At 38.9% G+C, this 57671-nt stretch carries 45 protein-coding genes and 1 riboswitch (2 of these 46 only partly in view); of the genes, 32 read left to right on the top strand and 13 right to left on the bottom strand.

The genetic code is table 11. The features are described from left to right. From hcr to mgtE, 3 genes are all read left to right on the top strand, one after another. A protein-coding gene (gene hcr, locus PH4a_RS02455) for an NADH oxidoreductase (RefSeq protein ID WP_129037506.1) crosses the window boundary here: on the top strand, window positions 1–195 show its final stretch. It extends 810 nt beyond the left edge of the window; 195 of the gene's 1005 nt are visible here — the last part of the coding sequence; its start codon lies beyond the left edge, outside the window; it ends in the stop codon at window positions 193–195. 272 nt (window positions 196–467) lie between these two features. Then, the gene (locus PH4a_RS02450; RefSeq protein WP_129037504.1) at window positions 468–800 is read left to right on the top strand and encodes a DUF6694 family lipoprotein; all 333 of its coding nucleotides are present in this window, start codon (window positions 468–470) and stop codon (window positions 798–800) included. Window positions 801–1004: 204 nt separating this feature from the next. Beyond that, window positions 1005–1176, top strand: a riboswitch (M-box (ykoK) riboswitch). A 76-nt stretch (window positions 1177–1252) separates the two neighbouring features. Continuing rightward, window positions 1253–2326 carry a magnesium transporter gene (gene mgtE, locus PH4a_RS02445; RefSeq protein ID WP_129037502.1) on the top strand — a complete coding sequence of 358 codons (1074 nt, stop codon included), beginning with the start codon at window positions 1253–1255 and terminating at the stop codon, window positions 2324–2326. A gap of 770 nt (window positions 2327–3096) precedes the next feature. On the opposite strand, the gene PH4a_RS02440 is transcribed toward mgtE, so the two are convergent. Next, window positions 3097–3603: a SprT family zinc-dependent metalloprotease gene (locus PH4a_RS02440; protein ID WP_164971519.1), complete on the bottom strand. Its 507-nt coding sequence runs from the start codon at window positions 3601–3603 to the stop codon at window positions 3097–3099. A gap of 105 nt (window positions 3604–3708) precedes the next feature. Here PH4a_RS02440 and PH4a_RS02435 point away from each other — a divergent pair, with 105 nt between their 5' ends. From PH4a_RS02435 to PH4a_RS02425, 3 genes are read left to right on the top strand one after another with little or no spacing between them, the layout of a single operon-like run. Continuing rightward, window positions 3709–4032: an ArsR/SmtB family transcription factor gene (locus PH4a_RS02435; RefSeq protein ID WP_064720766.1), complete on the top strand. Its 324-nt coding sequence runs from the start codon at window positions 3709–3711 to the stop codon at window positions 4030–4032. 3 nt (window positions 4033–4035) lie between these two features. Continuing rightward, window positions 4036–4473, top strand: a complete 438-nt coding sequence (locus PH4a_RS02430) for a YeeE/YedE family protein (RefSeq protein ID WP_129037498.1) — start codon at window positions 4036–4038, stop codon at window positions 4471–4473. 1 nt (window position 4474) lies between these two features. Then, window positions 4475–4888 (top strand): DUF6691 family protein, encoded by a 414-nt coding sequence (locus PH4a_RS02425; RefSeq protein WP_129037496.1) that lies wholly within the window; start codon window positions 4475–4477, stop codon window positions 4886–4888. 335 nt (window positions 4889–5223) lie between these two features. On the opposite strand, the gene metK is transcribed toward PH4a_RS02425, so the two are convergent. Beyond that, window positions 5224–6378: a methionine adenosyltransferase gene (gene metK / locus PH4a_RS02420; protein WP_129037494.1), complete on the bottom strand. Its 1155-nt coding sequence runs from the start codon at window positions 6376–6378 to the stop codon at window positions 5224–5226. Between the two features lie 702 nt (window positions 6379–7080). On the opposite strand from metK, the gene speA reads away from it, so the two are divergent. From speA to PH4a_RS02405, 3 genes are all read left to right on the top strand, one after another. Further along, window positions 7081–8988, top strand: coding sequence for a biosynthetic arginine decarboxylase (gene speA, locus PH4a_RS02415; protein WP_129037492.1), 1908 nt, complete (start codon window positions 7081–7083; stop codon window positions 8986–8988). 102 nt (window positions 8989–9090) lie between these two features. After that, window positions 9091–10011: an agmatinase gene (speB, locus tag PH4a_RS02410; RefSeq protein ID WP_129037490.1), complete on the top strand. Its 921-nt coding sequence runs from the start codon at window positions 9091–9093 to the stop codon at window positions 10009–10011. Window positions 10012–10332: 321 nt separating this feature from the next. Beyond that, the gene (locus PH4a_RS02405) at window positions 10333–11112 is read left to right on the top strand and encodes an acetoin reductase (protein ID WP_064720760.1); all 780 of its coding nucleotides are present in this window, start codon (window positions 10333–10335) and stop codon (window positions 11110–11112) included. A 121-nt stretch (window positions 11113–11233) separates the two neighbouring features. On the opposite strand, the gene mutH is transcribed toward PH4a_RS02405, so the two are convergent. The 6 genes from mutH to leuA all read right to left on the bottom strand — a co-directional run bounded on the left by mutH (window position 11234) and on the right by leuA (window position 19194). Then, window positions 11234–11911: a DNA mismatch repair endonuclease MutH gene (gene mutH, locus PH4a_RS02400; protein ID WP_129037488.1), complete on the bottom strand. Its 678-nt coding sequence runs from the start codon at window positions 11909–11911 to the stop codon at window positions 11234–11236. Between the two features lie 627 nt (window positions 11912–12538). Further along, window positions 12539–14218, bottom strand: a complete 1680-nt coding sequence (sgrR, locus tag PH4a_RS02395; RefSeq protein ID WP_129037486.1) for an HTH-type transcriptional regulator SgrR — start codon at window positions 14216–14218, stop codon at window positions 12539–12541. A 294-nt stretch (window positions 14219–14512) separates the two neighbouring features. Beyond that, window positions 14513–15115 (bottom strand): 3-isopropylmalate dehydratase small subunit, encoded by a 603-nt coding sequence (gene leuD / locus PH4a_RS02390; protein WP_064720757.1) that lies wholly within the window; start codon window positions 15113–15115, stop codon window positions 14513–14515. Between the two features lie 11 nt (window positions 15116–15126). Then, window positions 15127–16536 (bottom strand): 3-isopropylmalate dehydratase large subunit, encoded by a 1410-nt coding sequence (leuC, locus tag PH4a_RS02385; RefSeq protein WP_129037484.1) that lies wholly within the window; start codon window positions 16534–16536, stop codon window positions 15127–15129. A 1-nt stretch (window position 16537) separates the two neighbouring features. Beyond that, entirely contained in the window at window positions 16538–17629 is a 1092-nt protein-coding gene (leuB, locus tag PH4a_RS02380; RefSeq protein WP_129037482.1) for a 3-isopropylmalate dehydrogenase, read from the bottom strand. Window positions 17630–17631: 2 nt separating this feature from the next. After that, the gene (gene leuA, locus PH4a_RS02375; protein WP_129037480.1) at window positions 17632–19194 is read right to left on the bottom strand and encodes a 2-isopropylmalate synthase; all 1563 of its coding nucleotides are present in this window, start codon (window positions 19192–19194) and stop codon (window positions 17632–17634) included. Between the two features lie 880 nt (window positions 19195–20074). Here leuA and leuO point away from each other — a divergent pair. The 19 genes from leuO (at window position 20075) to lpxC (ending at window position 42551) form a co-directional block, all read left to right on the top strand. Next, on the top strand, window positions 20075–21019 hold the full coding sequence (gene leuO, locus PH4a_RS02370) for a transcriptional regulator LeuO (protein ID WP_129037478.1): 945 nt from the start codon (window positions 20075–20077) through the stop codon (window positions 21017–21019). Between the two features lie 537 nt (window positions 21020–21556). Continuing rightward, window positions 21557–23362, top strand: coding sequence for an AMP-dependent synthetase/ligase (locus PH4a_RS02365; RefSeq protein ID WP_129037476.1), 1806 nt, complete (start codon window positions 21557–21559; stop codon window positions 23360–23362). A 224-nt stretch (window positions 23363–23586) separates the two neighbouring features. Continuing rightward, the gene (cra, locus tag PH4a_RS02360) at window positions 23587–24594 is read left to right on the top strand and encodes a catabolite repressor/activator (protein ID WP_129037474.1); all 1008 of its coding nucleotides are present in this window, start codon (window positions 23587–23589) and stop codon (window positions 24592–24594) included. Between the two features lie 689 nt (window positions 24595–25283). After that, window positions 25284–25742 carry a division/cell wall cluster transcriptional repressor MraZ gene (gene mraZ, locus PH4a_RS02355; RefSeq protein ID WP_064720750.1) on the top strand — a complete coding sequence of 153 codons (459 nt, stop codon included), beginning with the start codon at window positions 25284–25286 and terminating at the stop codon, window positions 25740–25742. 3 nt (window positions 25743–25745) lie between these two features. After that, window positions 25746–26693: a 16S rRNA (cytosine(1402)-N(4))-methyltransferase RsmH gene (gene rsmH, locus PH4a_RS02350; protein ID WP_129037472.1), complete on the top strand. Its 948-nt coding sequence runs from the start codon at window positions 25746–25748 to the stop codon at window positions 26691–26693. Next, complete coding sequence (gene ftsL, locus PH4a_RS02345; RefSeq protein WP_129037470.1) at window positions 26694–27011, top strand: cell division protein FtsL; 318 nt, start codon at window positions 26694–26696, stop codon at window positions 27009–27011. Window positions 27012–27022: 11 nt separating this feature from the next. Next, entirely contained in the window at window positions 27023–28795 is a 1773-nt protein-coding gene (ftsI, locus tag PH4a_RS02340; RefSeq protein WP_129037468.1) for a peptidoglycan glycosyltransferase FtsI, read from the top strand. 17 nt (window positions 28796–28812) lie between these two features. After that, a complete protein-coding gene (gene murE / locus PH4a_RS02335; RefSeq protein ID WP_129037466.1) occupies window positions 28813–30300 on the top strand; it encodes a UDP-N-acetylmuramoyl-L-alanyl-D-glutamate--2,6-diaminopimelate ligase in 1488 nt (495 codons plus the stop codon). Further along, window positions 30297–31679: a UDP-N-acetylmuramoyl-tripeptide--D-alanyl-D-alanine ligase gene (murF, locus tag PH4a_RS02330; protein WP_129037464.1), complete on the top strand. Its 1383-nt coding sequence runs from the start codon at window positions 30297–30299 to the stop codon at window positions 31677–31679. The genes murE and murF overlap by 4 nt, the downstream gene beginning before the upstream one ends. Further along, entirely contained in the window at window positions 31673–32755 is a 1083-nt protein-coding gene (gene mraY / locus PH4a_RS02325) for a phospho-N-acetylmuramoyl-pentapeptide-transferase (protein WP_129037462.1), read from the top strand. The genes murF and mraY overlap by 7 nt, the downstream gene beginning before the upstream one ends. Before the next feature lies 1 nt (window position 32756). Beyond that, window positions 32757–34067 (top strand): UDP-N-acetylmuramoyl-L-alanine--D-glutamate ligase, encoded by a 1311-nt coding sequence (gene murD, locus PH4a_RS02320; protein ID WP_129037460.1) that lies wholly within the window; start codon window positions 32757–32759, stop codon window positions 34065–34067. Next, window positions 34067–35260: a cell division protein FtsW gene (gene ftsW, locus PH4a_RS02315; RefSeq protein WP_064720742.1), complete on the top strand. Its 1194-nt coding sequence runs from the start codon at window positions 34067–34069 to the stop codon at window positions 35258–35260. The genes murD and ftsW overlap by 1 nt, the downstream gene beginning before the upstream one ends. After that, complete coding sequence (gene murG, locus PH4a_RS02310) at window positions 35257–36339, top strand: undecaprenyldiphospho-muramoylpentapeptide beta-N-acetylglucosaminyltransferase (RefSeq protein WP_064720741.1); 1083 nt, start codon at window positions 35257–35259, stop codon at window positions 36337–36339. The genes ftsW and murG overlap by 4 nt, the downstream gene beginning before the upstream one ends. A 41-nt stretch (window positions 36340–36380) precedes the next feature. Continuing rightward, window positions 36381–37844, top strand: a complete 1464-nt coding sequence (gene murC / locus PH4a_RS02305; protein WP_129037458.1) for a UDP-N-acetylmuramate--L-alanine ligase — start codon at window positions 36381–36383, stop codon at window positions 37842–37844. A gap of 5 nt (window positions 37845–37849) precedes the next feature. After that, window positions 37850–38206, top strand: coding sequence for a hypothetical protein (locus PH4a_RS02300; protein WP_129037456.1), 357 nt, complete (start codon window positions 37850–37852; stop codon window positions 38204–38206). A 1-nt stretch (window position 38207) separates the two neighbouring features. Continuing rightward, a complete protein-coding gene (gene ftsQ / locus PH4a_RS02295) occupies window positions 38208–38993 on the top strand; it encodes a cell division protein FtsQ (protein ID WP_129037454.1) in 786 nt (261 codons plus the stop codon). 45 nt (window positions 38994–39038) lie between these two features. Then, window positions 39039–40295 (top strand): cell division protein FtsA, encoded by a 1257-nt coding sequence (gene ftsA, locus PH4a_RS02290; RefSeq protein ID WP_064720737.1) that lies wholly within the window; start codon window positions 39039–39041, stop codon window positions 40293–40295. A gap of 70 nt (window positions 40296–40365) precedes the next feature. Further along, on the top strand, window positions 40366–41535 hold the full coding sequence (gene ftsZ / locus PH4a_RS02285; RefSeq protein ID WP_064720736.1) for a cell division protein FtsZ: 1170 nt from the start codon (window positions 40366–40368) through the stop codon (window positions 41533–41535). A gap of 98 nt (window positions 41536–41633) precedes the next feature. Then, window positions 41634–42551, top strand: coding sequence for a UDP-3-O-acyl-N-acetylglucosamine deacetylase (gene lpxC / locus PH4a_RS02280; RefSeq protein ID WP_064720819.1), 918 nt, complete (start codon window positions 41634–41636; stop codon window positions 42549–42551). A gap of 29 nt (window positions 42552–42580) precedes the next feature. Here the strand turns inward: lpxC and PH4a_RS02275 are convergent, their stop codons facing one another. Beyond that, a complete protein-coding gene (locus PH4a_RS02275; RefSeq protein WP_129037452.1) occupies window positions 42581–43099 on the bottom strand; it encodes a DUF721 domain-containing protein in 519 nt (172 codons plus the stop codon). 56 nt (window positions 43100–43155) lie between these two features. Between PH4a_RS02275 and secM the strand changes: the two genes are divergently transcribed. Together secM and secA are read left to right on the top strand one after the other, a co-directional pair. Further along, window positions 43156–43683 carry a secA translation cis-regulator SecM gene (gene secM, locus PH4a_RS02270; RefSeq protein ID WP_064720734.1) on the top strand — a complete coding sequence of 176 codons (528 nt, stop codon included), beginning with the start codon at window positions 43156–43158 and terminating at the stop codon, window positions 43681–43683. Window positions 43684–43761: 78 nt separating this feature from the next. Continuing rightward, the gene (secA, locus tag PH4a_RS02265) at window positions 43762–46470 is read left to right on the top strand and encodes a preprotein translocase subunit SecA (RefSeq protein ID WP_129037450.1); all 2709 of its coding nucleotides are present in this window, start codon (window positions 43762–43764) and stop codon (window positions 46468–46470) included. Between the two features lie 106 nt (window positions 46471–46576). Here the strand turns inward: secA and cueR are convergent, their stop codons facing one another. The 4 genes from cueR to PH4a_RS02245 all read right to left on the bottom strand — a co-directional run bounded on the left by cueR (window position 46577) and on the right by PH4a_RS02245 (window position 56368). Then, entirely contained in the window at window positions 46577–47026 is a 450-nt protein-coding gene (gene cueR, locus PH4a_RS02260) for a Cu(I)-responsive transcriptional regulator (protein ID WP_129037448.1), read from the bottom strand. A 102-nt stretch (window positions 47027–47128) separates the two neighbouring features. Then, a complete protein-coding gene (locus PH4a_RS02255) occupies window positions 47129–49621 on the bottom strand; it encodes a heavy metal translocating P-type ATPase (protein ID WP_129037446.1) in 2493 nt (830 codons plus the stop codon). A 294-nt stretch (window positions 49622–49915) separates the two neighbouring features. Beyond that, window positions 49916–54649: a calcium-independent hemolysin HpmA gene (hpmA, locus tag PH4a_RS02250; protein WP_129037444.1), complete on the bottom strand. Its 4734-nt coding sequence runs from the start codon at window positions 54647–54649 to the stop codon at window positions 49916–49918. 33 nt (window positions 54650–54682) lie between these two features. After that, the gene (locus PH4a_RS02245; RefSeq protein ID WP_129037442.1) at window positions 54683–56368 is read right to left on the bottom strand and encodes a ShlB/FhaC/HecB family hemolysin secretion/activation protein; all 1686 of its coding nucleotides are present in this window, start codon (window positions 56366–56368) and stop codon (window positions 54683–54685) included. Window positions 56369–57220: 852 nt separating this feature from the next. Between PH4a_RS02245 and tnaC the strand changes: the two genes are divergently transcribed. Together tnaC and PH4a_RS02235 are read left to right on the top strand one after the other, a co-directional pair. Beyond that, window positions 57221–57325 carry a tryptophanase leader peptide gene (gene tnaC / locus PH4a_RS18460; RefSeq protein ID WP_129037440.1) on the top strand — a complete coding sequence of 35 codons (105 nt, stop codon included), beginning with the start codon at window positions 57221–57223 and terminating at the stop codon, window positions 57323–57325. 115 nt (window positions 57326–57440) lie between these two features. Further along, window positions 57441–57671, top strand: the 5' end (the start) of a protein-coding gene (locus PH4a_RS02235) for a tryptophanase (protein WP_129037438.1). 1173 nt of this gene lie beyond the right edge of the window; 231 of the gene's 1404 nt are visible here — the first part of the coding sequence; it begins with the start codon at window positions 57441–57443; its stop codon lies beyond the right edge, outside the window.

The raw sequence follows: 57671 nt of genomic DNA, 5'->3' as shown, positions 1-57671 counted from the left end.
TTATCGGCGATGGAAGATAACAGTGTTCCTGTTTTTGCTGCTTGCCGTGCAGGTGTATGTGGTAGTTGTAAAACGCGTATTATTAGTGGCGACTATGATGTAACCAGCACCAGTACATTAACACCTGAAGAAATAGCTCAAGGCTATGTTTTAGCCTGTAGCTGTCGTTTAAAAGGGGATATTGAGCTCGCTTAATATTCTATTATTGCCTTCCTTCTTTCTTTTTTGTTCTCTTTTTTACCCTGTTAATATATTAACAGGGTTTTTTGTGTCTATTCCCTCAATTAAATGTTGATATCATCAGGACAATACTGAGGTATTTTTATATTAGCGGTTTGGTGTTTATTTATTCAATATAATAAAAGCATGAAAGTAACGACAATATAAAAATATATTTTAGGTTATAGGCAGTTTCCTTATAAACATTCTGCTATGATTTAATATATCGATAGGGAAAGGGGGGATATATGAAAAAAATGTTATTTATTTGTTTATTTGGTGTCATGCTTTCTGGCTGTGAAAAATCTCAAACCCTTGATGGCTCTAACGTTGAGTCACTACGAATATCGATAGTTGAAATGCGTAACTCGCTGCCTTTAGATGAACAAGAGCGTTTTGATGAAGCGCTAGAATTAGCAATGCTAAATGATATTAACTTTAATGATCTTGTTGTCGCAGGCCGTAATAAAAATGCAGATCTTATTACGCAAAAAATGTGTCAATCTTTAGATGGTAAAACAGTAAAAGAGGTATTTTTACAAGCGGAACAAATCAAAGTACAAAAATTAGCATTTAAATAATCAATTAATAAACAGATTATTTAGTGAAACACGATATTAATCTTCGTGGTATTTTTATATTTATTTTTAATGATATCTGGTTATTCAATTTCATTGTGAATGTTTTTATCATGTATTTTATCAATAGAACTTAAACAGAATCGCTATGGTGCTTTTCATTATATTGTGGCTGGTTATAATGCGCGCCGCATTCGCAAGAAAAGTGCAGTATCTCGTTAGGCGAGGCTCCTATACAAACATAGGTTACTGATCTGACGACGTCGAGAGACGCCCAAGATTAGGACAGGATATATCGACCGAAGGTATATCCCCATGTAACTTCCTGTATTCATTGGATACGTTGTATAGTGCTAAAACCGAGACGTGTAGATAGCTTTTGCATTCTCGCTTCTGGTTTCGCCCCTATGGAGAACTGATTTGCTAAACACAAACAGTAATAGGGAACCACAACAATGAAATTCACAACTCAAAATAAAATGGATGCTGTATTAGTTGCAGATGCATCCTTAAACACACCTCAAAATAAATCAACACAAGATCAATACAACCGTTTAAAAGACGATACGACTGTTAGCGCCTATATGAGCCAGTCTTATATTGCGGTTTCTATTGCAGACTCTGTTGAAAATGTAAAAGCGCAGCTTGTTAATGATTTAAAAGATGAATTAATCCCAACTTATCTTTATGTGGTTGATAAAGATAATTATCTTAATGGGGTTTTACCGGTTAAATCATTGCTAACTGCTGCGAATGACTTATTTGTGTCTGATATTATGCGTCAAACTTTTTTTTCAGTATCACCAGAGCAAAATAGACACGATGTTTATCAGCTAATAAGCCATAGTGGTTTAGATAGTGTGCCAGTGATGCATTTTGGTAAATTAGTGGGTGTATTGCGTCCTCAAGATATTGCTGAATTGATTGAAGATGAAAATACACTTGATGCTCAAATGCAAGGTGCAACATCGCCATTAGATCAGCCTTATTTAGATACAAGTCCAGTGACTTTATGGCGTAAGCGTGTTGTTTGGTTATTGATGTTATTTGTGGCAGAAGCCTATACCAGCACAGTATTACATGCTTTTGAAGATAGACTAGAAGCGGCAATTTCTTTAGCGTTTTTTATTCCGTTATTAATTGGTACTGGCGGAAACAGTGGTACGCAAATCACCTCAACATTAGTACGAGCTATGGCATTAGGTGAAGTTAGCTTACGCAATGTTTGGTCAGTATTAAGAAAAGAAATAACGACGTCAATTATGGTCGCACTAACGATGGGAATTGCCGGCTTTGTGCGTGCATGGTTCTTGGGTGTCGGCATGGAAGTGATGATTGTTGTTGGTTTAACTCTAGTTTCAATTACAGTTTGGAGTGCTGTTGTTTCTTCGGTTATTCCGATGGTGTTAAAGCGCTTAGGGGTTGACCCTGCCGTTGTATCAGCACCTTTCATTGCCACATTAATTGATGGAACAGGTCTTATTATTTACTTTGAAATCGCATCGCATGTGATGAGTGAGTTTGCTTAAAGCAGCAACAAATCGAATACTTCAATAGAGTCGGCGATATTAATTATATCGCCGATTTTTTAGTGTGTTAGTCAGTTTAAGTTGCAGTGGCATCTTAAACATAAAACAACTTAGGGGCGTAACGATAAAACAGAATTAATAAAATTTTTTATTAATATAATTATGGCTAGTGCTTGCTGAGTTTATAAGAGAATAAATAAAAGCGATGTTTAAAAAATTATAGCAACATTGTAATGTTGAGCTGGAAGTGATTATTTAAATGAAAGATATAGCAAGTAAAGTAAATAAGCTTTTCAATAAAATATAATCAAATATCAATGTATCAAAACGCTATTTATTGAATTGATATTTTTTTCTTTATTGATTTGATTGTCATAAGTTCGAGTTGTTTTTTGAGTATCTTCAGTTGATAGACTTAGCATTATTTTATCTATACTGATTTTATCATGCCATTATCTTAAAATTAAACTACTTTATTTTTTAATCACAATATGATCTGATCTTAACGTTATCGTTATTTCTTACCGATATGTCACAACTACAAAATAAAAACGATTTATTTTTAATCAAAGTACTACTCGATACCATACCAAAGCCTCTTTATATTCCTTTTTTTATCATATTAGAACAACAATATTTACTTACTTTATCTTACTAAGTAAATTAAATGCGACTAATCAATATCAAGCTTGTGAGAAAATAAAATATAGGGTTTATACCAGTGAAAAATGAGGGGTAGGAGTAAGAGATTTTTAAGTTACAGGGTGATATTAAGTGGTCGTAAATTTTAGAATTTCTTGGCAACGACGGCAGCGATATTCAGTTTCACCACGTTGCACTTTATTATGACGACGAAGTGTTAAACGGTGTGCTTCTGCACATTGACAAGTATAAGTAAAGGTTTTGGCTTTTACATTGCTTACATCAAAATGATGTGTTCGCTTTGCTGGAACCTGTAAAACCGTTTCCATCATCCATTTCCATTCCTTTCCATGAGGGGCAACTCGGCCAAAATGTCGGTTTACTAATAAGTGCGCTAATTCATGAGGAATAACTTCTTCAATAAAATTCTGTTTATTTTCAATCAATAATGTAGGATTAATGCGAATTTCCCAATTTGCATAATAGGCACTGCCTGCAATAGTTCCCCTCTGGTTATAATGTAGAGCGGGTTCTGGGTAATTTGTATTAAGATACTGATTGGCCTGCTGCAACTTTTCACGCAATGTTCGCATAACATTTTGCACTAAGGCGATAGGGACTCTGACAGTTTTCATGTTACAGAGCATATAGCGCCTTATAAAAACACGCAATAAAAAGAAAACTTGCACAATATATAAATTAACATATTATTAAAAAGTATATTGATTATGGAGTTTACCATGACACAACGAGTTCAACCTGATTTATTGGATGCAATGAAATTAGCGGCTAATGAGGCCTCTACCATGCTTAAAACGCTGGGAAATGGCGACCGTTTACTCTTATTGTGCCAATTGAGTCAGGGAGAAAAAAGTGTAAGTGAATTAGAAGAGAGTTTAGGCATTCGTCAGCCAACGCTTTCTCAACAGCTTACCGTTTTACGTAACGAAGGACTTGTGGAGACTCGTCGTGATGGAAAACGTATCTTTTATTCTATTGCTGATGAAAAAGTGTTGGTGTTGCTCAATACGCTTTATCAGCTTTATTGTCCTATAGTAGGCTAAATTATGAATATTGACTGGGTTCACTTTACGCCACTTAGTGCGGCAATAGGTGGACTTATGATAGGTCTAGCAGCGGCAATATTATTGCTTTTTAATGGTCGTATTGCTGGAATAAGCGGTATTTTAGGTGGTATTTTATCAACTAATCAACAAGGAAATGGCTGGCGTTGGGCATTTTTATTAGGCATGTTGATTGCACCTTCGCTGTTTTATTTGTGGGATAAACCACTGACCCCTGTTATTGATGCTTCTCCTTGGATGTTAGTCATTGCCGGATTGCTGGTGGGGGTAGGTACTCGTTTGGCCAATGGCTGTACAAGTGGTCATGGTATTTGTGGCTTAGCGCGATTATCGCGTCGCTCTATTGTTGCTGTTTTGGTTTTTATGGCAACCGCATTTATCACTGTTTATTTTCTACGCCATGTTATAGGAAGTGAATGAAATGACTAAATTCGTTGCCTTTCTTAGTGGCTTATTATTTAGTGCGGGATTAATTGTTGGCGGTATGAGTGATCCACAAAAAATCCTTGCATTTCTTGATATTACAGGCAATTGGGATCCTTCTTTATTCGTTATTATGGGCGTGGGTCTTAGTGTCAGTATTATTAGCTATCAATTCGCTCGATATCGCCAAAAAAGCTTATTAGCTTGCACTATGGCGATACCGACCAATTCAGTAATAGATAAGCCTTTGGTTATCGGTAGTGTGTTATTTGGTATTGGCTGGGGGCTTGCGGGTATTTGTCCTGGCCCAGGATTGGTATTAGCGGGAGCTGGATTTTATCAAGGTGGCTTATTTGTGCTGGCAATGATAGCGGGTTGGCTGCTCGTCGGATTATGTCGTAAAAGCGCATAATTGCATTATAGAAATGAAATAATGGGGGGTATCTGCCCCTCATTATTTATTTAAAGTCTGCATAAGGAATAAGTAGATTAGAGGGCAAATCTAAATCGTTATTCCAGCAATCAAATAAATAACGTAAATACAATTAACATCAATACAATTAACGCATGATTTAGTGTGTCATTTTTAGTTATTTATGCCGCTATATCCTTACCTCTTTATACGAGCCCCAATATGTTTGCGGTTTTTTCTATAGCAAAAAATCTGAGATAACACATATAAAAAAACTGCATCAGAAAGGATGCAGTTTTTTGTGATATGACTTAGTTAAAACAGTTTATTGGTTATTACTTTAAACCCGCTGCTTCACGTAAGATTTCTGCTTTGTCTGTTGCTTCCCAAGGGAATTCAGGGCGACCAAAGTGACCATAAGCTGCGGTTTTTTGGTAGATAGGATGCAATAAATCAAGCATTTGAATTAAACCATAAGGGCGTAAATCAAAGAATTCACGCACTAACAGGATAAGTTGTGCTGTTGGAATTTTTTCAGTGCCAAAAGTTTCTACCATGATGGAGGTTGGCTCAGCAACACCGATAGCGTAAGACACTTGAATTTCACAACGATCAGCTAAACCTGCCGCAACAATATTTTTAGCAACATAACGCGCAGCATAAGCCGCAGAGCGGTCTACTTTAGAAGGATCTTTACCCGAGAATGCCCCACCACCGTGACGAGCCATACCGCCGTAAGTATCAACGATAATTTTACGACCGGTTAAACCACAGTCACCCATTGGTCCACCAATAACAAAGCGGCCTGTTGGGTTGATAAAGTATTTGGTTTGCCCATTTAACCATTCTACAGGAAGAACAGGTTTGATTATTTCTTCCATTACAGCTTCATGCAGTGCTTCCTGAGTAATATCTTCAGAATGTTGAGTTGATAAAACAACTGCATCAATACCAACAATTTTGTTGTTGTCGTATTGGAATGTAATTTGGCTTTTTGCATCAGGACGTAGCCAAGGTAATGTTCCTGCTTTACGGACTTGTGCTTGGCGTTGAACTAAACGGTGAGCATAAGTAATAGGAGCAGGCATTAAAACATCAGTTTCATTAGTTGCGTAACCAAACATTAAGCCTTGGTCACCAGCGCCTTGCTCTAGTGGATCAGCGCGGTCAACACCTTGGTTGATATCCGGCGATTGTTTACCAATAGCACTGATAACTGCGCAGGAATTAGCATCAAAACCCATATCAGAGCTGGTGTAGCCGATTTCACGAACAGTATTGCGTGTGATTTCTTCGATATCGACCCAAGCTTTAGTGGTAATTTCTCCGCCTACCATTACCATACCTGTTTTAACATAAGTTTCGCAGGCAACACGAGCTTTTGGATCTTGTTCTAAAATAGCATCCAATACGGCATCAGAAATCTGATCCGCAATTTTATCTGGATGACCTTCTGATACTGATTCAGAAGTAAAAAGATGTGTAGTCATTATATTTCGTTACCTTAATACGATACGAATGATTTAAGGATGGATGTTTTAACATCTAGACGTCCATTTTAGGACTGTTTCCTCTTTAATTCCAGTTTTTTTTAATCAATTATAGGGATGAAGGAGAATCAAACAGTTAATCTTATTTTTTGTTACGCAATATTTTGTTGCCAATAAAAAACAGAAAAGAAGAAAAAAGTCACTTTCATGCATTTTGCTTTTGCATTTTTGATTAACTACAGGTATAAACTCGCGGTTACTGTGAAATCTGAACACAGTGTAAACCGCAGGATTATCTGAGATCCTGTTTCTCTGTTAGGGAAATGGCTTATAGCCTTAAGCCATGTGTGGAGTGAATGGGTAATGATCCATTGTCTACAGGTTAGTTTATTCAAAAACCAAAACAGTACTCGTCAATACTATGCCCGTAGTATGTTTAGAGTAATTTCCTCTCTGAGCTCTTTTTCCTTAGAGCGAAGTTGTCTGTTACTTGCCAATAGGTGATTGTGTTAACTTCTTATAGGTTAGCCCGATAACTTTCTACTATTATTATGTCCTGCTATATGCTGGATAATCATATAAAAATATATAGTGAGTCATTACTTCCTACTGTTATTTATCAGTTGTTTCAGTTATTCGTGAGATTATTGACTACTATAGTGACAGGCAAGGTATAAACTCATACTCCCTAAGGAGAATGTCATGAATGATAACATCGCTCGCAAGATGCAGCAGACCTATAACATCACATATTGGGGTGGTGGGTACTATTTAGCGAATAATCGGGGAAATATTAGTGTTTGCCCTAATCCTGATGTTCCAGAGGCAACTTTGGACTTAACAGAATTAGTGAAGCAAGTACAAGAAGAGTATTCCCATATGCGCCTTCCTGCGCTTTTCTGCTTTCCTCAAATTTTACAGCATCGCTTGCGTTCTATTAATGCTGCGTTTCATCGCGCACGTGAAGCTTATGGTTATAAAGGCGATTACTTTTTAGTTTATCCTATTAAAGTTAATCAGCAGCGCCGTGTTATTGAATCACTGATTAATGCCGGTGAACCGTTAGGCTTAGAAGCGGGTTCTAAAGCTGAGCTTATGGCAGTGCTTGCTCATGCCAATATGACAAGTTCGGTGATTGTGTGTAATGGTTATAAAGACCGCGAATATATTCGTTTAGCACTTACTGGTGAAAAACTCGGACATAAAGTTTTCTTAGTTATTGAGAAAATGTCTGAGATAAAAATGGTTTTAGAAGAAGCCGAACGTTTAGAAGTTATTCCTCGTTTAGGAGTTCGTGCTCGTCTAGCTTCTCAAGGCTCGGGTAAATGGCAAGCAAGTGGTGGCGAAAAATCAAAATTTGGTTTGGCCGCAACTCAAGTATTGCAATTAATTGATACTTTACGTCAAGCGGGTCGCATAGATAGTTTGCAGTTATTACATTTCCATTTGGGTTCACAAATGGCAAATATTCGCGATATCGCAACCGGTGTGCGTGAATCAGCGCGTTTTTATGTTGAGTTGCATAAATTAGGTGTGAATATTCAATATTTTGATGTGGGCGGTGGTTTAGGTGTGGACTATGAAGGCACACGTTCGCAATCTGATTGTTCTGTAAATTATGGCCTTAATGAATACGCCAATAATGTTATTTGGGCTATTGGGGATGCGTGTGATGAGAATGAATTACCACATCCAACTGTTATTACTGAATCAGGCCGTGCTTTAACCGCACATCATACCGTATTAATTTCTAATGTGATTGGTGTTGAGCGTAATGAATTTACGGCAATCACCCCACCTGAAGAAGATGCATCAAGACCTATCGCTAGCCTTTGGGAAACATGGGAAGAGATGCAAACCAAAGGGCATAGCCGTTCATTACGTGAATGGTTACACGATAGCCAATTAGATCTGCATGATGTGCATACACAATATGTCCACGGCATGCTAAGCCTGACTGAGCGTGCATGGGCAGAAGAGCTTTATTTGAATATTTGTCGCCATATTCAATATGATTTGGATCCGAGTAATCGAGCGCATCGTCCGATAATTGATGAATTACAAGAACGTATGTCAGATAAGTTCTATGTAAACTTCTCACTTTTTCAATCGTTACCTGATGCATGGGGTATTGATCAGTTATTCCCCGTTTTACCTATCGAAGGTTTAGATAAACCATTAGATCGTCGTGCAGTATTGCTGGATATCACTTGTGACTCTGATGGTATTATCGATCACTATGTTGATGGTGATGGCGTAGAAACAACCATGCCAATGCCTGCGTATGATCCAGAATATCCACCAATGATTGGCTTCTTTATGGTCGGGGCTTATCAGGAAATTTTGGGTAATATGCATAACTTGTTTGGTGATACGGCCGCTGTTGACGTTTATCTTGATGAGCGAGGAAATCTGACTTATCAGCTAAGCGAAGAAGGCGATACCGTTGCTGATATGCTTCAGTATGTGAAACTTAATCCAGCAGTATTATTAGAACGTTTCCGTACTCAAGTAAAAAATGCACAGTTAGATGAAGCACTGCAAGAGCAGTTTTTAACTGAATTTGAAAGTGGTTTATACGGTTATACGTATCTGGAAGAAGAAGAGTAAGCGCTTAACTTCCCAATGCAAAAGTGGTGCTTTGCGCATCACTTTCTATCTATCATATTGATTTATTGTTGCTTGTTTTGAATAAGCAATAGAGGCAAAAGCATGAAAAATAGTACGTTAGGTAATGAGACTGATAATTCGTTGATCTCTAATGCATTCGGTTTTTTACGTTTTCCACTGAATTTTCAACCTTACAGCAGTGATGCCGATTGGGTTATTACCGGTGTTCCTTTTGATATGGCAACATCGGGTCGTGCAGGAACGCGTCATGGCCCTGGTGCTATTCGTCAAATTTCAACGAATTTAGCGTGGGAAGGTAATCGCTGGCCATGGGATTTTGATATGCGCGAGCGCTTAAGTGTTGTTGACTGTGGTGATTTAGTCTTTAACTTCGGTGATGCACAAGATATGAGTGACAAATTACAAGCTCATACTGAGAAACTATTAGCCGCAGGTAAAAAATGCTTAACGTTTGGTGGTGACCACTTTGTTACATTGCCACTATTGCGTGCTCACGCAAAACATTTTGGTAAAATGGCATTAGTGCATTTCGATGCACATACCGATACTTATGGTAACGGTAGTAAATTCGATCACGGTACTATGTTCTTCCACGCACCAAATGAAGGGCTTATTGATCCTAACCATTCTGTTCAAATTGGTATTCGTACTGATCATGATAGCGATAATGGTTTTACGGTATTAGATGCAGCACAAGTCAATGATCGTGGTGTTGATGATCTCGTTAATCAGATCAAAACTATTGTTGGCGATCTTCCTGTCTATCTGACATTTGATATCGATTGTCTTGATCCCGCTTTCGCTCCAGGGACTGGCACGCCAGTTGTGGGTGGATTAACAACCGATAAAGCATTGAAAATATTGCGTGCATTACAGCCACTAAATATTGTAGGAATGGACTTAGTTGAAGTTTCACCGGCTTATGACCAATCCGATATTACGGCATTAGCAGGGGCGACTATCGCATTAGATATGCTCTATCTGCAAGCGGCTAAAAAGTAATTATTGTTGATGAAATAATGACTAGGCGATACCTTTATTGGGTATCGCTTTTTTATTGTTAGGGTAAATAACTTAAGCATTTTTTGCTAACCTGCATTCACCTAGCTTATATTTCCTTTTCTCTCTTTTTTCGCTAATTTTCCCTTTTTTTGAACGGTTATTCTAATTGATAATTATTTACAGCATGATTTATTGTGGATTTCATTTCGCTGGTGAAAGATCGTTATTTTGTAACCTATAACGTAAGTTGTTACTGTGGAGCCATAGTAAAGTTCTTTTTTGGAAGAGCTTTTTCATCTGTAATAAATCAGGAGAAAGACAATGGCTTTGAATGGTAAGGTAATTTTAGTTACAGGCGCTGCTCAGGGAATTGGTCGTGGTATTGCATTGCGTCTAGCAAAAGAAGGTGCTGATATTGCTCTGGTCGACTTAAAAGCAGATAAATTAGCGGGTGTTGCAAAAGAGATTGAAGCATTAGGACGTAAAACGACCACATTTGCTGCAGATATTAGTCAGCGTGATGAGGTTTTTGCTGCTGTTGAACATGCAGAAAAAGCTTTAGGTGGCTTTGATGTTATGATTAACAACGCAGGTATTGCTCAAGTAAAACCACTCGCAGATGTTACACCAGACGATATGGATAGGATCTTTAAAATCAACGTTAATGGTGTGATGTGGGGGATCCAAGCTGCATCCGAGAAATTTAAAGCGCTTGGTCATAAGGGGAAAATTATTAATGCATCTTCTATTGCGGGTCACGATGGCTTTGCAATGTTAGGTGTTTATTCTGCGACTAAATTTGCTGTACGTGCATTGACACAAGCCGCAGCAAAAGAATATGCAAGTGCCGGTATTACAGTAAATGCCTATTGCCCAGGTATTGTTGGTACTGATATGTGGGTAGAAATTGATGAGCGTTTTTCTGAAATTACAGGAACGCCAAAAGGCGAAACATATAAAAAATATGTTGAAGGTATTGCATTAGGTCGAGCTCAAACACCAGAGGATGTGGCTGCATTGGTGGCTTTCTTATCGAGCGATGATGCAGATTATATTACTGGGCAAGCCATATTAACGGATGGTGGTATTGTTTACCGTTAATTTCTTATAAAATATGTTCTTACTATTTTTCAATGCCCTGTGTGATCCTCTTTACATTACATAGGGCATTTTTATATGCAGTCTATTTATTTAGCGCTATCGTTATATAACTTTATAGTCATTAAAGTTGAAAATAGCGGGCAATAAGAGGAGCAGTGAAGTTCTTCTTCAAATAAAACCCTCTGGGTAACGTCATTATGCGTTGACCATCTTCACCTATCGCTTCTGTTAGTGCTTTGCTATTAGCCGCTTTTGGGCGGATTTGCAGCACTTGCCCGTGGCGTGCGGTAATACTTTCTACTTTACCCAGTACTATCATATCCATTAGCTCTTCCCAATCATGGCGTAGTAACTCTTCTTCGCTACTATTTGGGCTCCAGAGCAGCGGTGAGGCCACTCTACGTTGTGATAAAGGAATTTCCCTTTCTCCTTCAACAGGTACCCACAACACTTTTGAGAGCTTACGTTTCACATGGCTATTTTCCCATGTGATGCCACTATTTCCCGTTAATGCGGCAACGCAAACGAAAGTGGTTTCTAGTGGCATACCCAATCTATCAATAGGGATCGTTTTTAATTCAATACCAATATCACTGAAATCTTGTTCTGGTTTACTACCTGCATTTGCACCTAAATAATATTCTAGCAGCATTCCAACCCAGCCTTTATCTCGCTTTAAATCAGCAGGAATAGGCAGTTGAGCATAAGCGGCAAGTTCACCAAATGTATAACCCGCAAGGGCTTGCGCTCTTTCAAGTAAAACGTGTTCATTTTCAGGTGGTCGAGGTGATCTAAACATTGTGCTTATCTTGTTGTATGAAAAACAAACAGAAAAAAAAAGCCTGTTGATAATGTCTGTTAGGGTAATTTATTTAAATCATAATAGCATGATATATCATCATTTTTTAGGCTTAATCACATCATTAATATTTAAGTTTAAAATGTTGTTCACTGTTATCCCAAATTCATAAACAGGCTTGTGCACTAGGTTATCCACAGCTTTATGGGATAACTCTGCAAAAGTGAGATCACTGTTCTGATTTACAGCCTTGACTTTTGCATATTTTCCTCAAAATTACCCTATTTAGGCTAACTTACCAGCATAACCTGTGGATAAAACAGTCTGTGGTTGTTTTTTGTACGATTTGAGGTGTGCTCTCTTTTTATCGATTTATCCTATCGTTGAAATAGGCATAATAAAAGGGCTATTAATTTGAATTATAAGTGATATTTTTATTTTTGTTATAGCTGTTTTTTTTATGGTGATAAAACTATACCCTGATTATCTCACTCTTTTTCACATAGATATCCACAGAAAAAGTGAATAAATCCCCTGAGCATCCGTGTTGGTGTTTATAACTTTGGTGTTTTCTGTGAATTAACACCAATAAGTGATCGTTTAATCGCCAATCTAAAGTTAAATATCTTATTTTGATAGATTCGTCTCTATGTCTGGCGTAAACCATGCCGATTTAAAATCAAACCAACCAAAAGTATTCATTTTGACGCCACGAATAGTTCTCTGTCCTTGTAATTCAAGTAAGTGATGAAATAAGGGATATAACCAAATATCTTGCGTCAGCTGTCTACACCATTCTTCAAGAGGTAATGTTTTTTGGTGCCATTGTTCTAGCTCTTGTGTAAAAGAAGAACCTAAACACCGATGAAATAAAGGAAGCTCATAGAGCGCTGCAAAAATAGAGAATTCAAGAGGTTTATAAAAATTCACAGTGGCTAGCCAAATGTCACTTTCAGCATTGCCATAATACCATTGATCGTAATCGATAAGACGGATCTCTAATTCAATATCATATTCCGATAAAATACTTTTAATTAAATCAGCTATTGTGCTGTATTCGTGATGCTCTTTATAAAGTGTGAGAGTGAGTTTGGTTAATGACGCTGGTTTTGGATGCTGTCGAATAAGTTTACTGTGATGCCAATGTAGTAATAAACCATAAGCGGGTGACCAGTGTCGCTGATAAAAAGGATCGCAATGGCTTAGCATATTTACAGGCGTTAATACGCTGCTAAGCCATTCTCTGATCTCTGTTTGTTGGCATAATGTAGAACGGCCGTCATAAAGTAGAAAATAGCATCCTTCTTCTTTGCGGCTCTCTAATGAGTCTCTGTTGGTATCGTCATCCGTTAAATGAATGGTTGAGCAGACCATTTTATTATTTAGTTGAGGTACAACCCAAATATCTATTTCATCTAATAAAGCCCTTAGCCCAAAATAGCGATTAAACGCTTTGATTTGCAGCTTATGTTTATCATTAGCAATAATCTGATAAGCCCCAGTGCCAATAGGATGTTGTGCAAAAGAAGGTAATGTTTCCCATTCTTGAGGTAAAATAACCGCTTGAGGGCTACCTAATAAGGTTGCAAATTGCTTATCCGCTGTGGTTAAAAAAATATCGAGCACATACGGTTGAGGTGATGAGATGCATTCGATATGCGCATAAAGTGGATTACATTGCTTCATGCGAAGTAATGAGGTGCTAATATCTTCCAGCGTTAATTCTCGGCCATGATGAAAATAGATAGCGGGGCGTAAATAAAATCGCCAATGTTGCTCTGTTATCATTTGCCAATGATGTGCTAATTCTGCTTCTACTTCCCCATTTTCCTCTTTTAAATGAACCAAGGAATTAAATATTTGACTCATTAAATGCAGCTCTGAGCGTCTTAATGGTGTGCCAGGTAATAAATTATAGAAAGGGCGATAGTAAATAATGCGTAATAGCTGCTGTCCCGGATGAAAGCTTTTTTCAATTTGAGCTAACACCATTTGTCGTACTGAGTCTTTATCTCCCATTAGAGCGACAAGTTTTTCAATATCGTTCTCTTCAATTAATCTTTCTGCACGATTTTGTTGAATTTCTAAGGCGTTTGAATGAAAAATTAAGGTGGATTTTTTACCTCGACCGACTTCTGCTTGCCAGCTTATCCAACCTATTTCTTGCATCTTATTTAATAAAGAGCGTACATGGCGACGCGTACAGTGCAGTGTTTCTGCAAGCTGTTGTAATGTTGTTTCAGTCGCTTTTCCCTGAAACGCTTGCCATAGACGGATAAATTGTGACTCTAAACGGGGTGAGGTCATAAAAGAGGAAATCCCTTGCTAAAGTGATCAATTTTAATTTCCTTATATTAGACGGATAATAACTGTGTTTAAAGTTAGCTCTCTTGTTAGTGATTCAAAATTGTGAATTCTGACAGACTCCCCCATTTGAGCATTCGGTGATTGCCGGCCAGTAATAATTAATTACTGGCTTTTTTATTTTTTAATATCGGCAGTAGTTTTTATTTAAATAAAAAAGCCGTAAACGAATTTACGGCAAGAATGACAAAGTTTAAACATCACAGAAAGTAGAAGAAGGTGTAAGTTTCAGTTTAATTACTGCATAAATGCAGGCTGTTTCGTTTCATAAGCACTAATATCATCTTGGTGTTGCAGTGTTAAACCAATGCTGTCTAATCCTTCAATCATGCAATGGCGGCGAAATGTATCTATTTCAAATGAAAAACATAATTCACCGGCTCTTACCTCTTGAGCAACTAAATCAACGGTTATAGACGCGCCCGCATTGTTTTTTACCCAAACAAATAATTGGTCTATTTCATCATCCGTTAATTTGACGGGTAATAATTGATTATTAAAGGCATTACCATAAAAGATATCGGCAAAGCTGGGTGCAATAACTGCATGAAAACCATAATCGGTTAATGCCCAAGGCGCGTGTTCACGAGAAGAACCACAACCGAAATTTTCACGTGCTAATAAAATAGAAGCACCTTGATAAACCGGCTTATTCAGAATAAATGCGGGATCAGGTTGTGTGCCTTCATCATCTAAAAATCGCCAGTCATTAAATAAGTGTTTACCAAATCCTGTGCGTGTTACTTTCTGCAAAAATTGTTTGGGGATAATAGCATCGGTATCGACATTTGCTGCATCTAAAGGAACTGCAATACCCGTATGTTGAGTAAATTTATTCATGGTGTTCTCCTTTAAGATGCCATGGTAAAAGTGCGAATATCAGCAAAATGACCATTAATAGCAGCAGCTGCGGCCATTGCTGGACTGACTAAGTGTGTTCGACCCCCACGCCCTTGACGGCCTTCAAAGTTACGATTGCTGGTGGAAGCGCAACGTTCACCGGGATTTAATCTGTCGTTATTCATAGCTAAACACATTGAACAGCCCGGCAAACGCCATTCAAAACCAGCCTCAATAAAGATTTTATCTAAGCCTTCGGCCTCAGCTTGCGCTTTTACTGGACCTGAACCCGGAACCACAATTGCTTGAACATGAGCGGCAACTTTATGTCCTTTAGCAATTTCAGCGGCAGCACGTAAATCTTCAATACGTGAGTTAGTGCAAGAGCCAATAAAGACTTTATCAATTGTGATATCCGTTAAATTAACACCTTCGTTTAACCCCATATACGTCAGTGCTTTTTCTGCTGATGCACGCTCAACAGGGTCATTAAAACTGTTTAATAAAGGCACTATTTGGTCAATGGCAATAACTTGACCTGGATTGGTTCCCCAAGTGACTTGTGGTGCGATATCTGCGGCATCTAAGGTTACTATGGCATCAAATTGTGCATCATCGTCAGATTTTAAGGTACGCCAGTAAGCGACTGCCTCATCCCAGGATTGATCTTTGGGGGCAAATTGACGTCCTTTTAAATAGTCAAATGTGATGTCATCAGGAGCAACTAAACCTGCTTTGGCGCCCATTTCAATTGCCATATTACATAAGGTCATTCGGCCTTCCATACTTAAGGCTTCAATCGCTTCGCCAGCAAATTCAACGATATAACCCGTACCACCTGCGCTACCTAGTTTTCCGATAATCGCTAAAACGATATCTTTTGCCGTAATACCCGCCGCGGCTTTGCCTTTTACTTCAATTTTTAAGGTTTTGGCTCGAGATTGTTTTAAGGTTTGTGTGGCTAATACATGTTCAACTTCAGATGTCCCAATACCAAAAGCTAATGATCCAAATGCGCCATGTGTCGCGGTATGTGAGTCGCCACAAACAATCGTCATGCCCGGTAAGGTTAATCCTTGCTCTGGTCCCATAACATGCACAATACCTTGCAATGGGTGATTTAAGTCGTATAAGGTCACACCAAATTCTTGGCAGTTCTTCATTAACTCTTGCATCTGAATTCGTGCCATATCACCACAAGCATTGATGTCTTTTGTTTGTGTTGAGACATTATGATCCATCGTTGCAAAGGTTTTATTTGGTTGACGAACAGGGCGACCTTTTGTTCTCAATCCATCAAAAGCTTGCGGAGATGTCACTTCATGCACTAAGTGTCTGTCGATATACAAAATCGGTGTTTCATCATTCACTTCTCTGACAACATGTGCATCATAGATTTTTTGATATAATGTTTTTCCCATGTTATGCCCCTTCACGAATATATTGAGCGATGTAATCACCCATTTGAGTCGTTGTTATTGCTTGTCCATCACCGGCTAAATCCGCAGTGCGATAGCCTTTGGCTAATACTTGAGTAATTGCATCTTCAATAGCTTGTGCAGCTTTATCTTCATTAAAGCTGTAACGCAGTAACAACGCGGCAGATAATATTTGCGCAATAGGATTAGCAATATCTTTGCCCGCTATATCGGGTGCTGAACCGCCAGCGGGCTCGTATAACCCAAAGCGCTCTTCGTTTACACTTGCAGAAGGTAACATTCCCATCGAACCTGTGATCATGGCGCATTCATCAGATAAAATATCGCCAAAAATATTGGAACACAGCACAACATCAAACTGAGATGGATCTTTGATCATCTGCATTGTTGCGTTGTCGATATACATATGTTGCACTTCAACATCAGCGTATTCTTTTGCTATTTCTGTAACCACTTCACGCCATAAAATAGAGCTTTGTAACACGTTGGCTTTATCAATTGAGGTGACTTTATTGCGACGTTTACGTGCTGATTCGAAAGCAAAACGCGCAATACGCTCAATTTCATAGCGGTAATAAATTTCAGTATCAAAAGCGTGTTCTTCGGCACCTTCACCTTTACGACCTTTAGGTTGGCCAAAATAAATTCCACCGGTCAATTCACGTACACATAAAATATCGAATCCGCGCTGCGCGATATCTGCTCGTAAAGGGCAGTAAGCTTCTAAGCCTTCATATAAACGAGCTGGGCGCAAATTGCAGAATAATTTAAAATGTTTACGCAAAGGTAATAAAGCACCACGCTCGGGTTGTTCGTTCGCGGGTAAATGTTCCCATTTAGGGCCGCCAACTGAACCAAATAAAATCGCATCAGCTTGCTTGCAACCTGTTAAGGTATCTACCGGCAGCGGTGTGCCGTGATTATCAATGGCAATACCACCGATATCGTATTCTTTTGTCGTGATTTTCAGTGAAAAACGCTCACTTATTGCATTCATCACTTTTTTTGCCTGAGCCATGACTTCAGGGCCAATACCATCTCCGGGTAATACTGCAATATGATAATTTTTTGACATAATTAAACCGCTTCTTGTTGTGTTGTATGTTGTTTGCGTTTTTCTATTTCGACTTGCTCTGAGCGCCAAATACTATTGATAACATGCATCATGGCATTGGCTGATGATCCGACTATATCTGTTTCTAATCCCATGCCATGAAATTTTCGGCCTTGATATTCGACAACAATATCTACTTGTCCTAAGGCATCTCTTCCTTCACCTTTTGCCGTTAATTGATAAGAAACTAACTGTAATGGATAACCTGTTGCGCGCGATATTGCTTGGTAAACTGCATCTACGGGGCCATTTCCTGTTGCGGCTTCAGTGATTTCATCGGTACCACATGTAATGCTAACGCTTGCTGTTGCAACCGTTGATGAACCTGATTGAGTATTAAAATAATTCATTACAAACTGTTCAGGTTCTTGTTGTTGTTGCCCCATAAAAGCTAATGCTTCTAAGTCATAATCAAAAACTTGGCCTTTTTTATCAGCTAAGCGTAAAAATGCGGCATACAAGTTATCTAAATTATAATCAGCTTCACGATAGCCCATTTCTTCCATACGATGTTTCACCGCTGCTCGACCAGAGCGGGAGGTTAAATTTAATTGTACTTCTTTTAAGCCAATGGATTCTGGTGTCATAATTTCGTAGGTTTCACGATTTTTCAGTACACCGTCTTGGTGAATTCCTGATGAATGTGCGAATGCATTTGTGCCAACTATGGATTTATTTGTATGAATTGGTGTGTTGCATAATTGGCTGACTAATTGACTAGTACGATATATTTCTTTGTGATTAATACCCGTTTGAACATTCATCATTTGCTCACGAACTTTTATTGCCATTATTACTTCTTCTAATGCACAATTTCCTGCTCGCTCGCCTAATCCGTTAATTGTGCCTTCAACTTGTCTGGCTCCTGCTTGAACTGCAGTAATTGAGTTAGCAACTGCCATACCTAAGTCATCATGACAATGAACAGAAATGATCGCTTTATCGATATTAGGTACGCGTTCGAATAAGTTAGTGATAATGCCGCCAAATTGGTAAGGCGTGGTATAGCCTACGGTGTCAGGAATATTGATGGTGGTAGCACCTGCATTGATAGCACTTTCAACAATACGACATAAATTATCAATATGCGTTCTACCGGCATCTTCACAAGAAAACTCAACATCGTCGGTATAGCGGCGAGCTCGTTTAATTGAACGCATTCCCATTTCAATAATGTCATCAAATGATTTTTTCAATTTATGTTCAGCATGCAATGCGGAGGTTGCTAAAAATACGTGGATACGAAATGCATCAGCAATTTTTAAAGACTCAGCTGCAACATCAATATCGTTATCAACACAACGAGCTAAGGCACAAATGCGGCTATTTTTAATTTCGCGAGCAATAGTTTGCACTGACTCAAAATCACCAGGAGAAGAAACAGGAAAACCAGCCTCAATGATATCGACACCTAAACGCTCTAATGCATAAGCAATTTGTAATTTCTCTTTTACATTCAAGCTAGCCTGCAAGGCTTGTTCACCATCACGTAAGGTTGTATCAAAAATAATAACGTTGTTGCTCATAATCTGTTCCTTTCTTTATTATTTAATTTTTTGCGCTCTCCCAGGTATAAAAAAACCCGCGACTAGCGCGGGTTTCTCTCTAAGGGCAGGTTTGTTTCATCTTTTACCCATAAGCCAACCGCGCATAATAATTGCGAGTAGTAGTAGGCTTGATAGTAAAATTGCGTTCAACATGAAACATCCTTAGATAGGTTCTCAATAATCTGTATTTATTGATACTAGATACCAATAAATATGTCAAGCATTGGAATTTATTAAATTACTACTTAGGCTATATTCATATAAAATTCTTAGTGGTATTGACTAATATCTAAATTTTTATAAATGATTATATCTATCTCGGATTCATTGATTAGGTTAATATTCTGCATAGTGTTTCAAATGGAGTGAAATAAAAAATTAAACAAATGTTTGCTTTTTTTTTAATCATATAAATAAGTGGAAAACCAATCGATATGAAGAGATGATCAAACAATAAGTCAGGACAACATTTTGAATGTAAGCATAAAATTAGTTTTATCACATATTTTTATGAATTGAGGTTTTTTATTTAAGTTAGCAAAATGTATCATTTTATTATGATTTTTATCATGCTTTGTTTTATTATTTGCAAGGCAGAAGATAAAACAGGTTGTAATATATGTTTATATAATCATTCTCTACATGTAATTATAATGTTATTTTTTCTATAATTATATCCAAGGTAATTTATCGGTTGGCAAAATATTTTATATGTTTAGTTCTATGCATGGACGATGAATAATAAATTTTAATAAATAGTTAAACTAATGGTTTGATTTTATATATTATTAATATTGATTTTATAATTAATTATTAATGATATTTAAATAGCCATTATGCTAACATAGTGGAGTAAAAAATGACGGATTACACATCAGCAACAGTTACCAGTAAAGAGTCAACAGATATGCATTTACGCAATGTTGATCTTAATTTATTAACGGTATTTGATGCTGTTATGCAAATGCAGAATGTGACACGTGCTGCTCAAGTTCTTGGCATGTCTCAACCAGCAGTAAGTAATGCGGTATCTAGACTCAAGGTTATGTTTAATGACGAATTATTTGTTCGTTATGGACGAGGTATCCAACCTACATTAAGAGCTAAACAACTTTTTGGCCCAGTTCGCCAAGCATTACAACTTGTTCATAATGAATTACCAGGGGCCGGATTTGAACCTGAAAAAAGTGATCGAATATTTAATTTATCAATATGTAGCCCAATTGATATAAAACTAACACCCAAAATAGTTGAAAAAATAAAAGTACAAACACCTAATATTACGGTTAATATTAATTCTTATTTAAACGAAAATATAGAACATCAATTAAAATACCAAGAAGTAGAGTTTTTCATTAATTATAAACAATTTGATAAAATGGAATTTCATTCACACCCATTATTTAATGATGAAGTTGTTTTGGCTGTATCAAATAAGCATCCTCGTATTAAAGAGAGTGTAACCGAAGAGATGTTATTAAAAGAGCATCACTCTATTGTTTCTTTAGGAGATATTGGTTCGTTTAGCTCTTGTTATTATAAAGGAACAGAATTTGAGGATTTAATTACTTATCAAGGGACTGATTTAAATAGTGTATTAAATATTGTTTCTAAAACATGTTTAGTCGCTATCGCACCAAAATGGTTAGTGGAATGTTATTCACAACAACTTGATATTAAAGCAGTGTCGTTACCATGGGAACAAACTAAGCGCCCATGTTATCTTATTTGGCATGAGTCCACTGCACGTGACAAAGGTCATTTGTGGATGAAAGATTTGCTCAGTGAAGTTTGTCAAAACTAGAGTGTGATTTCACTCATAATTAGTATTCTATGCTAATTATGCAGAAATAGTGGCAGGTATTGTTAGTCTTTGCTAATAACCAAAAGTATGGTTTATGCTGTTGATAAAACCCATTGGATTGCTGTCACTATTTTTGCCCATTGCTTCTACGTGATTTACTTAATCATATAACGTTAATCTCTATCTTCCGTTTTTTTCCTCTATTTTATTCAATTATTTTTTTATTCTCATCTTAATATTTATTGATTTTAATTTGTTATTTATTGTTTTTATTGTTGTTTTTTATTTTTTCTTTTATGAGGATAGATAATCACGTCGTTATTTATTTTACTGACTGTAATGAGATAGTTTTCATTGGCAAAACTTTTCATAACTCACAATTTTACAAATTTATGTAAAATTGGATTCCTTTATTTTTATGGATCACTTAGACTTTTATTCGAGTCAGCGAACAGGTGTAAGCTGAAAATGTAGAAAAGTGTTTTTCTACTTTCTGCCACATTAACCTCTCGCTTTTCCATAAATAGCAGGAAAATTATGATAACTAATAATAATCTTGATGATTATCATATAATTAGAAGATTGCAGTTGCAATTTTTGCACAGCGGAAACAACATTGCTTATCGTCAATGGGATGCTAAACAAGATATTGAAATGTCATGGGCATCGGTTGAAAAAAAAACGCGCGCACTCTCAAATGCTTTACTTGAGATGGGCGTTGAAGTTCAAGAAAACATAGGTATTTTTTCTCAAAATACGATAGATTGGTCGTTGGCTGATATTGCTTCATTGCAGCTGCGCGCTGTTACTGTTCCACTTTATGCAACCAGTAGCGTTGAGCAAGCCGCATATATTTTAAATGATGCAAAAGTTCGTATTCTTTTTGTTGGTGACCAAAAACAATATGACATCGTTTCTGAATTATTAGATTTATGTCCTCAACTCGAACATATTATTGTGTTTAATTCTGATGTAATTTTAAACGCAGATCCCTCTTCATGTTACCTAGAAAGCTTATTGGAGCGTCCACATTCTCAATATGATGCTGTATTACAACAGCGTATTGATGAGTGTTGCTTAGATGATCTTTTCACTTTGATTTATACCTCAGGTACAACAGGTGAACCCAAAGGAGTGATGTTAGACTACACCAACCTCGCTTCTCAGCTTTATTTACACGATGAACGCCTTTCTTTATCTGATAAAGATGTTTCATTGTGCTTCCTGCCGTTATCCCATGTTTTTGAAAGAGCATGGAGCTTCTATGTGATGCATACTGGTGCTATAAACGTATATTTAACGGATACTCATGCTGTTAGAGAAGCAATGAGTGCTGTGAAACCCACGGTAATGTGTGCCGTTCCTCGTTTTTACGAAAAAGTTTATAGTGCGATTCAAGATAAAGTTTCTCAAGCATCTGTATTGCGCCAATTTATCTTTAAATGGTCAATTAAACAGGGTGAAAAACAGCGTGAAGCAGAGTTAAGTCAACGTCGCCCTAATTTCATTTCTCGTTTTTGCTATCGCTTTGCTGATAAGAAAGTACTGAAACCACTACGTGATATTCTTGGTGGTCGAGTTCGTTTTCTACCTGCTGCGGGCGCACGTTTAGATGATGCTGTTATTCGCTTCTTCTTAGCCACTGGCATTAATATCAAATACGGCTATGGCATGACAGAAACTTGCGCTACAGTTTCATGCTGGGAAGAAGGTAAATATAAACTAGGGTCTATCGGTACGCCATTGCCTGGTATTGATGTTCGCATTGGTGAAGAAAACGAAATTCAAGTGCGCGGCAGTATTGTAATGAAAGGGTATTTTAACAAACCTGAAGATACACTGGCTGCTTTCACCGATGATGGCTGGCTTCGTACCGGTGATGCGGGGGCATTAGATAAAGACGGCTCGCTATTTATTACTGAACGCTTAAAAGATTTGATGAAAACATCAAATGGTAAATATATTGCACCTCAAATGATTGAAGGTACGTTAGGGCAAGATCGTTTTATCGAACATATTGCTGTTATTGCTGACACGCGTAAATTTGTTTCTGCGTTGATCGTTCCTTGTTTTGATGCGCTCGAAGACCATGCACGTGCATTGAATTTAAAATATCACGATAGAATCGAATTATTACGTCACACTAAAATTAGAGAATTATTTGACGAGCGCTTACGTGAAATGCAAAAAAACTTTTCTAGTTTTCATAAAGTTAAACGATTTACCTTACTTGCTGAAGGTTTTACGATGGAGTCTGGTGAATTAACACCAACATTAAAACTTCGTCGTAAAATTATTTCAGAACGTTATCGCAATGAAATTGAATTGATGTATCAAGACTAATTGCTCAGTTATTAAAAGCACCTTTAAGGTGCTTTTTTCTTATTAACTCTTTTTTTGATTGATAAGAATGACTATAGCAATTGATAAAAGAGATAAACGGAAACGTTGACGCATACGGTTTTATCAGTAAATTGTGTTAAAATACAAACTCAGATCAGTATGATGACTGAAAACCATAGTAATAATGTAATGAATAACACATTTAATAATTAAAAGAGGTTAATGTGAAACTGGATGAAATCGCCCGCTTGGCTGGTGTTTCACGAACAACGGCGAGTTATGTCATTAATGGTAAAGCAAAACAGTACCGTGTGAGTGACAAGACTGTTGAAAAAGTGATGGCGGTGGTCAGAGAGCATAATTACCACCCGAATGCGGTTGCGGCAGGCTTACGCGCTGGTCGCACGCGTTCTATTGGTTTGGTTATTCCTGATTTGGAAAATACCAGTTATACAAGAATCGCTAATTATCTCGAAAGACAAGCTCGCCAACGTGGTTATCAGTTATTGATCGCCTGTTCAGAAGATCAGCCCGACAATGAAATTCGTTGTGTTGAACATTTACTGCAACGTCAAGTCGACGCCATTATTGTCTCTACTGCGTTACCACCAGAACATCCTTTTTATCAGCGTTGGGCTAATCGCGCTTTGCCGATTATTGCACTTGATAGGGCATTAGAAAGCGAGCATTTTATCAGTGTTGTTGGTGATGATTTAGAAGATGCAAAAATGCTGGCAACTGAGTTACAAGCTTTCCCTTCAGAATCTGTACTTTATTTAGGTGCCCTACCTGAATTATCTGTGAGTTTCTTGCGTGAACAAGGATTTCGCAGTGTATGGAAGGACGACTCTAGAGAAGTCACTTATTTGTATGCCAATAGCTACGAAAGAGAAGCTGCTGCTGCTGCATTTTCAGAATGGTTAAATAATAATCCAATGCCTGATGCGCTATTTACAACGTCTTTTGCGTTGTTACAAGGTGTTATGGATGTGACGCTACAAAGAAGTGGCCGTTTACCTACACAACTTGTTATTGCCACTTTTGGTGATCACGAGTTACTCGACTTCTTAGAATGCCCAGTTCTTTCTGTTGCTCAACGCCATCGTGATATTGCTGAACGTGTGTTGGAATTAGTTTTAGCAAGTCTTGAAGAAGAGCAAAAACCACAGGCAGGGATCACTCGAATTCGCCGTGACTTATGTCGCCGTGGTAGCTTAGGCAGAGCGCGTTAATCTGTGCCTCATTATTTATAATACTTAATAGTTCTTATTAAGAGTCTCCCTGTTTTATTAAATTAAAACGGGGAGAGTTTATTGGTTAAAGAATGTCGGGTAGCCAAGAAAAAATAAAATTTGAGATTAATCTTAAGCCTTTTTTTACTATTTACGGCATTTAATTTGATTTAAGGATTAAATTTTAACTTTTTCATAAGTGATATTGCTTAAATAAAGATTACTACTTATTTGTTTTTTTTTAAAAGAGAATAAAAAAATTTTACTATCTTCATGATATAGAATTATTTTTTCAAACAAAATCTTATTTACCCGTATTAAAATATTCTCCGGTTATTATGTTGGTTTAAGGTAAATGAACTGCAATAAATTAGATTTTTATTATTAAAATCATATTTTACTCATTATGATTTTCTCTTCTGATTTTTTTGTTTTTCATCACTAATAATCATTATTTTTAGAGATTAAATGATTAAAAAAGAAAATAATCGATATTAATCATCATGTTAATATTTCTGATTTTTCCTCTGTCGATATTTTACTCATTTCGGTTTGTTTATCATTTTACTGTAAATATAAATAAAGCTCCCTATATCTGGCTTGACAACGTTTTCATACCATCCGTAAACTCTATTTGTGGGGATTTGTGGGACAATGTGGTGTAAATTACAAAGCTGAGGATAATGAGCATGTTTCGTGGTGCAACTCTCGTTAATCTCGACAGCAAAGGGCGAATAACAGTTCCTTCCCGTTATCGAACAACGCTGAGTGAGATATCTGAAGGTCAAATGGTCTGTACCATTGATCTCAATCAGCCGTGTTTATTGCTTTACACACTTCCTGAATGGGAAAAAATTGAATTAAAACTGGCAGCACTTTCTTCAATGAATCCTGCTGAACGTCGTATTCAGCGATTATTACTAGGACATGCAAGTGAATGTCAGATGGATAGTGCAGGACGCCTTTTGTTAGCTAACACGCTTAGACAGCATGTGGGGCTAACCAAAGAGGTCATGCTAGTCGGCCAATTCAATAAATTTGAATTGTGGGATGAACAGGTCTGGTATCAACAGATCCAAGAAGACATTTTGGCAGAGCAGACCTCACAGGAACCGTTATCGACACGACTATTGGATTTATCACTTTAAATAATGACAACAAATAATTTTAGTCATACCAGTGTATTACTGGATGAAGCAGTTAATGGCCTGAATATTAAACCTTCAGGTATTTATATCGACGGAACATTTGGCCGTGGTGGTCATTCTCGTCTGATTTTATCTCAATTAGGTGAAACAGGTCGCCTTATTGCTATTGATAGAGACCCACAAGCAATTGCAGTTGCTAATGAAATTAAAGATCCGCGATTCTCAGTGATACATGGTCCTTTTTCAGAAATTGAACATTATGTTACTGAGCTGGGATTAGCGGGGAAAATTGATGGTGTTTTACTAGATTTAGGTGTTTCGTCACCACAACTTGATGATCCTGAACGCGGTTTTTCTTTTATGCGTGATGGGCCTCTTGATATGCGAATGGATCCAACATCTGGGATTTCAGCCGCACAATGGTTGATGAAAGCAGAAGAAGACGACATCACATGGGTATTAAAAACCTTTGGTGAAGAACGTTTTGCTAAGCGTATTGCGCGCGCAATTGTTGCTCGTAATAAAACAGAAGAACCATTAACTCGAACAAAACAGCTGGCTGATTTAATTAGCGATGCAAGCCCAGTTAAAGAGCGTCATAAGCATCCAGCAACACGAAGCTTTCAAGCTATTCGCATTTATATCAACAGCGAATTAGATGAAATAGCAAAAGCGTTAAAAGGCGCTGTTTCTGTTTTAGCACCTGAAGGGCGTTTGTCTGTAATTAGTTTTCACTCTTTAGAAGATAGATTAGTAAAACGTTTTATTCGTGATGAAAGCAAAGGCCCAGTAGTTCCAGCAGGAATTCCATTGACTCAAGACCAAATTAAAGCTTTAGGCAGTACACGTTTATCAAGTGTACATAAAATGAAGCCAACAGGTATTGAAGTTGAAGAAAACCCACGGGCACGGAGCTCTGTATTACGTGTAGCACAGCGTATAGAGGAATAAATGTCTACAGAACGACACACACTAACAGGTGTTATTGGGCAGGATTTACTGCGTTATGGCAAATTACCTTTAATTTTATTGGTGGCTGTGATTATTTCAGCAGTGTATGTCGTCACTACTGCACATAAAACGCGCTTACTTACCGCAGAGAAAGAGCGTTTAGTGCTGGAAAAAAATGTACTGGATATTGAGTGGCGGAACCTTATTCTGGAAGAAAATGCGTTGGCAGATCATAGCCGTGTTGAGCGCTTTTCAAGTGAACGATTGGGAATGGTTCATGTTGATCCAGCCAAAGAGAACATTATTGTAACCAAATAATAAAGGCAAGTATGAAATTTTCACGTTCAGCGAAAGCGAAAGCAAAGACAAAGTCAAATGCCAAACTTCGCAAACCTGAAGAAAAAACAGGGTTTGTGAGTTGGCGTTTTGCGTTGCTTTGTAGCGGCATTGGAATCGCTTTGGTTGCGTTATTAATACGTGTTGCCTATTTACAAATTATTAATCCCGATCCCCTTATTAAAGAAGGGGATATGCGTTCTTTACGCGTTCAAAAAGTACCTACTGCACGTGGTATGATCAGTGACCGTATGGGGCGTCCTCTTGCTGTCAGTGTTCCCGTTTATGCAATTTGGGCTGATCCTAAAGTTGTTTTAGAATCTAATCCAAATATGACGGATAGCCGTTGGTTAGCACTTGCTGACGCATTAAAAATCCCAGTTAACCAAATCGAACAAAAAATAGCAGCAACACCATCTGCTCGTTTTATTTACCTTGCTCGGCAAGTTAATCCAGAGATTAGTGACTACATCAGTAAGTTAAAAATTGCTGGTATTAACATGCGCCAAGAATCTAAACGTTACTATCCATCAGGCGAAGTAACTGCTCACATCATTGGTGTAACCAATATTGATGGTGATGGTATTGAAGGTGTTGAGAAAAGCTTTAATCAGTGGCTAACTGGCGCACCTGGTGAGCGTGTTGTGCGTAAAGATGGTTTTAATCGGGTTATTGAAAATATTGCTCAAACCGATAGCCAAGCTGCGCACAACTTAATGCTGAGTATTGATGAACGCTTACAGTCCGTTGTTTATCGTGAGTTAACAAATGCGGTTATAGCAAATAAAGCAGAATCAGGTACTGCGGTTTTAGTTGATGTCAATACAGGGGAAGTATTAGCGATGGCTAATAGTCCCTCTTATAACCCAAATAACTTAGCGGGTACGCCTAAAGATTCAATGCGTAACCGTGCTATTACCGATATTTTTGAGCCGGGCTCTACAGTCAAACCTATGGTGGTGATGAGCGCATTACAAAATAATATCGTTAAAGAAAATAGTGTAATTAATACAGTTCCTTATCGTATCAGTGGACATCAAATAAAAGATGTAGCGTTGTATCATGAATTATCGATAACCGGAATTTTACAGAAATCGAGTAACGTTGGTGTTTCACGACTAGCGTTAGCGATGCCTGCGTCTGAATTAGTGGAAGTATATTCACGATTTGGGCTTGGGAAACCAACTAACTTGGGGCTAGTTGGTGAAAGTAGTGGCATATTTCCAATAAAAAAACAACGGTGGTCCGATCTTGAAAGGGCCACCTTCTCATTTGGATATGGGCTAATGGTAACGCCGTTACAGTTAGCGCGTGTCTATGCAACGATAGGTAGTTTTGGTATTTACCGTCCATTGTCAATTACTAAAGTTGATCCTCCTGTACCAGGTACTCGCGTATTTCCTGAACCTGTGATGAAAACAGTTGTTCATATGATGGAGAGCGTAGCACTGCCCGGTGGTGGTGGTGTAAGAGCTTCAATTAAAGGTTATCGCGTTGCTATCAAAACAGGGACAGCAAAAAAAGTAGGCCCTGACGGAAAATATATCGACCAATATATTTCTTATGCTGCAGGTGTTGCTCCAGCAAGTCGCCCGCGTTTTGCTTTAGTGGTCATTATTAATGAACCCAAAGCGGGTAAATACTATGGGGGCGCAGTTTCTGCACCGGTGTTTGGCACAATTATGGGCGCGGTTTTACGTACAATGAACGTAGAGCCAGATGCGTTAACGCCAGACGATAAAAGTGAATTTGTAATTAATAATTAATAAAGAAGAGGATACAAGTGGCAGATCCTAACTTAAGTGACCTTCTAGGGGCACTAGGGATACAAGCACCGTCATTAACGCTTAAAGAAATGACACTCGATAGCCGCAAAGCGGCTTGCGGTGATCTTTTTGTGGCAATTAAAGGCCATGAAACAGACGGTAGGCGCTATATTCCTCAAGCAATCGCTCAGGGCGTTTCTGCCGTGTTGGCAGAAGCTCAAGGTGTTGCTTCGCATGGTGAAATTAAAGAAAGCCATGGTATACCGGTTATTTATATACAAGATCTCAATCGTGAATTATCTAAATTAGCTGGGTATTTTTATCATCAACCGGCTGAAAAACTAAAACTTATTGGTGTTACTGGAACTAACGGAAAAACAACAACAACGCAATTGTTAGCACAGTGGGCTCAAGGATTAGGCGAAACCAGTGCCGTAATGGGTACGGTAGGAAATGGGTTACTCAATAATGTTGTACCTGCAATGAATACCACCGGCTCAGCGGTTGATATTCAATTAGAGTTACAGCAGCTACTTAATCAAGGGGCGACATTGACCGCAATGGAAGTGTCATCTCACGGATTAGTACAAGGCCGTGTCAGTGCATTACCTTTTGTTGCTTCAGTATTTACCAATTTAAGCCGTGATCACCTTGATTATCATGGGGATATGACAAACTATGAAGCAGCAAAATGGTTGTTATTTTCCACTCATCAGAGTGGGCAGAAAATCATTAATGCTGATGATAATGTAGGGCAAAAATGGTTATCACGTTTGTCTGATGCCGTTGCAGTGACCATGGAAAATAAATTGCCACAGGGCTGGCAAGGTCGCTATGTTCGTGCAACACAGGTTAATTATCATGATGAAGGCGCGACAATTCACTTTGTTTCAAGCTGGGGCAACGGTGAAATTGAAAGTCCACTAATGGGTGCTTTTAATGTGAGTAATTTATTGTGTGCATTTGCCACACTTCTTGCTCTTGATTATCCATTAGATGAAGTACTTCACGCGACATCAGCATTAACCCCAGTTTGCGGTCGAATGGAAGTCTTCAGTGCTGAAAATCGTCCTACTGTTATTGTCGATTATGCACATACACCAGATGCATTAGAAAAAGCACTGCAAGCTGCTCGTTTACACTGCTCGGGTAAATTGTGGTGTGTATTTGGCTGCGGCGGGGATAGAGATAAAGGTAAGCGGCCATTAATGGGGGCTGTTGCTGAAGAGTTTGCTGATAAAGTCGTTATTACTGACGACAACCCTCGTAGCGAAGAGCCTCAAGCCATCATTCAAGATATTCTTTCTGGCTTAATGGATCCGGGGCGCGCATTAGCGATAGAAGGGCGCGCTGAAGCGGTAACTAACGTTATTATGCAAGCTGATGCAAATGACATGGTTTTGGTTGCAGGTAAAGGTCATGAAGATTATCAATTGGTGGGTTCTCGCCGTCTTGATTACTCAGATCGCTTAACGGTAGCCCGTTTATTGGGGGTGATAGCATGATCTCACTCTCTTTAGAAACGATAGCGCAAGTGACCAACGGTAGATTGTGCAATATTACACAAAGCCAAGCTAATCAGCTGATCATTCAGTCGATTTCAACTGATAGCCGCAATATTGAAGCATATTGTTTATTTATTGCTTTAGCAGGTGAGCGTTTTGATGCACATGATTTTATTGCTGATGTTAAAGCAAAAGGTGCTGTTGCTGTCTTAGTCAATCGTCAAATAGATGTTGATTGTCCACAAATCATAGTGAAAGACACGCACCATGCAATGGGCGCTATTGCAGCACATGTCCGCTCATTAAGTGATGCTAAAATAGTTGCCCTTACTGGCTCTTCGGGGAAAACCTCAGTAAAAGAGATGACCGCGTCTATTTTGCGTCATTGTGGTGAAACACTTTATACTCACGGTAACTTAAATAACGATATCGGCGTGCCTTTAACGCTGTTTCGGTTAACACCAGAACATCGTTTTGCAGTGATTGAATTGGGCGCTAACCATATTGGCGAAATTGCTTATACCGTTGATATGGTAAAACCAGATAGCGCGCTGGTAAACAACCTATTTTCTGCACATATAGAAGGTTTTGGCTCACTTGAAGGTATCGCTCAAGCAAAAGGCGAAATATTCACCGGCTTAAAAGCGCAAGGTACCGCTATTTTCAACTGTGAAAGTAATGATATTACACTTTGGCAGCATCATTTAAATGAGCGCCAAACTCAGTGGAACTTCTCATTATCTTCACAAGGTAAAGCCGACTTTTATCCTACCGATATTATTGTCAATCAACTTACTACCGATTTTATACTCCATACGCCAGAAGGCAGCGTAGATATCACGCTACCTTTGCCAGGACGCCATAATATTGCAAACGCATTAGCAGCCAGTGCATTAGCGTTATCTGTTGGGGCGACACTCGAGAGTGTAAAACAAGGTTTATCCATACTAAAAGCGGTACCGGGGCGTTTGTATCCTGTTGAATTAACAACGGGAAAAATAGTGTTAGATGATACCTATAATGCTAACGATGGCTCGATGATTGCAGGTTTACAAGTTTTATCTCAATTACCAGGTTATAAAATTTTCGTTGCGGGTGATATGGCTGAACTAGGTAAAGATTCAGAAAAATGTCACCGTGATGTGGGGCGTTTTGCACATAAAGCGGGTATTGATAGTGTATTAACCGTTGGGCATCACAGCCATTTTATTAGTGAAGAAAGCCAAGGTGGCCAGCACTTTGCATTTAAAGCTGACTTACTTACGCAATTAATCCCATTATTACAGCAGCATGATGTTGTTTCAGTTTTAGTAAAAGGTTCACGAAGCTCCGCGATGGAAGATATTGTGAACGCATTAAAGGAGTGCTTTGAATGTTAGTTTGGCTGGCCGAATACTTGGTTAAATACCATACATTTTTTAATGTTTTTTCTTATCTGACATTCAGGGCGATTGTTGGCTTATTGACGGCATTAGTTATTGCGCTGTGGATGGGGCCGCACCTTATTGCTTGGTTACAAAAAATGCAAATAGGGCAGGTTGTTCGTAATGAAGGGCCTGAGTCGCATTTTAGTAAACGAGGCACACCCACAATGGGTGGGATTATGATCCTATTTTCTATCTCAGTTTCTACTCTGTTATGGGCAAGACTGGATAACCCTTATGTTTGGTGCGTACTACTTGTGTTAATTGGTTATGGTGTTATCGGTTTTGTGGATGACTATCGTAAAGTTGTTCGTAAAGATACTCGAGGCTTAATTGCTCGCTGGAAATATTTCTGGCAATCAGTACTTGCACTGGTTGTTGCTTTTAGTATGTATGCCATTGGCAAAGATACGTCTGCAACTCAGTTAGTCGTCCCTTTCTTTAAAGATGTCATGCCTCAGCTCGGTATGCTTTACATTTTGTTGGCATATTTTGTCATTGTTGGTACCAGTAACGCTGTTAACTTAACGGATGGTTTAGATGGTTTGGCTATTATGCCAACAGTCTTTGTCGCCGCGGGTTTTGCTTTAGTTGCATGGGCTACAGGTAACGTGAATTTCGCTAGCTACTTAAAAATTCCTTACTTAATGCATGCCGGTGAATTAGTTATTGTTTGTACGGCTATTGTCGGTGCCGGACTTGGTTTCCTTTGGTTTAATACCTATCCTGCTCAAGTTTTTATGGGCGATGTTGGCTCCCTCGCGTTGGGTGGTGCATTAGGTACAATCGCGGTGTTATTACGCCAAGAGTTCTTATTAGTCATTATGGGTGGTGTGTTTGTGGTCGAAACACTGTCTGTTATTTTACAGGTTGGTTCATTTAAACTTCGCGGGCAGCGTATTTTTAGAATGGCACCTATTCATCACCATTATGAATTAAAAGGCTGGCCTGAACCGCGAGTTATTGTGCGTTTTTGGATAATCTCACTGATGTTAGTGCTTATTGGTTTGGCTACATTAAAGGTACGTTAAAATGGCAGATTATCAGGGGAAAAAAGTCGTTATCGTAGGTCTTGGGATCACTGGTCTCTCTTGCGTTGATTTTTTTATCCGCCAAGGTGTTACACCTAAAGTTATTGATACTCGTAAACAACCAGGAGGCTTAGATAAGCTTCCTGCTGATGTTGAGTATCATACGGGTAGTTTTCATCAAACATGGTTGAATGATGCTGATTTAATTGTTTCCAGCCCCGGTATTGCGTTATCAACACCAGAGTTAGCTGAAGCCGCTAATTTAGGCGTTGAAATTGTCGGCGATATCGAACTATTTTGCCGTGAAGCAAAAGCACCCATTGTGGCGATAACTGGCTCTAATGGTAAAAGCACGGTCACCACGCTGGTGGGTGAAATGGCGAGTGCAGACGGTATCCGTGTTGGCGTTGGCGGTAATATTGGTGTGCCCGCGTTAACGCTCTTAACTAAACCTCATGATCTTTATGTATTAGAGCTTTCTAGTTTTCAGTTAGAAACGACTTATAGCTTAAAAGCGGCAGCAGCAACGGTATTGAATATCAGCGAAGATCATATGAATCGCTATCCGCTGGGATTAGAACAATATCGTGAAGCTAAATTACATATATATAAAAATGCCAAGGTATGTGTTTACAACGAAGATGATGTCTTAACACTACCTTTAGCAGGAAAAGATGCCCGTTGTGTCAGCTTTGGCGTCGGGAAAGGTGATTACCAGTTAGATAATACAAATCGAGTATTGAAAGTTCATGATGAAAAATTGCTTTCTACTGCACAAATGTATCTTTCGGGTCAGCATAATTATACGAATGCTCTTGCTGCATTAGCATTAGCTGATGCGGTCGGGATTTCACGCCAAGCTGCAACTGAAGTTTTAAAAACATATCATGGGCTTGCTCATCGTTTTCAGTTGGTCTATTCACATCAAGGGGTGCGTTGGATTAACGACTCTAAAGCGACCAATGTAGGCAGTACTGAAGCGGCATTAAAAGGTTTAGAAGTAGACGGCACATTGCATTTGTTATTAGGCGGTGATGGTAAATCAGCTGATTTTACTGCTCTGTTGCCTTATATCAGTGGTAATAACGTTCGCCTCTACTGCTTTGGGCAAGATGGTCAAGCACTTGCTAATTTACGACCTGATGTCTCTTTACTGACTGTAACAATGGAAGAAGCGATGCGAGCATTAGCTCCTAAGGTGAAATCTAGCGATATGGTGTTGCTTTCACCTGCATGTGCAAGCCTAGATCAGTTTCGTAGTTTTGAACAACGAGGCGATGAATTTGCTCGTTTAGCGAGGGAGCTTGGCTAATGCGCTTACCCGTCATGCGAAGATTAAAACAGTGGCTAGTGGGCAGTTATCAAACTGAGAACACCGCATTTGTTCCTTATGATCGCACTTTGCTCTGGTTTACTTTCGGGTTGGCCGTGATTGGTTTTGTTATGGTGACTTCTGCATCGATGCCCGTTGGTCAACGTCTTGCAGAAGACCCCTTCTTATTTGCTAAACGTGATGGTATTTACATTGTTGTCGCGTTTTGCTTTTCCTTAGTTACTATGCGCATTCCAATGGCTGTGTGGCAGCGTTATAGCAGTTTGATGTTATTTGGTTCGATATTGTTGTTATTAGTGGTACTTGTTGTGGGCAGTTCCGTTAATGGGGCATCACGCTGGATAGCTTTAGGACCATTAAATTTTCAGCCAGCAGAATTATCTAAACTCGCGCTATTTTGTTATTTATCGAGCTATTTGGTACGAAAAGTCGAAGAAGTCAGAAACAACTTCTGGGGTTTTTGTAAACCAATGGGCGTGATGTTAGTACTTGCAGTTTTACTGTTACTGCAACCGGACTTAGGTACTGTGGTTGTGTTGTTTGTTACAACACTTGCGTTGCTTTTTTTAGCGGGCGCTAAAATTTGGCAGTTTTTAGCCATTATTGGTTCAGGAATTGCGGCTGTTGTGATGCTAATTATTGTCGAACCTTATCGTGTTCGTCGTATCACTTCTTTCTTAGAACCTTGGGATGATCCTTTTGGTAGTGGCTACCAACTTACACAATCTTTAATGGCTTTTGGTCGAGGCGATTTTCTTGGACAAGGGCTAGGTAATTCAGTGCAAAAGCTGGAGTATTTACCTGAAGCACACACTGACTTTATTTTCTCCATTCTCGCGGAAGAACTTGGTTATATCGGTGTGGTTTTAGTGCTTTTAATGGTATTCTTCATCGCTTTTCGCGCGATGCAAATTGGGCGACGTGCTTTGGTTCTTGATCACCGTTTTTCTGGTTTTTTAGCTTGTTCTATTGGGATCTGGTTTACTTTCCAAACACTCGTTAATGTTGGTGCCGCCGCAGGCATGTTGCCAACTAAAGGGTTAACCCTTCCTCTTATTAGTTATGGTGGTTCTAGTCTGATTATTATGTCAACCGCCATCGTAATGTTGTTGCGTATTGATTATGAAACACGCCTAGCGCAAGCACAGGCGTTTGTAAGGAGTCCTAAATGAGCGAGCGTAAACGCCGATTAATGGTGATGGCCGGCGGAACCGGAGGGCATGTCTTTCCTGGGTTAGCAGTTGCTCATTATCTCCAATCTCAAGGTTGGGAAATTCGATGGTTGGGTACTGCCGATAGAATGGAAGCAGATTTAGTGCCAAAACATGGTATTGAGATTGAATTTATCCGTATTTCTGGATTGCGTGGCAAAGGTATTAAGGCGTTATTAGCGGCGCCAATACGAATTATAACAGCGATTTTTCAAGCTCGCGCCATTATCAAGCGTTATCAACCTGATGCTGTTCTTGGCATGGGGGGGTATGTTTCAGGCCCCGGTGGTATTGCCGCTTGGATGAGTGGTGTTCCTGTCGTTTTACATGAACAAAATGGCATTGCAGGGTTAACGAATCGTTGGTTATCTAAAATAGCTAAGCGTGTATTGCAAGCATTCCCGGGTGCATTTCCTAATGCGCCTGTGGTGGGTAATCCCGTGCGTGAAGATGTACTAGCACTTGAACAGCCAATAGAAAGATTAAAAGAAAGAACAGGTGCAATCCGCGTATTAATTATTGGTGGAAGCCAAGGTGCTCGGATCTTAAATCACACTATGCCTGTAGTGGCTGGCTTACTCGGTGAAAGAGTCACAATTTGGCATCAAGCAGGAAAAGGTGGCGAAAGTGATACAAAAACGCGCTATCAGAACGAATTAGCTAAAAATTCAGTTAAATCTGAATATAAAGTTACTGAATTTATTGATGATATAGCGCAAGCTTACCAATGGGCAGATGTTGTGGTGTGTCGTTCAGGAGCATTAACAGTCAGTGAGATTGCAGCTGCGGGATTACCCGCTATTTTTGTTCCTTTTCAACATAAAGATAGGCAACAATATTGGAACGCATTGCCATTAGAAAAAGCTGGGGCAGCAAAAATTATTGAGCAAAATGATTTAACACCAGAAGTGATAGCTGAAACCCTGAAAACATGGGATCGTCCACAGCTTTTAACGATGGCAGAAAAAGCAAAAAGTGTTGCGATTACGGATGCCACAGAGCGTGTAGCAAATGTGATTATCGAAGTGGCCAAAAAATAAACGTAACTTGTAACCATTAACTTAGAGTGAAGAAGTAAATAGTGAATACACAACAACTGGCGAAATTAAGATCTTTTGTGCCCGAAATGAGAAAAGTTCGGCACATTCACTTTGTTGGTATCGGTGGTGCCGGTATGGGGGGGATCGCTGAAGTATTGGCTAATGAAGGCTATGAAATTAGCGGTTCTGATTTAGCGCCTAATGCAGTTACACAACAACTCGTTGCATTAGGTGCAACAATTTATTTTAATCATCGCCCTGAAAATATTCGTGGTGCAAGTGTTGTGGTTGTTTCTACAGCGATTAGTGCGGAAAACCCAGAGATTATTGCTGCTCGTGAAGCGCGTATTCCGGTTATTCGCCGAGCTGAAATGTTGGCTGAGTTAATGCGTTATCGTCATGGTGTGGCGATAGCAGGTACTCACGGTAAAACCACAACCACAGCAATGATTTCTAATATTTACGCACAAGCAGGATTAGATCCAACGTTTGTTAACGGGGGATTGGTTAAATCGGCGGGAACACATGCTCGCTTAGGATGCAGTCGCTATTTAATTGCAGAAGCAGATGAAAGTGATGCATCGTTTTTACATTTACAACCTATGGTCGCTGTTGTTACTAATATCGAAGCTGATCATATGGATACGTATCACGGTAATTTTGACAACCTTAAAGATACGTTTATTACTTTTTTACATAATTTGCCGTTTTATGGCAGAGCAGTAATGTGTATTGATGACGATGTTATTCGTTCCATTTTACCTAAAGTTGGGCGTTATATTACGACTTATGGCTTTAGTGATGATGCTGATGTGCGTATTACACATTATGAACAAAAAGGTGCTCAAGGATTTTTCACTATAAGCCGTGAAGATATGCCTGATATACAAGTGGTTTTAAATGCACCTGGTCGTCACAATGCACTGAATGCAACCGCTGCTGTTGCTGTAGCAACAGAGGAAGGTATTGCAGATGAACATATTTTAGCTGCTTTACTGAACTTCCAAGGCACTGGGCGTCGTTTTGATTTCTTAGGTAATTACGGCCTTGAACATGTGAATGGTCAGGCGGGTGAAGTTATGCTGGTGGATGATTATGGCCATCATCCTACAGAAGTCGATGCCACGATTAAAGCTGCTCGCGCAGGTTGGCCAGATAAACGTCTGGTAATGATTTTTCAACCACATCGTTATACTCGTACGCGGGATTTATATGAGGACTTCGCGGCTGTTCTCAATCAGGTGGATATTTTATTATTAACGGATGTCTATGCCGCGGGAGAAACGCCTATTACTGGTGCCGATAGCCGTTCATTATGTCGAACGATTCGTCATCGTGGAAAGCTTGATCCTATTTGGGTTTCTGATGTGGAGAATATTACTTCGATATTAGCAGGTGTATTAACAGATAATGATCTGGTTTTAGTTCAAGGTGCTGGAAATATTGGTAAAATAGCGCGTCGCTTAGCAGAAACAAAATTTCAGCCTTCTTTAAGCGAGGATTAAGACAGATGTTTGAGCAAGTGAGCATCTTTTATGGTGAAATGGCTAATCAACATACTGAATTGATGGCGAGTTATGTAAAAGCTAACACTGTTTCAGCCGAAAAAATGCACAGAGATTTACTTGCTCAAACTCATATTGAGATTAAATTTCAGTTAAAACGAAAGAAAAACGAAGAAAAATTCGCTATTTCTTCTTTTAGAGTAAATAATTCTCAACAGATTGAACAATTTAGTGATTTAATTATCAAACCTAAAGGTGTTCATAAAGTATATATATGTAGGAAAAGTATTAATCGCGAGAATATCGGACAAAAGAATGGGCGATTCTCTTCTTTAAACGTTGCTCAGGAATTAGTGGGTTGATATGTCACAAGCGGCGCTGAATATTAAAGAACATAAAGAGAAACAGCATTCTGACAGACCAAGTAATGGCAGTTATTTATCGGGATTAGTTTTTTTCTTATGTGTAATAGCAACAATTATTTGGGGTGCGATACAAGTCGTTAACTGGATGAAAGATGCAAACCGTCTCCCTATTTCCAAATTAGTACTAACGGGAGAGCGGCATTACACAACGAATGATAATGTACGTCAGGCCATTTTGTCTTTAGGACAGCCGGGTACATTTATGACGCAGGATGTGAATATCATTCAGCAACAAATTGAACGTATGCCCTGGATAAGACAAGTCACTGTACGTAAACAGTGGCCTGATGAACTTAAAATCCATCTGGTAGAATATGTGCCATTTACCCGTTGGAATGATACTTACTTTCTTGATAGAGACGGCCGTATATTCAGTTTACCCGTAGAACTTGAAGCACAAGGGAATTACCCTTTGTTATATGGCCCACAAGGAAGCGAGAAAATAGTGTTATCAGGTTATGTTGCAATGAGAGATCAACTTCTTGCAAATAATCTGAATTTGAAAGCGGCGGCAATGTCTGCCCGTCAAGGATGGCAGTTAGTTTTAGACAATGATGTACGATTGGAATTAGGTCGTAAGGATAACGAAAAACGGATCGCTCGCTTTATCGAGTTGTATCCAATACTGCAACAGCAAACAGATAAACGGGTTGATTATGTTGATCTCCGTTATGACAGTGGTGGTGCAGTTGGGTGGGCTCCTTTACTACTTGAAAATGAATAAACAAGACGTGGCAGATGACACGATGAAGGCAAAGGCAGAACAATAATGATCAAAGCGACGGACAGAAAATTAGTAGTTGGTCTTGAGATTGGTACGGCCAAAGTTGCCACCCTTGTCGGTGAGATCCTGCCTGATGGTGTTGTAAATATTATCGGGGTGGGTAGTTGTCCATCTCGTGGCATGGATAAAGGTGGCGTTAACGATCTCGAATCCGTCGTGAAGTGTGTACAGCGGGCGGTAGATCAGGCTGAATTGATGGCCGATTGTCAGATATCTTCAGTATATTTGGCGTTATCAGGCAAGCACATCAGTTGCCAAAATGAGATTGGAATGGTGCCAATCTCAGAAGAAGAGGTAACACAAGACGATGTAGATAGCGTGGTACATACCGCGAAATCAGTCAAAGTAAAAGATGAACATCGTGTGTTACATGTGATACCTCAAGAATATGCCATTGATTACCAAGAAGGAATTAAAAATCCTGTTGGGTTGTCTGGCGTAAGAATGCAAGCAAAAGTGCATTTGATTACCTGCCATAACGATATGGCAAAGAATATTGTTAAAGCAGTTGAACGCTGTGGATTAAAAGTGGATCAACTGATTTTTGCAGGACTGGCTTCAAGCTTCGCTGTATTAACTGAAGATGAACGTGAGTTAGGTGTGTGTGTTGTCGATATTGGTGGCGGTACAATGGATATCGCTATTTATACTGGTGGCGCATTACGACACACCCGGGTGATCCCTTATGCTGGCAATGTGGTAACAAGTGATATCGCTTATGCATTTGGTACACCACCTAATGACGCAGAAACCATTAAGGTGCGTCATGGTTGTGCATTAGGATCTTTAGTGGGTAAAGATGAAAATGTTGAAGTTCCAAGTGTCGGAGGCAGACCGCCAAGAAGTCTGCAACGACAAACCCTTGCTGAGGTTATTGAACCTCGCTACACCGAACTACTTAATCTTGTCAATGAAGAGATTTTGAAAGTTCAGGAGCAGTTACGCCAGCAAGGGATTAAGCATCATTTAGCGGCAGGCATTGTTCTGACGGGTGGTGCTGCACAGATTGACGGACTTGTTGAGTGTGCTCAACGTGTTTTCCACACGCAAGTACGGATCGGTAAACCGTTAAATATTACCGGGCTAACAGATTATGCGCAGGATCCCTTCTATTCTACAGCAGTAGGGCTCTTGCATTACGGTAAAGAATCCCACTTTGGTGAGGAAACAGAAACCGAGAAACGCTCGGCAGTAAGTGGTTGGTTAAAAAAACTGACAGGCTGGCTCAAAAGAGAGTTTTGATAATCAGACAAATTTAAAAAGAGGTCGTTTGAGCAAGCGGCCCTGAAAAGGCACAAAACGGAGAGAAATTATGTTTGAACCTATGGAATTAACCAACGATGCGGTGATCAAAGTCATCGGCGTTGGCGGCGGCGGCGGTAATGCGGTTGAGCACATGGTTCGCGAGCGTATTGAAGGTGTCGATTTCTTCGCAGTCAATACGGATGCTCAAGCGTTACGTAAAACAGCGGTTGGACAAACCATCCAAATTGGTAACGCCATTACGAAAGGCCTTGGTGCAGGAGCTAATCCTGAAGTGGGTCGTAATGCTGCGGAAGAAGATCGCGAAGCTTTACGTGCCGCACTTGAAGGCGCTGACATGGTCTTTATTGCTGCCGGAATGGGTGGTGGTACAGGTACTGGTGCAGCCCCTGTAGTTGCAGAAGTTGCAAGAGATTTGGGTATTCTGACCGTAGCCGTTGTGACTAAGCCTTTTAATTTTGAAGGCAAAAAGCGCATGGCGTTTGCTGAGCAGGGTATTACCGAGTTATCTAAGCATGTTGACTCATTAATCACTATTCCGAATGATAAATTATTAAAAGTTCTGGGTCGTGGTATTTCATTATTAGATGCATTTGGTGCTGCTAATGATGTTCTGAAAGGTGCAGTTCAAGGTATTGCTGAACTGATCACTCGTCCTGGTTTGATGAACGTCGACTTTGCTGACGTAAGAACTGTGATGTCAGAAATGGGTTATGCCATGATGGGTTCTGGCGCTGCGAAAGGTGAAGACCGCGCAGAAGAAGCTGCTGAAATGGCGATTTCGAGTCCATTATTAGAAGATATCGATCTTTCTGGCGCTCGAGGTGTACTGGTCAATATTACTGCTGGTTTTGACTTACGTTTAGATGAATTTGAGACAGTGGGTAACACCATTCGTGCATTTGCATCAGATAACGCAACCGTGGTTATTGGTACATCTCTTGACCCAGAAATGAATGATGAATTGCGTGTAACTGTTGTTGCAACGGGTATTGGTATGGATAAACGTCCAGAAATCACACTCGTGACTAGCAAACAAAATCAGCAAAACGCAATGGAGAATCGTTATCAGCAAATGCAAAACAGCATGTCTTCTTTTTCGGCAACGACTGAAGAAAGTAAGCCAGCAGCAAAAGCGGTTAACGAACAATCTACACAGACAAATAAAGAGCCGGATTATTTAGATATCCCTGCTTTCTTAAGAAAGCAGGCTGATTAATCGCCAAAAAGATTGGCATCTCCGCTTTTTGTGCTAAACTGTCCTGCCAATTATAAGTATAATGATTGGTAGGACGGATAACATTGCGAGATAAAATGATGATCAAACAACGGACATTAAAACGAATTGTACAAGCAACTGGTGTGGGTCTCCACACGGGTAAAAAAGTTACGCTTACAATGCGTCCGGCGCCTGCTAACACTGGGGTCATCTACCGTCGTACTGACTTAAATCCACCGGTGGATTTTCCAGCTGACGCAAAATCAGTTCGTGACACAATGCTATGTACTTGCTTAGTGAACGAAGACGATGTGCGCATATCAACCGTTGAGCATTTAAATGCAGCACTGGCTGGTTTAGGCATTGATAATATTGTAATTGAAGTGAATGCGCCTGAAATTCCTATTATGGATGGCAGTGCAGCACCTTTTGTCTTCTTATTACTTGATGCCGGTATTGAAGAACTTCGTACGGCGAAGAAATTCATCCGTATTAAAGATACTGTACGCGTTGAAGATGGCGATAAATGGGCAGAAATGCGTCCATACAATGGATTTAAATTAGATTTTACTATCGACTTTAACCATCCAGCTATTGATGCGAGTACTCAGCGTTATAAATTAGATTTCTCTGCTGAATCTTTTATGAGTCAAATTAGTCGTGCTCGTACTTTTGGATTTATGCGTGATATCGAATACCTGCAATCTAAAGGATTGTGTTTAGGCGGTAGTTTCGATTGCGCTATCGTTGTTGATGACTATCGTGTGCTCAACGATGATGGTTTGCGTTTTGAAGATGAATTTGTTCGTCACAAAATGCTAGATGCTATCGGTGATTTATTTATGTGTGGCTATAACATTATCGGTGAATTCACCGCGTTTAAGTCAGGTCATGCGTTAAATAATAAATTACTACAGGCTGTATTAGCAAAAGAGTCAGCATGGGAATTCGTCACATTTGAAGACGAAGCTGAAATGCCAGTGGCATTTAAAGCCCCTTCTGCAGTTTTTGCTTAACTCTGTAAAGGAAAGAACGTTAGTTATTTCTAATTAACGTCATCTTTGGCTGTACTTGTACTCTCTCCGGCAAGTGCAGCCAACCGTTCTAATTTTTCCCTTAATTTCTTCGGACTTTTTTCAGCCAAATACTTTAATGATTGTGCGCTTTCTAAGCTCAAGTGACGTCTGTTTTTTGGATTTTGCTCTTTTATTGATGATATTAAAGGCCTTTTTTCCTCTTTTGTTCTGAAACTAGGATTTATTTTGATGTCTATTGAGGATAAGGATGGTAAAATTTCTTGTCTCAACGCTGAAAGTAAAGCTGGAATTTCGTAACGCAATCTTGTTAACCAACTTGCGTTTATGACTTCAATAATTAAAATAGCATTGCGATAATTAGCTACCCGACATTTATCTTGTAACGGGGCAGGCAAAAGTGCAATTACGGCACGGTTTAATTTTAGTAAAACGGTTGCACGTTGCTGGATAAGTTGTAGAGTGCTTTTATTGGAACCTTCAAGTTCGTTAAGAATTTTTTCCAATGATTGTGGGTAACTATCCCGCATAGATTTTGACTCCAATAAAAATAAATAAGTAACAATAAAAAAAGAAACGAAGGTTAATGAGTATTATAAATTTTTGGCGACAATTTGGCAGACGATATTTTTGGTCGCATCTGCTTCTAGGAATGGTAGCAGCAGGTATTGGAATGCCTTCGCTGTTGTCAGCCCATGCTGAAAATCCGCAACAAACTGATACACCATCATCTCAAAATCGCCAAAGTCAGGCGCTTATTGCGTTTGATAATTTATTCTTACGTCAAAGTGTACAGAATCCTGCATCATCCTTCACCTTTAATTATTGGCAGCAGCACGCTGTTAAAAATGTAATACGACAGTTATCTTTTGCATTTACCATTAGCTCTCCTGAATTGACGGTAAAAGCCAAAGATGAACCGTCTCCGGTTTCTAATGTTGCAGAGGTTATGCTTGATACTCTGTATGCATTATTGACGGATGCACCTCCTGTTACACTCACTTATTTGCCGCTATCAACCTATACGTTAGCGCAAATAACGCCTTCCTATCGAACTGGATTATGGCTCGCTCAAATTCGCGGGATCCGTGCCGGACCTTACTTAACAGCTTAATTTATTCGCTTTATTAATTCTCTGTATGAACAGAGGCTGTTTTCGGCGTCACTACGCCATAATTGAGAATAATTATTTATGTTAGGTAAAATTGTAACCAAAATTTTTGGTAGCCGTAATGAGCGTTCTATCCGTCGTATGCGTAAAGCAGTTAACCAAATCAATCAATTAGAACCTGAATTTGAAAAACTGACTGATGAAGAGCTACAAGCAAAAACACAAGAATTTCGTGAGCGCCTGAAAAACGGTGAAAAAGAAGAAGATATTCTGCCTGAAGCGTTCGCAACAGTACGTGAAGCAAGTAAACGAGTATTTGGTATGCGTCACTTTGACGTACAGCTTATTGGCGGTATGGTACTCAATGAGCGTTGTATTGCAGAAATGCGTACCGGTGAAGGTAAAACATTAACTGCAACACTACCTGCTTACTTAAATGCGCTTTCAGGTAAAGGTGTTCACGTTGTTACCGTCAATGACTACCTTGCACAGCGTGATGCGGAAAATAACCGTCCTCTATTTGAATTCTTAGGCTTAAGCGTTGGTATTAACCTACCGAATATGGCACCACCAGCTAAGCGTCAAGCTTACGGTGCGGATATTACCTACGGTACAAATAACGAATTTGGTTTTGACTACCTTCGTGACAATATGGCATTTAGCCCAGAAGAGCGTGTTCAACGTAAACTGCATTATGCATTAGTGGATGAGGTCGACTCCATCTTAATTGATGAAGCACGTACACCATTGATTATTTCAGGACCTGCTGAAGATAGCTCTGAACTGTATAAGCAGATGAATAAAATCATTCCTCATTTAGTTCCACAAGAGAAAGAAGATTCAGATACCTTCCAAGGTGAAGGCGATTTCTCTATTGATGAAAAAACGCGCCAAGTCAATATCACTGAGCGTGGTCTGGTTAAAATTGAAGAATTATTAGCTAACGAAGGCATGATGAAGGAAGGAGAATCACTTTATTCTCCAGCAAATATCATGTTAATGCACCACGTTACGGCTGCATTACGTGCACATGCATTATTTACTAAAGACGTAGACTACATCGTTAAAGATGGTGAAGTTATCATTGTTGACGAACATACTGGGCGTACAATGCAAGGCCGTCGTTGGTCAGATGGTTTACACCAAGCGGTAGAAGCTAAAGAAGGTGTGAAAATTCAAAATGAAAACCAAACACTCGCCTCTATTACTTTCCAGAACTATTTCCGCCTGTATGAAAAATTAGCGGGGATGACTGGTACTGCTGATACCGAAGCATTTGAATTTAACTCTATTTATAAATTAGAAACTATTGTTATTCCAACTAACCGCCCAATGGTACGTAAAGATTTACCTGACTTAGTTTATATGAATGAACAAGGTAAATTTGCTGCAATTATCGAAGATATTCGTGAGCGTACTAAAAATGGTCAGCCAGTGCTGGTTGGTACTATCTCGATAGAAAAATCAGAAGAAATTTCTAATGCGCTAACAAAAGCTAATGTTCACCACAACGTGCTGAATGCGAAATTCCACGCAATGGAAGCGGATATTATTGCAAACGCAGGTTTACCTGCGGCGGTGACTATCGCAACTAACATGGCAGGTCGTGGTACCGATATCGTGTTAGGAGGGAGTTGGCAGACTGAAGTTGCTAAACTTGAAGATCCTACTGAAGAACAAATCGAAGAAATTAAAGCAAGATGGAAGGAGCGTCATGACGCAGTATTAGCTTCTGGTGGTTTACATATTATTGGTACAGAGCGTCATGAATCACGCCGTATCGATAACCAGCTGCGTGGTCGTGCAGGTCGTCAAGGGGATGAAGGTTCTTCTCGCTTCTATTTATCAATGGAAGACTCCTTAATGCGTATTTTTGCTTCAGACAAAGTCTCAGGCATGATGCGTAAATTAGGTATGAATGAAACTGAAGCAATTGAGCATCCTTGGGTTACTAAAGCGATAGCGAATGCGCAACGTAAAGTTGAAAACCGTAACTTTGATATTCGTAAACAGTTACTTGAATATGATGACGTAGCGAATGATCAACGTCGTGCTATTTATACGCAACGTAATGAATTGCTGGATGTTGCTGATGTTAGTGAAACTATCGATAGTATTCGTGAAGATGTCTTCAAAACCATGATTGATAACTATATTCCACCTCAATCACTGGAAGAAATGTGGGATATTGAAGGCTTAACCGCATGTTTACAAAAAGACTTTGATTTGGATTTACCAATCAAAGAGTGGTTGGATAAAGAGCCTGAACTACATGAAGAAACATTACGTGAGCGTATTTTAGAAAAATCTATCGAAGTTTATAAAACGAAAGAAGAGATCGTTAGCCCTGAAATGATGCGTAACTTTGAAAAGGGCGTGATGTTACAAACGCTAGATACGCTGTGGAAAGAGCACTTGGCTGCAATGGACTATTTACGCCAAGGTATTCACTTACGTGGTTATGCGCAAAAAGATCCAAAACAAGAATACAAACGTGAGTCTTTCGCTATGTTTGCGAGCATGCTGGAATCACTGAAATATGAAGTGATTAGCACACTAAGCAAAGTACAAGTTCGTTTACCAGAAGAAGTTGAAGAGCTAGAACGTCGCCGTCGTGAAGAAGCTGAACGCTTAGCTAAACAGCAACAATTAAGCCATGAAGTGACTAAAGAATCGCAAATGTCAGCGGTAGATGGCCAAGTTGCCGCAGGTAAAAAAGTAGGACGTAATGAACCTTGCCCTTGTGGTTCTGGTAAGAAATTCAAACATTGCCACGGCCAATTAGGTTAATTTAAACTCTAATGAATGCGATGTAGTAGATATTCTACTGTGCTGAAAATAAAAACCGCTTACATTGTTATTTGTAAGCGGTTTTTTTATATCATATAAACAGTCTTTAAAATGCTGAGCGAAGATGTGAAAGAGTGTGTTTAGGGATATTTTTTTCATTACTTTCTTGGGGTTCTATTAGCCCTGAAATAATGGAACAATCGGGATTATCGTTACCTTGGCAATTCTTTGCTAAATGTTCTAACGTATTAGCCATTCTTTGTAGTTCAGTAATTTTATTATTTAATTGTTCAATATGGGAAATTGCGATGCGTTTAACATCCGCACTGGCTCGTTCGCCGTTATTCCATAACAACAACAGTGTTGAAATCTGTTCTGTAGAAAACCCCAAAGCACGCGCATGACGAATAAAACGAAAACAAGCCACATCATCAGTGGTGTAATGTCGATAGCCTGAGTCAGTGCGAATCGCCTTAGAAATTAAACCGATCTGCTCATAATAACGGATCATCTTAGCGGTAATGCCCGATAGCTTAGCGGCTTGACCAATATTCATGATGTTTTCCCCTTAAAGTATAAGCTCTATGTGTATAAGTATAGCGTTATAAAATAGAACCCGAGTTATCATTAATTCTGGTTCTAACGCGAAACGAATCATCTACTCTTGGGTTTTCATTGGTGCTTGAAAACGTTTTAATCTCAGTGCATTACCTAATACAAAAACACTAGAAAGCGCCATCGCAGCTGCTGCGAAAATAGGTGAAAGTAACATACCATTGATAGGGTAAAGCATCCCCGCTGCAATGGGGATCAATAGGGCGTTGTAAGCGAAAGCCCAAAACAGATTTTGCTTAATATTACGGATAGTCGCTTGGCTTAAGGCGATAGCATCAACCACACCGCGTAAATCACCTGACATTAGCACAACATCAGCCGCTTCAATGGCGATATCTGTGCCAGTGCCTATCGCTAACCCAACATCAGCTTCTGCTAGTGCTGGCGCATCATTAATACCATCACCAACGAAAGCAACTTTTGCACCTTTATCACGAAACTGTTTTAATGCTGCAACTTTACCATCGGGCAGCACTTCAGCAGCAATTTCATCAATACCAAGTTGCTGCGCAATTGCTCGTGCTGTTGCTTCATTATCACCCGTTATCATCGCTACTTTTAATCCCAGCGCATGTAATGCTTTAATTGCTTCAGGTGTTGTTTCTTTAATTGGGTCAGCGACAGCAATAATCGCGGCTAAACGACCATCAATTGCAGCATACAGCGGGCTTTTTCCTTGCTCACCAAGACGCTTGGCTGTTGATAATAAACTTGTGGCATCTAAACCAAGTTGTTTCATAAAACGATCTGCGCCAACAGAAACAGTTCTACCACCTACTTTTGCTGAGATACCAAATCCGGGAACAGAATTAAAATCTTCAACGGTAGCGAGCGTTAAATTTTGCTCTTTTGCTGCGCTTACTATCGCTTGTGCAATAGGGTGCTCAGAATACGTTTCAATCGCGGCCACAAGGCTTAATACTTCTGTATACTCAAAACCTTTTGCAGGAACTAAATCAGTTAACTCTGGGCGACCTTTAGTTAAGGTACCGGTTTTATCAAGAGCCACCACATTGACATCGCGTAATGCTTGTAGTGCTTCGCCCTTACGAAAAAGAATACCTAATTCAGCAGCACGACCTGTACCAACCATAATTGATGTCGGTGTTGCAAGCCCCATTGCACAAGGACAAGCAATAATCAGCACCGCGACCGCATTAATCAGAGCAAAAGTCAGAGCGGGTTCTGAGCCAAAAACTAACCAAATAAAGAAGGTGAGGGTAGCGCCTAACATAACCACAGGAACAAACCACATGGTGACTTTATCAACCAGCGCCTGAATGGGAAGTTTAGAGCCTTGTGCTTCTTCAACTAATCGAATGATTTGCGCAAGTACGGTATTTGAGCCAATTTTGGTGACTTTAAAGCTAAATGCACCGGTTTTATTAATAGTGCCACCAACGACTTCATCGCCCATATTTTTAGATGCGGGAATAGGTTCGCCAGTTATCATGCTCTCATCAACATACGAACGACCATCTATAATTTCACCATCAACAGGAATTTTCTCGCCAGGGCGAACAAAAATAATATCTCCGATAACAACTTGATCAAGAGGGATCTCTATTGTTTCGCCGTTGCGCTCAACTCGTGCCGTCTTAGCTTGAAGTCCGATTAGGCGTTTAATCGCTTGAGATGTGTTTCCTTTTGCCTTAGCTTCGAGTGTTCTGCCTAATAAAATCAATGTGACAATAACTACTGCGGCTTCAAAATAGACGTTAGCTGTACCTGCGGGCAAAACTTGGGGAATAAAAGTAGAGACAATAGAATAGCCATAAGCCGCAGCAGTACCTACCGATACAAGAGAGTTCATATCTGGTGCACCACGCAATAATGCGGGGATCCCTTTACGAAAGAATCGTAAACCAGGACCAAACATCACAATAGTGGCGAGAACAAATTGGATATACCAATTAAGTTGCTGTCCTAATGTTTGTGTGACCCAATAATGAACGCCGGGAATAAAATGTGAGCCCATTTCGATAATAAATACGGGGAAGGTAAATATAGCTGCGGTAAATAATGCGCGTCGTAATGAGCGCTCATCTTGCTCACGACGTTGTGCGTCTATATCGTTTGTATTAGTAGGATCATCAGATAAGCGACGAGATTTATAACCCACTTGTACCACGGCAACTTCCAGATCAGTAATGGATACCGCACCCGCAAGATAGCGCACACGAGCGCGTTCGGTTGCAAGGTTTACATTCGCTTCTAATACACCAGGAATTTGTGCTAATGCTTTTTCAACACGCCCGACACAAGAGGCACAAGTCATCTCTTCTATTGCTAACTCTGTAATTTCTTCAGGCACTTTGTAGCCTGATTTCTCAATGGCTTGTGCTGCGACGATAGGATTTGATGTACTTAAAAAAACGATATCAGCACGTTCAGTAGCAAGATTTACGGTTGCTGTCGTTATTTCTGGTACTGCATTGAGTGCTCGTTCGACACGACCGACACAAGAAGCACAAGTCATACCTTCAATAGGCAAACTCAATCGATTTGTAGAAGACAACGTTGGATGAGTATTCATGTAAACACACCTCTAAAATAGGGTAATTGCATTAAGCTTAAGGTTTACCATTAGAGGAAGGTCAAGGATTAAACGATTTTTTCTTTTTGGCGGGTTTTAATATTAAATTTTAAAAAATTATATTAAAAATCATATCGATAATAATAAGTTTGAAGTTTAGCTTATAGATTAGTGCTGTGTAAATGATAGACAAATAACGTTTTTTCAGTAATAAAGCGAAAAAACCCGCTTATTAGATTAACAAGCGGGTTTGGCTTACAAAAGAATAGGCATTACTCTTTTATTGGTTATCTATTACTTTTCAGAAATAGATGATTTTGTATTCACTGTTTCGTTAACTTTAACAGGTGATTTTAATGAAAGATCACCACCTGCAAGTTGTTTAACTAAATCAATAGCAGAAGATTTTAGATCAAGATCTACACCAGCTTCATATTGATGGCCTTCAATATTCTTCAGTTGAACATTACTACCACCCAAATCAACTTCACCTTGGCGACTATGAATTTCAGCACCGGTTAGTATGGTGTTGCCACCCACATTTAATGAAATATCTTTTTGGCTATTAAGTGTGGTTGTGTTGGTCACTGAATCATTATCAATATGCGATACTTTAATATCGGCATTAGCGGTATGACCTTCGGCACCTGTGACGATATTTTTAATGCCGTTACCAACATAATTAACACCGTTATCTATCTTGGCTTTGGTTTCGCCACTAATACCGGCTTTATCTGCGATGGTTGTGGATACAGAATCGTATTTATTAGAAATCGCATCTGTAGCTGATTTAATACCAGAATCAATAGTCTCTTTAATGGTGTTTTCTAATAATGATCCACCTGCTTTAGCTGTTTTATCTACTTTGCTAGATTCAGGATCATTGGTGTGATTATAGCCGACATTCACACCTACATTAACGTGGCGATCACTGTCTTTTTGGCTAGTAATATTTAAATCGCCAGCCACATTACCGGTGATATTATCAGCAGACACATTTGCACCAGAAAGCGTGAGGTTTTTATCACTATTAATGGTGAGTGTGCCTGTTTCTAATGTGGCATTTTGATGTGAAGTTTTTTGTTGATCTTCAACATTCACCATGACTTTTCCGCCGAAATCATGGATAGCGGTTGCAGGTTTCTCTTCTGTTACTTCTTTTGGTGTGGTGTTAGTTTGTTTTCCGTTTAAGGAAATATCGGTTCCCCAATTACTCTTATAATCACTAGACTGAGCAGATGTAATTGAGATATCACCAGATTGTGATGTTAGATTAGTATTTTTACTATCAACATGGGTACCTTGAAGATTAACCGAACTACCATTGATGGTTAAATCACCTTGGTTATTAATAGAACCACCTTCAGGCGAAACGGTTTTCTCATCTTGTTTACCAATAGCAAATTCAGCGCCACCTAAGCCATTAATAGACGAAGAGGTCTCGCTGGTTTTTTTGCCACCACCAAGTTGTAAGCCACCGGATAAGTTATTACCTGTTTCAGTGTGTTGAGACTCAGTTGCTTGGAAATCAACTTTATTACTGGCTGTTAATGAAACATCTTGTTCGCTAGTTAATGAAGTGCCCTGTAAAGTCAGGTTATGGCCTGAGTTTAATTCGACACCTTGTGAACCATTAACAGAACTCGCTTGTGCGGTTGATTGATCTTTTTGATGATGAGAACCACCGGCTTTAAAACCGCCACCATAATCTTTGCTATCTGGCGTAGTACCCACTTTTAGATTTGCACTACCATTTACGTTGTCTTGACTTTCAGAATGCTGATTTGTTGCTTGAGCTAAGGTTAAATCGCCACCGGCATTAATAACTGTTTTTCCACCTTCGGCATTAAATTTAGCCCCTTCATAATGGGCATCTTCACGTACATTAATATTAATGCCACCGGCAGAATTAAGCTGACTACCTTCGGTTTTGGTAATGCTTAAGCTGCTATCATTAGTTTTACCTTCACCTTTAATGCCCACAGTGACATCAGTACCTGTTTTGGTACTAACACTAACTTGACCACCACCCGTTGTTTCATGAGCACGCTCTTGGTGCTGATTACTAACAGCTTCACTGGTATGAGAATTGGCTGTCAGTGAGATATCACCTTGAGTTGATTGATATTGAGTACCTTGATCATGCAGCGTATTATTACTATCGGTATTGATTTTACCGGCGGTAATTGAAGTAGAAACTGCTTGGCTATCGCTTTGAGATTTCTCGCTACCGCCGCCTTTAATACCGACTTCAACACCCACATTAGGGGCTTCTAAATTACCTAAATTAGCCAGATTCATAATGGCATCTTTAGCGGTGATTTTTTTATTCGGATCCGTATCGTTACCCGGTTTAGCGGTTTCAATACCGTCTTCTACTGCTTTTTTAATCGGTTGAGTAACACCGCTGTAATCCAAATTAACACCAACATCAACACCAATATTTAGTGTGTCAGTTTTTGATGTTGCTTTATCATTAACAGCAAGGTGATTGATATTTTCACCCGATTCATTGTACGAACCGTCAACGTGATGTGCTGCACCTTGGTGAGTAACATCTTTGTTTGCAGTAATCGTTAAATCACCCGCAACATGCGTTTCGCTGCCTTTATTTTTGACTATATCAGTTTCAGTATGCTGTTTGTCATATTGGAAATCAGCTTTACTTCCGACTTTATCTACACCACCGGTATAGCTAAAACCGCCAGAAATGGTGGTATCCGTACTGTCAGATTGTTTTTTATTTTCAGCAGAAACAAAGGCAACGTTATCGCCAGAAACGGTAGCATTACCAGCCGTTGTAGTAAGGTCAGAGCCGGTAAAAGTAACGTCTTTATCCGCTTGAACTTTAACACTGCCGCCACTGAGCGTTGAGCCGACTTGTTCGGTCTCTGTGCTATTATTTTTATTGGATGTATGAGTGATATGAAAACCTGCACTATATTGCTTGTCTTCAACTTCTTTAGCGTGCCCAGTAATTTCTAATGATGTTTTTTCATCATGAGTTGTTGCAACTTGCTGAGCTGACTTAACATTAATATCGCCTAAAGATTGAATGCCTAACTCATCAGCGCTCTTAATTAAGCTGCCGATAATATTGACATCATTTCCACTTAATACTGTTAGTTCAGCATCAGAAACTAACTCACTACCTGTTGATAGCTGCTGATTAGTTTCATTTTTATGCGAGTTTTTAGTGATATTAAAGGCAGTGCCAGTACGCTCATCGGTTTTAGTAATTGTTTCGCTGATAGCATTATCAATAACTACATCGCCTTGAGTTGTTTTGACAAAGGCACCTTGATTACCCTTAACTTGGCTACCCGTAATTTTGACACTATTATCGGCTGCTAAGACTAATTGGCCATCAGCAGTAAGCTCAGTCGAGTGACTTACTTCCTGTTTGTTGTTGTTATTTTTGTTATTTCCTCCACCAATTCCCCCCCAAATAACGTGATTATCGGTGACGATTTTATCGTTATTGGTATTTTGAACATTAAGATTAATGCTGTCTTTTGCATTGACAACAACATTCTCATTAGCGTGAAGTTTTGCACCTTGTGCAGTAATCGAGCCTTCAGCATTTAAGCCAAGTGTTTTACCTGCGCTCAACTCACTTGCTTTTAAGGTTTCAGTTTGATGGCTATTGCTCCAGCTTCCGGTTTCTAAACGAGAAGTATGGTTGCGTTTATAGCCATTTTCACTGCGGTTTTCTTGCTCTACTAACCCATTAATATTAATGTCTTTATTGGCATTAATCGCTAGTGTATTGCCTGCGCTGACTTTAGCGCCTTCAAGAGTAACATCACCTTTAGTCGCGGTAAGTGTGGCATTATTTTTAGCATCAACCTGACTGCCGACTTGTTGCACGAGCTCTTTTTCATTAGTGACATCATATTGCCAAGAATAGAACCAACGATTATCAGTATTGGTCTCTTTTTGCTGAAGCTGTTTGCCATCAACGGTTAAATTAGCACCTTGCAGTAAAATATCATCGCCCATTAAATCAGAGGCTTTAATCTGGTTATTATTATTAGCAACCAGCGTGATATTTTTACCTTTCAGTTCAGTTTTTGTTAATGTTTGACTTGAGCCACTATTGTTTACCGCGATACCACCACGGTAATTTTGATAGTTCTCACTACCATCTTTATCGTGATTGTTATAACGGACTTGACTATCAGTGGTGATATTATCTGCCCTGACATTTAGTTCATTATCCGCAATAAATTTCCCTGATAATTTAACACCACTACCTTCTGCCGTATTGATAATTCGAATACGTCCTGATTGCATACTACCAAAGAAATAGCTATCTAAAGCTGACGTGGGTTTTTGCGATGAGAGAATATCGAAACGCTGAGAAAAAGTATTTTGCCCTGTTAAAGCAGAAATCTCAGCAGCAGTGATCCTTCCTTTACTATCAATACGAGGAGCAATCAAATCTAACAAACCCGGTGCATTTAAGCCATTTTTACCAATAGAAAGCATATTGGTATTGTTGAGTGTGCTATAACCAGAAAGATGTCCATTTTCAAAGAGTGGATTACCAACCACTAAAGAAGAACGACTGGTATTGATAAACCCACAACCATCACAAGTGATACCATTTGGGTTAGAAAGAACATATTCAGCTGCGATACCAAAAACTTCTTGTTGACCTAATAAAAACGAAGGGTTACGGCTAACGACTTCGTTGAGGATCAACGATGCTGCTTGACCATTTAAATTATTGTTGGCATTTAATTGACCTGCAAGTTGAGATTGACCAGCTTCTAACGCATTGTTAAAAACAGCACCAGGTTTACCAACATTAAAATCTTGATATTGGTTATGAGAAATACCTTCGTTGTTAGGTGTGACAATATTAATGACTTGGGTACCACCATTGACCGAAGAAACATTTGGTCCTTGATTACCAGAGTCTGGAACAATACCGCCAGCGTATGCATTTAGTGATACAAAAATGATCGCTAAAGATGCAGCAAGCCTACCCGAAGGAGAAAGCTTGAAGTTTTGTGATTTCATTGAGTTATCTCCATTTATTGCTATAAGTGTGAATCAAAATAAATATGAAAATCTAACTAGCACTTGAGTAGGGTCTTTGGTTTTATTGGAATTTGATTGGGCATAGAGCAGATGGCCTTTGGCGACCTCCACATCTAATTGCGCTTGGCGATACTGAAAATTAATACCTGAACTGATGCCATAACCACTTCGCCATCCTTCAAAATTGCCATGTTGTTGAACACGGCCAGCATCTAAGCCAATTCGAGGCGTGATTGCGAAGGTGTTAATGCGATAAGGATAAGAAAGTGAATTACGTAAATAGCCGCCGTTATCACCAGAGAGAGTGCTTTGATCAAAGCCTCGAATGGCGCTTTTATCTGTCAAACTCAGCCATTCAATACCAGGCAGAGTGTCGGGGCTGTACTGACCAATAACGACACTATTGAATAGAAATGTAGAATCCAACAATGAAAATCGTTGCTGCCAATTGGCAAATAGCTTTACTTTTGTAAAGCGGTAATCATTGTTATTGCCATTAGCAATATTTGGAGAGCTATCAGCGCCAAACCAACCAACGGCTTTTTCTACGCTGAGATTAACACTCACAACCCCATTAGGGATGATGTGTAAATGGTTGATCCCTAATTCAACAGTTGTTAATGCAGGACTACTAAGATCAAGACGTATTTGGCTAAAATAGTTACGAATACGCTTGTGAGTTGCCTGCATATTAAAGGTATCTATCTGTTTTTGATTGCGATATAGAACGTAATCGCCTCTTACCCCTATTTGTGTGGTATCACCATGTAAACGTACAGTTCTCGTTTGAAGTTGCTGGTGGAACTCATATTCTGAATAACTGCCAAAGGTACTAAAAGTAAAGCCACCATAAGGTAATGAGTAAAGTAGGGTATAAGAGCGATTAAAACGGGTATTGGGATTATCCGTTGTGATATTGGCATTAAAACTAACAAAGTCAGATAACCCCAATGGGCTATCTAAACTCGCATTAGTACGAACTAACCAACGACCCGAATTTTTCTGGCCATAGTTATCTGTAGATACATTTAAATGCCACGGTGTTTGGCGTTGATTTGATAATTGAATAACTGAACCACCCAATCGGGTTCCAGGTAATATATCCAATTTTACTTTATTGGATTGCAGGCGGTTTGCCTGATCAAGCCCTTGATCTAATACTGAAAGAGTGAGTGGTTGACCTTCAATACGAGGGAATAAGAGGGTAGTATTGACACCTCGATCACTCCCTTCTATACGTTCAACAAAGCCTTCAATAACATACAAACCCAATTCTTGATTTTCATTAGGGCGTAAAAATTGCACTCGGGCTGTGATATAGCCACGTTGTAGATAATGCTGTGTTAGTTCTTTAACTAAACGATTAACATGAACACTTTTAATACACTGTTCTGGTAAAGACGATAATGAATCGAGATCAGTTTCACTTAATAATGTAATACCTTGAATATAGACACCATTTATCGGCAGACAATTATCTGACTCAGTTATAAGTGTGGGCGTTGATGAGGTTTCAAGTGCATTTTCTTGAAGTTGTTGATAACGGTTTTGTTCAATAAGTTGATTAATTTCACGTTGACTATCTTGCAATGCTCGTCGTGATTCACTTATTGACCCCATATAGCCAATATCATTTGCTGTTAATCCACTGGTTGAAAATCCACTTAAGAGTGTTAATAAAATAACTTTTTTTCTCATTTTACCTCATTATAAAGGTATTAATTTAGATTAAATAATATTGCTTAAATATAAAAAGAATTAATTAATGTTTTTATATTATCTTTAAAATTAAAATAATAAACACCTGTTACTCTTAAGATGAAAAGAAATTAAAAATTAAGGAAATAAAGATAAATTATTTATTATTTTGGTTTTTAATATCGACATAAATCAAATGTACTGAGGTGATAATGTTGATTATTAGTGCGGATTTTTATGATAAAATATGTAACACATTGATTTATATGTTTATGTTTATGATTTTATTTTTGATGTTTTTATTAGAGATAAGTTAATGTTGTTCTTTATATGCTCATAATTTGTGAGCATATTTTATGATGATAGAATTGTTCTTTTAACAGAGGTTTTAATTTAATTAAGATGATAATGACTTTTCATTTGTTGTGAGTGTGTTTATTTATGTTGTAATATGATAATAATAAATTTTGAATTTTTATCTATTAAAACTGAATAAAAGTATCATTGTAAAATCTAAGTTTATTAAACATATAAATTGATAGAAAATAAATGGAGCCCAATTTATTTACCATAGTTAGATTTAATGGGAAAAATATTTTAGTTATTTCATAAAATGAAAATAAAGTATTTATATACATGTAGTATTATAATGGTTTATCAAAAAAACTTTAAATAATAAAAATTAGTTTGTTATTATTTAAAGTAAGTGATGATCATCACGTTAATTTATAATAAAAGCTAAATAGTGTGATTATTATCCAATTTATACTATTGTTATATTACTGAACGATGCTAACTGTTATATAAACTAGTGTGTAAATTGTACTATTTCCTGACTAGAAGGGTGAAAGTATGTTCTCATCATTTAATGTATTGATAATATTAAGAGGTTTCTTCAGATTGAAGAAATGGTTTAATATTGACTCTGAACTCGCCTTCTTCTTTCCTAAAAAATAATCCCTTTTCTATACATATCTAATTTTATTTAATAATTCTTTTCCGTTTATTTAAAACGGAGAGACTATTTTATTTAATCTTTATTTATTATTTAATTTATATTAAAGGTATTATCATGGCTAAAAGAATCGTAGAACCGTTCCGTATTAAAATGGTAGAAAAAATCCGTGTCCCTTCAAGAGAAGAACGTGAAGCAGCATTAAAAGAAGCAGGATATAACCCATTTTTACTACCAAGCAGCGCGGTCTATATTGATTTATTGACTGACTCTGGAACTAACGCAATGAGTGATCATCAATGGGCAGCGATGATTACAGGCGATGAAGCTTATGCGGGTTCAAGAAAC

The sequence above is a fragment of the Proteus hauseri genome (assembly GCF_004116975.1).
GTDB lineage: Bacteria > Pseudomonadota > Gammaproteobacteria > Enterobacterales > Enterobacteriaceae > Proteus > Proteus hauseri.
Note: the sequence above shows the minus strand (reverse complement) of the source record. Positions and strands in the feature narration are given on the sequence as shown.

Coding starts and splice junctions, on each gene's coding strand:
- PH4a_RS02450 (WP_129037504.1), top strand. CDS start 468: ATGAAAAAAATGTTATTTATTTGTTTATTTGGTGTCATGCTTTCTGGC.
- PH4a_RS02425 (WP_129037496.1), top strand. CDS start 4,475: ATGACTAAATTCGTTGCCTTTCTTAGTGGCTTATTATTTAGTGCGGGA.
- lpxC (WP_064720819.1), top strand. CDS start 41,634: ATGATCAAACAACGGACATTAAAACGAATTGTACAAGCAACTGGTGTG.
- PH4a_RS02300 (WP_129037456.1), top strand. CDS start 37,850: ATGTTTGAGCAAGTGAGCATCTTTTATGGTGAAATGGCTAATCAACAT.
- PH4a_RS02255 (WP_129037446.1), bottom strand. CDS start 49,621: ATGAATACTCATCCAACGTTGTCTTCTACAAATCGATTGAGTTTGCCT.
- PH4a_RS02365 (WP_129037476.1), top strand. CDS start 21,557: ATGATAACTAATAATAATCTTGATGATTATCATATAATTAGAAGATTG.
- leuC (WP_129037484.1), bottom strand. CDS start 16,536: ATGGGAAAAACATTATATCAAAAAATCTATGATGCACATGTTGTCAGA.
- secA (WP_129037450.1), top strand. CDS start 43,762: ATGTTAGGTAAAATTGTAACCAAAATTTTTGGTAGCCGTAATGAGCGT.
- PH4a_RS02245 (WP_129037442.1), bottom strand. CDS start 56,368: ATGAGAAAAAAAGTTATTTTATTAACACTCTTAAGTGGATTTTCAACC.
- ftsZ (WP_064720736.1), top strand. CDS start 40,366: ATGTTTGAACCTATGGAATTAACCAACGATGCGGTGATCAAAGTCATC.
- PH4a_RS02275 (WP_129037452.1), bottom strand. CDS start 43,099: ATGCGGGATAGTTACCCACAATCATTGGAAAAAATTCTTAACGAACTT.
- speB (WP_129037490.1), top strand. CDS start 9,091: ATGAAAAATAGTACGTTAGGTAATGAGACTGATAATTCGTTGATCTCT.
- PH4a_RS02435 (WP_064720766.1), top strand. CDS start 3,709: ATGACACAACGAGTTCAACCTGATTTATTGGATGCAATGAAATTAGCG.
- ftsA (WP_064720737.1), top strand. CDS start 39,039: ATGATCAAAGCGACGGACAGAAAATTAGTAGTTGGTCTTGAGATTGGT.
- ftsL (WP_129037470.1), top strand. CDS start 26,694: ATGTCTACAGAACGACACACACTAACAGGTGTTATTGGGCAGGATTTA.
- PH4a_RS02405 (WP_064720760.1), top strand. CDS start 10,333: ATGGCTTTGAATGGTAAGGTAATTTTAGTTACAGGCGCTGCTCAGGGA.
- rsmH (WP_129037472.1), top strand. CDS start 25,746: ATGACAACAAATAATTTTAGTCATACCAGTGTATTACTGGATGAAGCA.
- sgrR (WP_129037486.1), bottom strand. CDS start 14,218: ATGACCTCACCCCGTTTAGAGTCACAATTTATCCGTCTATGGCAAGCG.
- cueR (WP_129037448.1), bottom strand. CDS start 47,026: ATGAATATTGGTCAAGCCGCTAAGCTATCGGGCATTACCGCTAAGATG.
- ftsI (WP_129037468.1), top strand. CDS start 27,023: ATGAAATTTTCACGTTCAGCGAAAGCGAAAGCAAAGACAAAGTCAAAT.
- ftsQ (WP_129037454.1), top strand. CDS start 38,208: ATGTCACAAGCGGCGCTGAATATTAAAGAACATAAAGAGAAACAGCAT.
- leuB (WP_129037482.1), bottom strand. CDS start 17,629: ATGTCAAAAAATTATCATATTGCAGTATTACCCGGAGATGGTATTGGC.
- secM (WP_064720734.1), top strand. CDS start 43,156: ATGAGTATTATAAATTTTTGGCGACAATTTGGCAGACGATATTTTTGG.
- hpmA (WP_129037444.1), bottom strand. CDS start 54,649: ATGAAATCACAAAACTTCAAGCTTTCTCCTTCGGGTAGGCTTGCTGCA.
- PH4a_RS02430 (WP_129037498.1), top strand. CDS start 4,036: ATGAATATTGACTGGGTTCACTTTACGCCACTTAGTGCGGCAATAGGT.
- murD (WP_129037460.1), top strand. CDS start 32,757: ATGGCAGATTATCAGGGGAAAAAAGTCGTTATCGTAGGTCTTGGGATC.
- mutH (WP_129037488.1), bottom strand. CDS start 11,911: ATGTTTAGATCACCTCGACCACCTGAAAATGAACACGTTTTACTTGAA.
- mraZ (WP_064720750.1), top strand. CDS start 25,284: ATGTTTCGTGGTGCAACTCTCGTTAATCTCGACAGCAAAGGGCGAATA.
- metK (WP_129037494.1), bottom strand. CDS start 6,378: ATGACTACACATCTTTTTACTTCTGAATCAGTATCAGAAGGTCATCCA.
- leuO (WP_129037478.1), top strand. CDS start 20,075: ATGACGGATTACACATCAGCAACAGTTACCAGTAAAGAGTCAACAGAT.
- leuD (WP_064720757.1), bottom strand. CDS start 15,115: ATGAATAAATTTACTCAACATACGGGTATTGCAGTTCCTTTAGATGCA.
- tnaC (WP_129037440.1), top strand. CDS start 57,221: ATGTTCTCATCATTTAATGTATTGATAATATTAAGAGGTTTCTTCAGA.
- mgtE (WP_129037502.1), top strand. CDS start 1,253: ATGAAATTCACAACTCAAAATAAAATGGATGCTGTATTAGTTGCAGAT.
- mraY (WP_129037462.1), top strand. CDS start 31,673: ATGTTAGTTTGGCTGGCCGAATACTTGGTTAAATACCATACATTTTTT.
- PH4a_RS02440 (WP_164971519.1), bottom strand. CDS start 3,603: ATGAAAACTGTCAGAGTCCCTATCGCCTTAGTGCAAAATGTTATGCGA.
- murF (WP_129037464.1), top strand. CDS start 30,297: ATGATCTCACTCTCTTTAGAAACGATAGCGCAAGTGACCAACGGTAGA.
- speA (WP_129037492.1), top strand. CDS start 7,081: ATGAATGATAACATCGCTCGCAAGATGCAGCAGACCTATAACATCACA.
- leuA (WP_129037480.1), bottom strand. CDS start 19,194: ATGAGCAACAACGTTATTATTTTTGATACAACCTTACGTGATGGTGAA.
- murG (WP_064720741.1), top strand. CDS start 35,257: ATGAGCGAGCGTAAACGCCGATTAATGGTGATGGCCGGCGGAACCGGA.
- ftsW (WP_064720742.1), top strand. CDS start 34,067: ATGCGCTTACCCGTCATGCGAAGATTAAAACAGTGGCTAGTGGGCAGT.